Consider the following 56,697-nt stretch of genomic DNA (forward strand, 5'->3'; position numbering starts at 1 on the left):
GAAACATAAGAAAAAGCACAGCAAAACCCGACATTTCTATTTAGCTGGAGGCACGACATTTGAACTTAGCGGAGACAAGATTTGTCAGGGCTTTTTAGTAATGTCTGATTCTGGCTCATTAGAGATGTCCGATTCCTGCCCCTGAGGCGCGCGCCAGCCACGGCTTCGCCCAACCGCCCCAACGAAGCAAGCGGATTTCACTTTGCTTTTAATCCGGCATAGACTGAATTCAGACTTTTTCCGTTAGACGCTTTCTCCACATTTGCCGTGACCGTTGCCGTGCGCGGCGTCGGACGTTTTTGTCGTGCTCCACGAGCCGATGGCAGCCGAACCGGTTCGTGCCTAATCAACACTGAAAAAGGGACGACTGATCATGGCCTCTACCGGTTACATGGCACGCAAAAGCGTCGCTGATATCGTCGCCAGCGCCGACGCCGAAGAAGGCCGGCACCTGTCGAAAACGCTGGGCGCGACGAGTATCACCGCGATGGGCATCGGCGCGATCATCGGCGCCGGCATCTTCGTGTTGACGGGGACCGCCGCCGCGCAGTTCGCGGGACCGGCCATCACACTGTCGTTCGTGCTGGGCGGCATCGCGTGCGCGTTCGTCGGCCTGTGTTATTCGGAGCTCGCGGCGATGCTGCCCGTGTGCGGCAGCAGCTATACGTACACGTATGCGACGCTCGGCGAGATCTTCGCGTGGATCATCGGCTGGGACCTGATCCTCGAGTACGCGATGGGCGCGGCGACCGTCGCGGTCGGCTGGTCCGGCTATATCGTGAGCCTGTTGCGCAACGTCGGCATCGATATTCCACCTAGCCTCGCCGCCGCGCCCGGCACCGTCGTCAAACTGGCCGATGGCTCGACGGTCACCGGCGTCATCAACCTCCCAGCGGTGCTGATCATCGCGATCCTGACCATCCTGCTCGTGTTGGGCACGAAGGAATCCGCGCGCCTGAACAACGTGATGGTCGCGATCAAGCTGACCGTGGTGGTCGCGTTCATCGCCATCGGGATGTTTTTCGTCAAGCCGGAACACTGGCATCCGTTCATTCCCGCCAATACCGGCCAGTTCGGCAGTTTCGGCATGAGCGGCATCCTGCGCGGTTCGGCCGTGGTGTTCTTCGCCTTCATCGGTTTCGATGCGGTGTCGACCGCCGCCCAGGAAGCGCGACAGCCACAACGCGACATGCCGATCGGCATTCTCGGCTCGCTGATCATCTGCACGGTGCTGTACATCCTCGTCGCCGCCGTGCTGACCGGCCTCGTTCCCTTTTCCGATCTGAACGTTCCTGATCCGATCGCGAAGGGCGTCGACGCGATCGGGCTCACCTGGTTCGCGATCCTGATCAAGATCGGCGCGTTGACGGGGCTGACCACCGTGATACTCGTGCTGCTCTATGGACAAAGCCGCATCTTCTTCACGATGTCGCAAGACGGCCTGATGCCGCAGTTCTTCGCGAATGTTCACCCGCGTCTGCAGACACCTTATCTGAGCCAGATCCTGATCGGCACCGTCGTCGCAATCGTCGCCGCGCTGACACCAATCGGCGTGCTCGGCGAGATGGTCAGCATCGGCACGCTGTTCGCGTTCGTCCTCGTGTGCGGCGCGGTGATCTATCTGCGGCGCAGCGACTCCGAGGCGACCCGCCCGTTCCGGGCGCCCGGCGTGCCGGTCGTACCGGTGCTGGGCATTCTGTTCTGCCTGCTGCTGATGGTCGGCTTGCCGCTCGTCACGTGGCTGCGGCTCGTCGTGTGGCTCGTGATCGGCATGACGATTTATCTGTCGTACGGCCGCAATCATTCGGTATTGCGACATCCGGAGCGGCGCAAGGGGTGAATGACCAGGGCCAGGCGTTCGAACGATCTCGGCGCCCAGCTCTGTCTTGTCACTCTTGCGGCATTGATCGTCCGTCGAGCTATTCCGTTCAAACCGCATCCGCCAGACTCGGCACCAGACTCCGGTCGGGCAACTCTCCAATCCCCTTCAAACGCTGCGCCATGAATTCGCGCAGCACACGCACCTTCGTCGAGAAACGCCGGTTCGGCAGATAGGCCATATAGATCTGCCGCCCGGTCAGCGCGTTCTCCAGCCGATAGTCGGGAAGCACGACTTCGAGCTCGCCGCTCACCAGCAGATCGCGAATCAGCCAGATCTCGAACTCGGCGATCCCTAGCCCCGCGCGCGTCGTTTCGAGCAGCAGTTCCGAGTGATCGGACTGCAGATTGCCCGAAGGCAGAATCGACTGCACGCCCTGCCCGTTCGTCAGATGCCAGCGCGGATCGCCCTCCGGATGCAGATAGCGCAGGCAGTTGTGCTGCGCCAGATCGGCCGGCGTGCGCGGCCGGCCGCGTCGCGCCAGATAGGAAGGCGCCGCGCACAGGATGCTGTCGTTGCGCGACAGCGGCTGGACGATCAGGTTGTCCAGATAGTTTTCGCCCTCGTGGATGTCGAGATCGAAGCCGCCCATCACCATGTCGTTGTGGTTGTCGGTCAAGCGCAGATCGAGCTGTACGGCCGGATAAAGCTCGAGAAACGGCGCCACGAGCGGCGCCAGATAGCGTCGCCCGAACCCGACCGGCGCGGTCAGCTTCAGCGGGCCGCTCGGCGCCGAATCGAGCTCCGTGACCACGCGCAGCGTGTCGTCGAGGTCGGCGATCATCGACACCGCGCGTGCGTGATACAGGCTGCCGGCTTCGGTCAGCGCGACGTGATGCGTGGAGCGATGCAGCAGCGTCACGCCCAGCATCGCTTCCAGCGCGGTGATCTTGCGCGCGATCGTCGAGGTGGCCACCTTCAGCTCGCGCGCGGCGGCCGAAAAACTCCCGAGTTCGACGATCCGCACGAGCGCGCGCATCGCGCTCAGATGGTCGAGACCGGCTTCCTTGACATTTTTTGAGGGCATCTTTGCGTTGCGTCCAATGCAAAACCATTTTCGAAAATACGTCTAAATGCTTTTTTTGCAATAATTAAACTCGGCCTTGTCTGATCCAATTCAAAACGAATGCAATGACCCTCCCCTCGCACGTCCCGCTCGTCGTCGCCACCCGTAACGCTCATGTCGAGCGGATTCACTGGGGTTCGGTGGCGGTGGTCGATGCCTCCGGCGCGTTGCTGGCCCATGCGGGCGACCCGCACGCATGGGTGTTTTCCCGCTCGACGCTGAAGCCCTTCCAGGCGCTGCCCTTCGTGCGCGACGGCGGCCCGGAGCATTTCGGCTTTACCGACGCCGAACTCGCGCTGACCTGCGCGAGCCACGGCGGCGAGGACATTCACGTCGACGCGGTCACCGCGATGCTTGGCAAGATCGGCTTGACCGAGTCCGATCTGCGTTGTGGCGTCCACATGCCCGACTGCTACGGCGAGGACAATCTGCCGCCGCGCGGCAGCGTGTTCGACCAGCGTCACCACAACTGCTCGGGCAAGCACGCGGGCTTTCTCGGCTACTGCTGCATGCACGGTTACGCACGCGCCAGCTACCTCGAACACGAGCACGAGTTGCAGCAGGAGATCGGCCGCGAAGTCGCCCGGCTGGCCGACGTGCCCGCGTCCGAACTGTGGTTCGGCATCGACGGCTGCAGCGCGCCGAACCTCGGCATGCCGCTGTCGCGGCTCGCGATGATGTGGGCCAAGCTCGCCACCGGCGCATCGGGCGCAGGCGCCAGCAGCGATGCGGCGCTCTCGCGCATCTTCGCGGCCATGGCCGCGCATCCGAAGATGGTGTCGGGCACCGGCCGCTGCGATCTCGCGCTCGCCAACGCATCGAACGGCGACTGGGTCGCGAAAGTCGGCGCCGACGGCGTGCACACGGTCGGCGTGCGCAGCAAGGGTATCGGCGTCGCGGTGAAGATGGCCGATGGCGACTTCAATGCGGTCTACGCCACCACGATCGCGGTGCTTCGACAGCTCGACCTGCCGCTCGAAACCGAAGGCACGCCGCTCGCGAAATGGGCCGACCCGACGCTGCGCAACGTGCGCGGCACGGCGGTCGGGCAACTGAAGGCCACCGTGCAACTGTCATGGGCGTGAAGCGATGGGCATGAACGATAGCGCGCAGCTCAGCCAGCCCGCGGCGCTCGTCTCGCTGCGCGGCGTGAACAAGTCGTTCGGGGCGCAGCAGGTGCTGTTCGACGTCGATCTCGACGTCGCTCCCGGCGAAGTGGTGGTCGTGATCGGGCCGTCGGGTTCGGGCAAGTCGACGCTGTGCCGCTGTATCAACCGCCTGGAGACGATCGACTCCGGCGAGATCCTGCTCGCCGGCGAACGTCTGCCCGAAGAAGGCCGCGCGCTGGCCGCGATGCGCGCGCAGATCGGCATGGTGTTCCAGTCTTTCAATCTGTTCTCGCATCGCACGGTGCTGCAGAACGTCGCGATGGGGCCGCGCAAGGTGCTGCGCCAGTCGCGCGATGAAGCCGAGGCGCTGGCGCGCCGTCTGCTCGCGCGCGTCGGTCTCGCGCACAAGGCCGATGCGGTGCCCGCGGAGTTGTCCGGCGGTCAGCAACAGCGCGTCGCCCTCGCCCGTGCGCTCGCGATGCAGCCGAAGGTCATGCTGTTCGATGAACCGACGTCCGCGCTCGATCCCGAGATGGTCAGCGAGGTGCTCGCGGTCATGCTCGAACTCGCGCAAAGCGGCATGACGATGGTCGTCGTCACGCATGAGATGGGCTTCGCTCGCCAGGCGGCGGACCGCATCGTCTTCATGGATGGCGGGCGCATCGTCGAGATTGCCGAGCCCGAAGCATTTTTTAGCGCGCCTCGCTCGGAGCGGGCGCGCGATTTTCTCTCCAGGATCCTGGAGCACTGATTCTTATCGATAGACCCGGCAGGGCCACCCTGCCACGTATAACAGAGGAGATACCACCATGCGTTTGAAATCGATTGCAGTGCTCGCTTCGTGCGTCGCCGGCACCTTCTTCGCGGCGCTCGCGCCGGCCCATGCGGAAACCTTCCCGGCCGATTCGACGATGGCGAAGATCCAGAAGAAAGGCAAGCTCGTGGTGGGCACGTCGCTCAATACGCTGATGTTCTCGGTGCGCAATCCGATGACGGGCCAGACCGAGGGCTTCGAAGGCGACCTCGCGCGTCTGCTCGCGAAGAAGCTGACCGGCTCCGAGGACAACGTCGAATGGGTGAAGACCACCACCGAGAACCGTCTGCCGTTCGTGCAGAACGGCCGCGTCGACGTGGTGATCGCGACGCTTACGATCAACGACGCGCGCAAGAAAGTGATCGGTTTCGCGGGTCCGTACTATGTGGCCGGACAGGACATTCTGACGAAGCGCGCCGACACGTCGATCCATAGCGTGAGCGATCTGAACGGCAAGACCGCCTGCGTGCTGAACGGCACGACCGTCGAAGACAACGTGAAGAAGCTCGCGCCGCAGACGAAGTTCGTCACCTTCAACGACACGGCCGCGTGCGTCGAGGGTGTCGCCGACGGCCGCTTCGATGCGTACGTCGACGACGGCGCGACGCTCGCGGGCGAATCGCTGCGTCAGCCGAACAAGTTCCGCATCGTCGGCAAGCCGTTCACGCAGGAGCCGTACGGCATGGGCGTCGCGAAGGACGACGCGGCGTTCCGGCAATGGATCGACACGCAACTCGAGCAGTCGATCAAGGACGGCACGTGGACCAAGCTGTACGCGAAGAACCTCGAAGGCACGCTCGGCAAGCCGCAGGTGCCGACGATCGAGCGTTGATCTGTTTCTGATTGCCGAGCCGCTGCCCGCATGGACTTTCTGCTTCCCCTGCTGCCGTTCACGTGGCGCTTCATCGAGGCGATGGGCGTCACGATCGAGCTGACCGCGCTGTCGTTCACGATGGCGTTCGTGCTCGGTATCGCGCTGACCGTGATGGCCGTGTGCCCGCTCACGCCGCTACGCTGGTTCGCCGCGACGTACGTCGAAATCATGCGCATGACGCCGCTGCTCGCGCTGCTTCTGCTGTTCGTGTTCGGCTTGCCGAAGCTCGGCTTCATGTACTCGCTGACCACGTCGTCGGTGCTGGTGCTGGGCTTCTACACCGCGGCGTGGGTCGCCGAGGTGCTGAGGGCCGGGGTCAATGCGGTACCGGCCGGTCAGGTCGAGGCAGCGCGCAGCATCGGCATGCGTTTCGGCCAGGTGCTCGGGAACGTGGTGATTCCGCAGGCGATGCGCACCGTGATTCCGCCGCTCGGCAATCTGTTCGTCAATCAGATCAAGGCATCGTCGATCGCGGCGGCGATCGGCGTGTTCGACATTACTTACACTGCGCAGCGCATCAACTTCGAAACCGCGCAGGCGGTGCCGACTTTCGCGGCTGCGATGGTCGCGTACATGGCGCTGACGATTCCTCTCGGTCTGATGATGCGCCGGCTCGAACGGAAACTGGCGGTGGCGCGATGAATCGTACGCCTACCCTTTACGAACCGGCGGGACCGCTCGGCCGCAAGCGGCAACGGATCTTTTCGCTGGTGAGCGCGCTGGCGGTGTTCGGCCTGCTGGTCGCGATCGGCATGCGCCTGAAAACGAGCGGGCAGTTCGACGCCGACAAGTGGGCGATCTTCCTGCATTGGGGCACCGCGAAGTTTCTGTTCGACGGGCTCGTATCGACGATCATGGCGGCCGCCTGCTCGGCGCTCGCCGCGTTCGCGCTGGCGCTGCCGCTTGCGCTGGGGCGGCTGTCGAACCGTGCATGGATCGCCCGGCTCGCGGGTGCGTACATCGAGTTTTTCCGCGCGATTCCGCTTCTGCTGCTGATCCTGTTCATGGTGATCGAGCTGCCCGCGCTCGGTTTCGACTGGCCGGCGCTCGGCTTCCTCGTGTTCGCGATGGCGCTGCATCACTCCGCGCTGACAGCCGAGGTGGTGCGCGCGGGCATCCTGTCGTTGCCGCGCGGCCAGCGCGAGGCGGCGCTCGCGCTCGGCATGCGGCCTGCGCAGGCGATGCTGCATGTGGTTCTACCGCAGGCTCTGCGCAGCATGTTGCCGGCGCTGATCAGTTCGTTGCTTGCGATCGTGCAGGACACGTCGCTCGGCTATGTGATTCCCTATGACGAGTTGTTGCATCGCTCGCAGGACGTGTCGAGCTATGCGCCGCAGTCGCTGCTGCAGGCGGCGTTTATCGTGACGATGATGTATGGCGTCGTCAGCGCGGTGCTGCTTTATCTGAAGCGATGGGTGGTGCGGCGTCAGCGGCGGGCTCAGGCACGCAGTACGGCGAAGCGCGGTAGCGCCGGTTCAGCCGATGTCGCCGAGGATGTGGCGGGCTCGATTGCGGCGGTGAGTTCGCGGGAATGAGCGCGGGAGTGTTGCTCATTGCAATTTGATGCCCGCTGAATTGATCGTGGCACCTGTGCTCGGCAATATCTGCGGCTCTCTTTATGTTCCTCGTGTGCGTCTTTCACAAATAATTGTGAACTCGAACAGACTGAATCGATGTCGAGGAATGCGCATCACCGGAAGCGCATTTCAATTGAAATATAAAAAGAACCTCTATCGTTCCCTGTCTGCGACCTGACAGCCTGCGGCTTCTCCCGCTGGATACGCTGCTCATTGCGAGTCCATTCCATTCGCGGCAACCAAGAATAAATTGACAAGTCATCCAGACCCGGTAGGATCAACGGAAATCTTTTCCGCGCATTAACGCGCGCCGCACACGTTCCGAATAGTTAATTCGACCGCAAACCGTTAAAACCGTCACCGATCTCACGCGCAAAAAAGACTGCCTTGATCAAAGGAGTTTCTCTTGCTTTGCTCCGCATTCCGCCTGCGTAGTCGTGCCGTATCGCTTCTGATCACCGGTTTGCCGCTTCTGCTCGCCGCCTGCAACGACCGGCAGCAGACTCCCACCGCCGCGTCGATGCCGCCGGTTCCCGTGCTTGTCGAAACGGTTTCCACCATCCCTGTCGCCGATGTCGTCGAGTTGCCGGGCCGCATCGAGGCGGTGCGCACCGCCGAGATTCGCGCGCGCGTCGATGGCATCGTCGAGCGCACGCTCTATCAGGAAGGCACGGACCTGCCGGCCAACGCCCCGCTCTTTCAGATCGACGCGAGCGATTATCGCGCGCAGTTGCAGCAGGCGCAGGCCGCGCTCACGCGTGCGACCGCCGTGCGCGACAACGCGGCGTCGGTGGTGGAGCGGTTCAAGCCGCTCGTCGGTCGTCATGCGGTCAGCGCGCAGGAATACGACGCCGCGCTCGCGACGATGCAGCAGGCGCAGGCCAATGTCTCCGATGCGCAAGCCGCGGTTTCGCTCGCACAACTGCGGCTCGATCGCTGCATCGTGCGCACGCCGATCGCCGGGCGCGCGGGCCGCGCGCTCGTCACCGAAGGCGCGCTCGTCAGCGCGGGCGCGGCGACGCTGCTCACGCAGGTCAATCAGCTGACGCCGATCAACGCGGTGTTCACGCAGTCGAATACCGCGATGCTCGACGTCGAGCAGCAAATCCAGTCGGGCGCGCGCAAGCCGACCAGCATGAAGCACGTCGAGGTGCAGCTGATCCTCTCGAACGGCCAGGTCTATAACGAACGCGGCTTTCTGGACTTTGCCGATCTCGTCGTCGATCCGTCCACCGGCACGCAGACGGTGCGCGCGCAGTTCGCGAATCCGGACCGCACGCTTTTGCCGGGGCAGTTCGTCCGTGGGCGCATCAGCGCGGCGGGCACGCTGCAGGGCATCCGCATTCCCGAGCGCGCGGTGCAGCTCGATAACGGCATCGCGAGTGTCGCGCTGGTTGCCGACGACGGCACCGTGGTCCGGCGCAACGTCGATCTCGGCGAACAGGGCGAAGGACGCTGGACCGTGCGCGACGGTTTGAAGCCGGGCGAGCGGCTGATCGTCGATGGCTGGCAGAAAGTGCAGCCGGGTCAGCATGTCGACGCGCGGCCCGCGCCCGATGCGTCCCCGGCGGCGCAGTCGGCCGTGTCAGCGGCGCCCGCTTCGACCGCGCACTGACGGGCTCGCCGATGAATCGATTCTTCGTCGCCCGGCCGGTTTTCGCGTGGGTCATCGCCCTTTTCATCGTGCTGTTCGGCGCGATCGCGCTCGCGCTGTTGCCGGTCGAACAGTACCCCGACGTGGCCCCGCCGTCGCTCAGCATCACCGCCGCGTTCAGCGGCGCCGACGCGAGCACGCTCGAGCGTACCGTCACGTCGATCGTCGAAGACGAGATGAACGGCATCGAGAATTTCCTGTACATGTCGTCGGTGAGCCGCTCGAACGGCACGATGCAGATCACCGTGGTGCTGAAGCCCAGCACCAATCTCGACATCGCGCGCACCCAGGTGCAGGACCGACTGAGCCGCGTCGAGCCGCGCCTGCCGCTCGAAGTCCGGCAGGTCGGCGTGCGCGTCACGAAGGCTTCGTCGGGCTTTCTGATGCTGCTTGCGCTGCAGGCGACCGACGGCACCACCAGCGCCGTCGCGATGGGCAACTTCGCGTCGAACAACATCGCCAACGAGCTGCGCCGGATCGACGGCGTCGGTGACGTGCAGCTGTTCGGCTCGTCGTACGCGATGCGGATCTGGATCGATCCGCGCAAGCTCGTGGGCTTCGGGCTGTCGGCGAGCGAGGTGCTGCAGGCGATCCAGGAGCAGAACAGCCAGACCGCGGGTGGCGGCCTCGGCGATCAGCCGATCGCGCCGGGCTCCGAATTCACCGCGCAGATCGTCACGCAAAGCCGCTTCACGACGCCCGAGCAGTTCCGCGAAATCATCGTGCGCGCGAATCCGGATGGCTCGACCGTGCGCGTGGGCGACGTCGCGCGCGTCGAACTCGGCAACGACAGCTATGGCAACCGGTTGAGCGTCAACGGCAAGGCGTCGGCCGGCATTGCGATCCAGCTCGCGAGCGGCGCGAACGCGCTCGCGGTCGCCAACGCGGTGCGCCAGCGCATGACCGAATTGCAACCGATCTTCCCGCGCGGCGTCACGTGGACCGTGCCGTTCGACACCACGCCGTTCATCACGACCTCGGTGCATGGCGTGATCCGCACGATGATCGAGGCGCTGCTGCTCGTGACCGTCGTCGTGTTCCTGTTCCTGCAGGACTGGCGCGCAACCGTGATTCCGACGATCGTGGTGCCGATCGCGCTGATCGGCACCTGCGCGGGGCTCTATCTGTTCGGGCTGTCGATCAACATTCTGTCCTTGTTCGGCATGGTGGTCGCGATCGGTATCCTCAACGACGACGCGATCGTCGTCGTCGAGAACGTCGCGCGCATCATGCGCGAGGAAGGGCTCGGCGCGCCGCGCGCAACGGTGAAGGCGATCGGGCAGATTTCGGGCGCGGCGATCGCGAGTACGCTGGTGCTCGTCGCGGTGTTCATTCCGATGGCGTTTTTTCCGGGCTCGACGGGCGGCATCTACCGGCAGTTCTCGGTCACGCTCGCGGTGTCGATCCTGCTGTCGACGCTGCTGGCGCTGACACTCGGCGCGGCGTTGTGCTCGGCGCTGTTGCGTAGCGAGAAGGCCGCCAGCGAGCGGTCGAAGAACCCGGCGTCACGGATGCTGCATCGCGTGTTCGACGGCTTCAATCGCGGACTCGACTCGGGCACCACGCGCTATATCGGCGGCGTCGATGCGATGTTGCGCTCACCGTTGCGCTGGCTGCTGATGTTCGTCGCGGCCTGCGCGATCACCGCGTTTTTCTTCACGCGGCTGCCGACCGGCTTTCTGCCGACCGAAGACCAGGGGCATATCTTCATCACGTATACCGGCCCGCCGGGTTCGACCGACCAGCGCACGCAGCACGCGATCGACCAGGTCGAGGCGTTCTTGCGCACGCAACCGCAGGTGCGCAACGTCGCGTCGGTGACGGGCTTCAGCTTCTTCGGCCAGGGGCAGTCGGCGGCGCTGTCGTTCGTCGATCTGAAGCCGTGGGACGAGCGTTCGGGCGAGGCCAATTCGGCAAGCGCGCTGGTGCGTCGCGCGAATGCCGCGTTCCGGCAGATTCCCGAGGCGATCATTTTTGCGCTCGACCCGCCGCCGATTCCGTCGCTCGGCACTGCGACCGGCTTCACGATGAAGATCCAGGATCGCAGCGGCGTCGGCGGCGAAGCGTTGCAACAGGCCGCGCGGCGCATGATGATCGAGGCGGCGCAAAGCCCTCTTCTCGCCGGCGTGCGCGCCGAGGGGATGCCGGAGGCGCCGCAACTGTATGTGGAGATCGACCGCGTGAAGGCACGCGCGCTCGGTCTGCAGATCGGCCAGGTCAACCAGGCGCTGGCGCTGACGTTCGGTTCGAACTACGTGAACGACTTCGTGTTCGAGGGCAACGTGCTGCGCGTGCTGCTGCAGGCGGACGCCGAGCAACGCATGCGCGCCGAGGACGTGAGCGCGCTGCGCTTGCGCAACAACCGCGGCGAGATGGTGCCGTTCTCGGCGTTCTCGCACGTGCGCTGGATTTCCGGTCCGCAGCAGCTCGAACGCTATAACGGTTTTCCGTCCGCGACATTGTCGGGCCAGGCCGCGCCCGGCCGTTCGAGCGGCGCGGCGATCGCCGAGATGGAGCGCATCGCGTCGCACGTGTTGACCGGCAACCTGACCTACGAATGGACCGGCACCGCGTTCGAGGAAAAGCAGGCGAGCGGCCAGATCGGCATGCTGCTCGGGTTGTCGCTGGTGGTCGTGTTCCTGCTGCTCGCGGCGCTGTACGAGAGCTGGGCGATTCCGGTCGCGGTGCTGCTGATCATCCCGTTCGGCGTGATCGGCGCGGTGGTGCTGACGATGCTGCGTGGACTGTCCGCGGACGTGTACTTCAACATCGGCCTCGTGACGATCATCGGCCTTGCCGCGAAGAACGCGATTCTGATCGTCGAGTTCGCGATCAAGGAGGAATCCGAAGGGAAGGACGCGCTGGCCGCCGCGAAAAACGGCGCGCAACAACGTCTGCGCCCTATTCTGATGACGAGCGTCACGTTCGTGCTGGGCATGCTGCCGCTCGTGCTCGCGACCGGCGCGGGCGCGGCGAGCCGGCGGGCGGTCGGCACCGGCGTGATGGGCAGCATGCTGACCGCGACGATGTTCGGCATCTTCTTTACGCCGCTGTTTTATGTCGCCGCGCGCCGCTGGCTAAGCCGCAAGAAGCGCAGCATCGATCTCGACGATGACGATCTGCCGACGGCCGCGCCGCGCGAATTGGGTGGAGGGCAGCGCGATGCATGAGAGCTTTCATAAGCGCCTGCTGCTGCCCCTGCTCTGCTGCTCGCTCGCGGCCTGCAACTTTGCGCCCAAGTATCAGCAGCCTTCACTGCCGATCGCGGATCACTTCGACATGACGGAGTCCGCCAATCCGGCCACCGCGCATGTAGCAAGCGAAGTCGACTGGCAGACCTTCTTCGCCGATCCGCAACTGAAGCTGCTGATCGAGGCGGCACTCGAGCACAACCGCGATCTCGCCGCGTCGATCGCGCGCATCGAACAGGCGCGCGCGTTCTATCGCATCCAGAATGCCGCGCGACTGCCGCAGGTCAATGCGAACGGGAGCGCGACCCGCACCAAGGCGCCGCTCGGATCGTTCGATCCCGAGTTCGACAACACCGACATCTCGGTCCAGTTCAACCAGTACAACGTGCAGGCCGCGGTGACGTCGTTCGAGCTCGACTTCTGGGGGCGCGTGCGCAACACCAGCGAAGCGGCGCGGCGCCGGTATCTGGCCACCGTCGACGCACAGCACGCGTTCCGTTTGTCGCTGATCGGCAATGTCGCGTCGAACTACTACGCGATCCGCTCCGGCGAGGAAGGCATCGAGCTTGCGCAACGGACGCTCGACAGCCGCCGCTACGCGCTCGACGTCGCGAAGATGCGGCTCGATGCGGGTGTCACGTCGATGGTCGACTACGACCAGGCCGCCATTCTCGTCACGCAGGCGCAGACGCAGCTGGCGGAGTTGCAACGGACCACCGCGCAGCAGCGCAATCTGCTCGACGTGCTCATCGGCGGGCCGCTCAGCGAGCCGCTACCGCATGCGCCGCCGATCGCCGACGCCGCGCAGTTCGGCGAGCTCGATGCGGGCTTGCCCTCCGCGTTGCTGATCGACCGGCCGGACATCCAGCAGGCCGAGCAGCAGCTGCGCGCGGCCAATGCCGACATCGGCGCCGCGCGCGCGGACTTTTTCCCCCGGATCGCGCTGACCGGCAGCTTCGGTTATGTGTCGCCGGAACTCGGTGATCTGTTCGTGCCGGCCAAGCAGGCGTGGTCGTTCGGCGCGCTGGTCGGCATGCCGATCTTCGATGCGGGCCAGCGCCAGGCACAACTGGCGCAGGCGCGCGCGCGGCGCGACGAACTGGTCGCCGATTACCAGCGCACGGTGCAGAACGCGTTTCGTGAGGTGTCCGACGCGCTGGTCGCACGGCAACGCTACAAGGAGCAGATCGCGGCGCAGGAACAGGCGGTGCAGGCGCAGCGGCAACTCGCCGAAACGGCGCAGTTGCGCTACGAAAATGGGATCTCGATCTATCTCGAGGTGGTGGATGCGCGACGCAATCAGTTTGCCGCCGAGCAGCAGCTGATCCAGCTTCGGGCGACGGCGCTGCAAAATGGGGTATCGCTTTACGTCGCGCTGGGCGGCGGACCCGACGAGCCACAGAACGTATCGCAAAGCACGTCTCACGCGGATGGGGCCCAACCGTCCAACTGAGGCACGAGCGCTGCATCAGCGCCGTGCCCGCCGCCGGCATTGCACCGGCGGATTCAACTCAACTCATCAGCCAAGCGTCACTTCGACCGACGCTTCCGCACCGTCGCGCACCACGGTGACCGACACGCTGTCGTCCGCCTGAGCGATCATGCGGCGCAGCTGCTCGACGCCGTGAATCACCTTGCCGTCGACGGCAACGATGATGTCGCCGGCCTGAATGCCGGCTTCCGCGGCCGGACCGGTGGCCTGCTGCACCACCACGCCGCCCGGCAGTTGCGCTTGCTGCTGTTCGTCCTGGCTCAGCGGACGCACGGCGACGCCGAGACGCGGACGGTTTTGCTGCTGCGGCTGTTCCTGCTGCTCTTCGCGCGGCGCGGCCGACGCCAGCTCCGACGCTTGCTGCGCGCCCACCGTCACCGACAGCTTGCGTTCGCCGCCGTTGCGCCACACGCTGATCGTCGCCGCGCTGCCCGGCGACAGTTGCGCGACCTGACCGACCAGTTCGGTGGCGTTGCCGATATGCTTGCCGTTCACGCCGACGATCACGTCGCCCTGTTGCAGACCTGCCGCGTGTGCGGGGCCATTCGGATCGACCGAGCCGACCAGTGCGCCGCCCGTCGAGTCGAGGCCGAGCGCCTTCGCCTTGTCGGCGCTGAGCGGCTGTACGCCCACGCCGATGCGGCCGCGGGTCACGTGACCGGTGCTCACGAGCTGGTCTTTCACATGCATGGCCGCGTCGATCGGGATCGCGAACGACAGGCCCTGGAAGCCGCCGGTGCGCGAGTAGATCATCGAGTTGATGCCGATCACTTCGCCGTTCAGGTTGAACAGCGGACCGCCGGAGTTGCCCGGATTGACCGGCACGTCGGTCTGGATGAACGGGATCGGGCTATCGTCGGACATGGAACGCGATTTCGCGCTGATGATGCCCGAGGTCACCGTGCTGTCGAAGCCGTACGGCGAGCCGATCGCAACGACCCATTCGCCGACTTTGCTGCTGTCCGGGTTGCCGATCTTCACGGTCGGCAGATTGGTCGCGTCGATCTTGACGACGGCGACGTCGGTAGCCTTGTCCTTGCCGACCACGCGGGCATGGAACTCGCGGCCGTCGGTGAGCTTGACGCTCACGCTGGTCGCGCCGTCGACGACGTGATTGTTGGTCAGGATGTACCCGTCCTGGCTGATGATGAAGCCCGAGCCGAGCGCTTCGCCGCCGCTCTTGCGTTGACCGTTCTCGTCGACCGACGCGGCTTCTTTCACGCCGATATGCACGACCGCCGGGCCATAGCGCGACACGATGCCGGAGCAGTCCGGTGCCGACGAGCGCGAGCCGACGATATCCGCCACCGTGTGCAGCGAGGACGTCGCGCCCGGCGCGTTGCTCACGGACGCATCGGCATTGCGATGGCTCAGTGCATACCCGCCGCCAAAAGCGAGTACGACGCAAAGCGCAGCGCTACCGCTCCAGTATTTTTTCGTGGTCATAGTCAAGGGGATGTTGCCGAAAATTTCGAGATGGATGCGTAATGTAGTGGCCTCCACTTAAAGCACGCTTAAAGATGGTGTTCGATCAAAATGCGCGCGCAAGCCCTGTTTTAGGGGCTTTTTGCATGTCACGCGCTTTTTGTGAGACAGCGGCACGTGCATCTTTCGCGCGACGTGAGAACGAGTGGGGACGTCGCTTGATGGTGCCCGACCAGTAATTTCCCCAGGATTGACCCCGCCGAAACCGGTTCCGATAATAGCCATATCGTGGACTTCGAATCCACAATGTGGACATTGTTTCGTCCGGCACACTTCGCGAGGAATTTCCCCATGCCAGAGGCCACTCAATCCGACCTGACGCCGTACCAGCTACCGTTCCCGAAGGAAGCGCAAAAGGAAATCGTCGTGCCCTTCGCGATTCCGACCGACGAACGCGTGTGGGTCCCGCAGGCCGAAAACGTGTCGTTCCGCCCGCTGTGCCTGAATGCGTCGCAGGGCTACTGGATGAATCTGCTGCGCGTGCGCCGCTCCGGCGTGTTGAGCCGGCATCGTCATCCGCAGGGCGTGCACGGCATGGTGCTCAAGGGCCACTGGCGCTATCTGGAGCATGACTGGGTCGCGACCGAAGGCAGCTACGTGTACGAGCCGCCGGGTGAAACGCATACGCTGTACGTGCCCGAGGACGTCGAGGAAATGATCACGTACTTCCAGGTCAACGGCGTGATGTTCTATTGCGATCCTTACGGCAACTACACCGGCTACGAAGACGTGTTCACGAAGATCGACATGTGCCGCAAGCACTACGCGGCGGTCGGCCTCGGTGAAGACTACGTCGATCAGTTCATCCGGTAAACAACGCGTAAGCCCCCAATAGAACCAGCATCCACGACACCGCAATACCGAGAGGCATCGCAACACCATTCCCACACAGCAGAACACATTGCGCAGGAGACGAACATGCTTCAGAAGTCGCAGCGTCTGAAACGTATCCAGGTGGTCGCCGTCGCCTTCCTGACGGTGGCGGGCATCGTCAATTATCTCGACCGCAGCACGTTGTCGATCGCGAATCATCTGATCAGCGACGAACTGCATCTGTCCGCTTCGCAGATGGGGCTGCTGCTGTCCGCGTTCTCATTGTCGTACGCGTTTGCGCAGTTGCCGGTCGGCGCCCTGCTCGATCGTTTCGGTTCGCGCGTGATGCTCGGTCTCGGCATGCTCGTGTGGTCGATCGCTCAGGTCGCGGGCGGCTTCATCCAGACGCTCAATCACTTTCTGAGCGCGCGCGTCGTGCTCGGCATCGCCGAGGCGCCGCTGTTTCCGGCCGGCGCGAAAGTCGTCAGCGAATGGTTCGCAGTGCGCGAGCGCGGCACGCCGATCGGCACGTTCATCTCGTCATCCACCATCGCGCCGATGATCGCACCGCCGCTGCTCACGGTGCTGATGCTTTCCTTCGGATGGCGAACGATGTTCGTGATCATGGGCGTGGTCGGCATTCTCGTCGCGCTCGGATGGTACGTCGTCTATCGCAATCGCAGCGAAATCGCGCTGACCGAAGAAGAAACCGCGCATCTGAACGAAGGCGCGACCACTCAGGAGAGCCCGCAGGGACTGAGCTGGTCCGAATGGGGCGCGCTGTTCAAGCTGCGTAACACGTGGGGCATGATCTTCGGCTTCATGGGCGTGATCTACATGGTGTGGCTCTATCTGACCTGGCTGCCCGGCTATCTGGAGCGCGAGCGTCATCTGAGCATCGCGCACACCGGCTGGGTCGTCGCGATTCCGTATGTGTTCGGCACGATCGGCATGGCGAGCAGCGGCGTGATCGCCGACTATCTGTTGAAGCGCGGCATGGCGCCGATCCGCAGCCGCAAGTGGCCGCTGTGCGTCGGTCTCGTCGGAGCGGCCGCTTTCACGGTGCCGGCCGCGTATACGCCGAGTACGACGATGGCGGTCGTCTACGTATCGCTCGCGATGCTGTTCGTGAACCTCTCCAGCGGCAGCGCATGGGCGCTCGTCAGCGTCGCCGCGCCGCGCCATCTGGTGGCCTCGCTCGGCAGCATGCAGAACTTCGGCGGCTATCTGGGCGGCTCGTTCGCGCCCGTGATCACCGGCATCGTCGTCGATCAGACGCATTCATTCGTCAACGCGCTGCTGATCAGCGCAGCGGTCGCGTTCGCGGCGGCGCTCGTCTATCTGTTCGTCGTCAAGGAAGTGGCGCCCGCGCCGCTCCCGAGTTCGATCGAGACCCAACCCACCTGACGCGGCTTCTCACATGACATTCCAGAACCAGCTACTCGAAGGCAAGACCGCGCTCGTGACCGGCGGCTTGTCCGGCATCGGCGCGGCGATCGCCAATGCGCTCGCGCAACTTGGAGCCCACACGGTGGCGGCCGGTTTGCCGCTGCCCGAAGGCGCGCCCGACTCACTCGCTCGCGAGATCCCGCGCGTCACGCTCGATGTGCGCTCGGGCGACGCGATAACCGCCGCGGTGAACGCGTTCGAGCGTCTCGACATCGTGGTCAACTGCGCGGGCGTGATCAGCCGCGTCGAAGAACATCGGCTCGACGTGTTCGAACGCGTGATGGATATCAATCTGAACGGCACGATGCGCGTGTGCGCGGCCGCGCGTGAATTGCTGAAGGCGTCGGCGGGCTGCATCGTGAATACGGCGTCGATGCTGAGTTTTTTCGGCGGCGGCCTGGTGCCCGCGTATAGCGCAAGCAAGGGCGCGGTTGCGCAGTTGACGAAGTCGCTCGCGATCGCCTATGCGGCCGACGGCGTTCGCGTCAATGCGATCGCGCCGGGCTGGATCGCAACGCCGCTCACGCAGGCGTTGCAGGACGACGACGGCCGCTCGCAGGCGATCCTCGAACGTACCCCGCTGCGCCGCTGGGGCACGCCGGAAGAAGTCGCGCAGGTCGCGGTGTTTCTGTGCACGCCGGCGGCGTCGTTCATGACGGGTGCGATCGTGCCCGTCGACGGCGGGTATCTGGTCGCGTGATCGAGTCGTTGCGTTAAGCGCATCGCGCTCGTTTGACGCCATCGATAAAGGCATAATTGCGTACCCCTGCCCTGCCTCCATGTGATGTCGAGTTCCGCTTCCAAACCCTCTTCTCGCGTTCGCGCTGCCGACCACGCCACTGCCGGCCACGCCGAAAGCAAAGCCGACGCGAAGGCCGTCGCCGGTGCCGCCGCATTCTCGAAGTTCATCGCGGTGCTGCAACTGATCGCCGACGCGCAAACGCCGCCCAACGTCGCCAAACTGAGCGCGGCGAGCGGCTATCCGCGCCCGACCGTGCATCGCATCGTCGCCGCGTTGCAGGCGGAAGGGCTGATCATCGCGAGCGGCAGTGGCAACACCTTCGGCCTCGGACCGCGCCTGATCAATCTCGCGAGCCATAGCTGGGAGCGCTCGGACCTGCGGCTCGCCGCCGTCGATGCGTTGATGACGTTGCGCGATATCACATCGGAGACGATCCATCTCGCGGTGCCGAGCCAGGGCGAGATGGTCTACATCGAGAAACTCGAAAGCCCGCATGCGGTGCGCATGGCCTCGCGCATCGGCACGCGGGTGTCGCTGACGTCGAGTTCGGTCGGCAAGGCGTATCTGGCGACACTTACCGTGGCCGAGCGCGAGGCGCTACTGAAGAACGCGCCACTCGAACGCTTCACCGAGCACACGTTGACCGACCTCGACGCGGTGCGCCGGGAGATCGATGCGACCGCGCAACGCGGCTACGCGGAAGATCGCGAGGAGAACGAAGTATCGATCTGCTGCTACGGCGCCGCGATTCGCGGCCCGGACGGCCATGCGGCCGGCTGCGTGAGCATCAGCATGCCGACCTTCCGCCGTCGCGACGATGTGCAAGCCACTTACATCGAGCCGCTGCTGGCGGCATGCCGCACAATCGCGGCCCGGCTGGGGCCGGCGAGCGGCAGATAGCCGACGATAGTGCGGCCGCGGCGGTCGATAAACTGCTATTCTTGCTGTCGCGCGGCCGCTCTGGCCGCCCGCCGCGTGCAAGCGGCAGACCCCGACAAGCTCCCGGCGGCGCTCACGCGGCCGCCTTCGAAAAGACAGGAATACGCATGTTCGGTTTTCTGCGCGGCTACTTCTCCAACGACCTCGCGATCGACCTCGGCACGTCGAACACGCTGATCTACATGCGCGGCAAGGGCATCGTGCTCGACGAGCCGTCGGTCGTGTCGATCCGCCAGGAAGGCGGCCCCAACGGCAAGAAGATCATCCTCGCCGTCGGCCGCGAAGCGAAGCAGATGCTCGGCAAGGTGCCGGGCAACATCGAGGCGATCCGCCCGATGAAAGACGGCGTGATCGCCGACTTCAACATCACCCAGCAGATGATCAAGCGCTTCATCCAGATGGCGCATGAGTCGCGGCTGTTCGCACCATCGCCGCGCATCATCATCTGCGTGCCGTGCGGCTCGACCCAGGTCGAGCGCCGCGCGATCAAGGAGGCCGCGCATAGCGCGGGCGCCTCGCAGGTCTATCTGATCGAGGAGCCGATGGCCGCCGCGACGGGCGCTGGTCTGCCGGTGTCGGATGCAACCGGCTCGATGGTCGTCGATATCGGCGGCGGCACCACCGAAGTCGGCGTGATCTCCCTCGGCGGCATCGTGTACAAGGGCTCGGTGCGCGTCGGCGGCGACAAGTTCGACGACGCCATCGTCAACTACATCCGCCGCAACTACGGCATGCTGATCGGCGAGCAGACGGCCGAAGCGATCAAGAAGGAAATCGGCTCCGCGTTTCCGGGCTCCGAGGTCATGGAGATGGAAGTCAAAGGCCGCAACATGTCCGAGGGCATTCCGCGCAGCTTCACGGTGTCGAGCAACGAAATTCTCGAAGCGCTGACCGATCCGCTGAACCAGATCGTGTCGTCGGTGAAGATCGCGCTCGAACAGACACCCCCGGAACTCGGCGCGGACATCGCCGAGCGCGGCATCACGCTCGCGGGCGGCGGCGCGCTGTTGCGCGATCTCGACCGCCTGCTCGCCGAGGAAACCGGCCTGCCGGTGTTCGTCGCCGAGGCGCCGCTGACCTGCGTGGTGCGCGGCTCGGGCATGGCGCTGGAGCGGATCGAGAAATTCGGCAGCTCGTTTTCCTATGATTGACGCGCGTGCCGAAACCTGAGCGATGACGACCCTGCCCCCCTACGAGCCGCCCGTCGACGAAACCGAGTTGCTGTTGAAATGGATTCGCCGCGCGCGCGAATCGCAGATGAGCCATTACGACATGGCGGACCTGCTATCGGCGCGCGAGCGCGGCATCGGCTGGTTCGTCACCGTGCTGACCGCGTTCGTCGGCACCGCGGTGTTCGCGTCGCTGAGCGCGCCGCCGGTGTCGATCGAGATGCGGATTTTCATTGGGCTGGTCAGCGTGGCGGCGGCGCTTTCAGCCGCCTTGCAGACTTTTCTGCGTTATGCGGAGCGTGCCGAGAAGCATCGCGCGGCCGGTGCGCGCTATGGCGCGGTGCGTCGGCGGCTCGAGGCGGTGTTTGCCGGCGACGCCGATGCGCGCGAAGCGCACTACCTCACCGCGATCCGTACCGAACTCGACCGCCTCGCCGAAGACTCGCCGAACGTGCCGCCGCGGATCTTCTATCGCACTCAGCGCACGTTGCTGGCCGATAGGCCGCGCCGGCGCGATGCGTGAAACGCGCGGCCAGGCGCGTCCGCCTCTGTTTCAGATCACAAATCGTCCGCGCTAATACCCAGCTCCGTCGCCATGCGCCGCACGACGGCCTGAAGCCGGCTGACTTCATCGGCGAGACGTTTCTGCTCGGCCTTCAGCGCCTCGAATGCGGACAGCGGCACGCTGTCGTCCTCGGCGAGCGCGGACTGCGCGGCGTCGCTGATGCTGACCTCGCCGCACAGCAGATGCATCCAGCGATTCTCACGCTCGCCCACGACGCGCGGCAAGCGGATTACCCGGGGCGGATCGTTCGCGGCCAGTTCGTCGAGGAACGCCTCGACCGACGAAATATCGGCGAAGCCATGCAGGCGCGCGCTGTTCAGACGCAGTTCCGCGGCCGTTTGCGGGCCGCGGAGCAGCAGCGTGGTCAGCAGCGCGACCGACTGTCCGGGTAGCCCGAGCACGCGGTTCATGTTGTGCTCGAAGCGCGGCACGCGGCTGCTGCTGCCTTCGAACACGAGGCTCAGGCGTTTCAGGCCGTCGACGGCGGTCAGCACCTCGGCCTCGGTCGCGTTCATCACCGGCGCGCGGCCGGTCTTCTGATTGCAGCCGAGCGTCAGCGCGTTCAACGACAACGGATAGCTGTCGGGTACCGTGTTCTGTTTTTCGACGAGCACGCCGAGAACACGTCCTTCGAGCGCGGTCAGCGCGCGCAGCGAGGGTCGGGAAGGAGCGTCGGGAGTCGAATTCATGGGGATGCGAGGTCTCGTGGAAGATGCGCGCGCCGTTCGCGGCTGGACGGCGCGTTCTGTCAGGTGGGCACTATGATAAACGTGGCGGAGGCGGCGCGGTGAGCGAATCTGCGCGACCCGCGCGGCCGGCGCTCAGGCGGTCTTCGAATACTTGAAGGTGCCCTGCGCGCTCGCGATCAGCAGCTTGCCGTCCACCCACGCTTCCGCGCGCGAAAAGAAAATCGAACGGCCCGCGCGTTCGAGAAAGCCCTTCGCGGTGACCGACGCGCCGAGCCCCTTGTCCAGATAGTTGGTGGTCAGCGACAGCGTGAAGCCATGCCGCGCCGGCTGCCCCGGTGGCGCGTAGAGGCCCGCGTAGCCGGCGGCGGCATCGAGCAGCGTCGCGATCGCGCCGCCTTGCAGCACGCCCTGACGATTGAGCTTGTTCGCGTCGATCGGCATCAGCAGCTCGGCGTAGCCGTCGCGCCAATGCGTCAGACGCACGCCGAGCGATTCGAGAAACGGGTTGTCGATGGGAAAGTCGGACATGATTCGGGCCTTGCCTGAGTCGGAACGAATCGTGAGCATACCCGCGATCGGGCGGCGGCAGCGGCGAAGCCAGCCCGCGTCGGCAAAACCTGCTGCATCTGCTAGTGTTGGTGGATCAGCATTCTGTGCGGTGGAAAAGCCATGCGGTCCACAAGGTCGAAGTCTTGCGATTCTCCCCGCCTGACTGACGCGCAGATCGCCGCCGAAGCGACGCGCCGTCTCGCGTGGGACTCGGCCGTCCCGCCGCATGCCGTGCGCGTGAAAGTGGCGCGGGGGCGCATCACGCTGTCGGGCGAGCTTCAGCGCGAAGCACAGCGCGCCGCGATGCTCGAAGACGTGGCGCGCCTGTTCGGCGTCACCGCCATCGCGGACCGGACCGTGGTCAAATCGTCATAGCGTGGCTCGAACGGCACGAGCGGCTCAACCCTCCCCTGCCAACAGCAGTTCCCGGCAATGCCGCGCGATCTGCCTTTCCTCCTCGGTGTGCAGCACCCTCACCTTGCCCGCCGGATCGTTCTCGATGAGCCCCGCGAACGCGAGCCCTTCGCATACGCGTCGCCGGATCTCCGTGCTGTGCTCGCCGATCCCGCCGGTGAACACCAGCAGATCGATGCCGCCAAGCAGTGCCGCGTACCCGCCGATGGTCTTGCGCACCGCGATAGCAAAGGCATCGAGCGCGAGGGACGCCTGCGCGTCGCCGGCCGCCGCGCGTTGTTCGAGCGCTTGCATGTCGCTTTCGCCGTCCGCGTAACCGGCCAGACCGCTCTGGCGATTGAGCAGCGTTTCCAGCGCATCGGCGTCGAGCCGTTCCGCGCGCATCAGATACAGCAGCACGCCCGGATCGAGGTCGCCGCAGCGCGTGCCCATCGGGATGCCCCCCGTCGGCGTCAAGCCCATCGACGTATCGACCGATCTCCCATCGAGCAGCGCGCACAAGCTCGACCCGTTGCCGAGATGCGCGAACACCGCGCGCGACGGCAACGCCGCGCCGAGCTGCCTGACCAGCGATTCGTACGACAGCCCATGAAAGCCATAGCGGATCACGCCGGCGTCCGCATAGCGGCGCGGTATCGACAGCTGCGCGGCGCGCGGCGGCAGCGTTGCATGAAACGCAGTGTCGAAGCACGCGTAATGCGTGGCGTCGCCGAAAATCTGCGTGGCCTCGTCGATCAACGCGAGTGCCGGCGGGATATGCAGCGGCGCGAAGTGCAGCGCGTCGCGCAACTGCCGGCGCACGTCGTCGGTGATGCGCCGGTGCGTGCGCAGATGCGGGCCGCCATGCACGACGCGATGCCCGACCGCCGAAGGCCGCGCATGATGCTGCTGCACGAGCACCTGCGCAAGCTTCTGCAGCGCCTCGGTCTGCGATTCGAGCGTGTGCTCCTGCTGCAACAGCACGCAGCCATCGGCCGCCTTGATGCGCAGGCGGCCATCCTCGCGGCCGATGCCCTCGGCCGCGCCTTCGAGCAACAGCGTTTCGTCGTCGGCCGAGTGGGCGAAAAGCCCGAACTTCAACGACGACGAGCCGCTGTTCAGCACCAGAATCGTCCGTTCCTGATCGTGGTTGTGCATGCCGCGTCCTCGCTCAGGCTTTCCACGTCCAGTTGCGGATTTCCTCCTTGTCGATCCCTTCCTCGTGCGCATACGCGAGATGCTCGATGATCTGCCCGCGCAGCCACTCCTTCGTATGATCGCCGACGCCGCGCAGCGGCGGCACCCGATCGATCACGTCGATCGCCAGCGTGAAGCGGTCGACCCCGTTGATGATCGCGAGTTCGAGCGGCGTATTGATGTTGCCCTTCTCGTTATAGCCATGCACGTGAATGTTGTCGTGATTCTGCCGGTTGTACGTGAGCTTGTGCACGAGCGTCGGATACGAATGGAAGTTGAAGATCACCGGCTTTCCGGTCGTAAACAGCGAATCGAAATCGCGGTCGGATAGTCCATGCGGATGCGCATGCTCGGGCATCAGCCGGAACAGATCGACCACGTTGACGAAGCGGACCTTGAGCGTCGGGCAGCGCTCTCTCAGGATCTGTGCGGCGGCGAGCGCTTCCATCGTCGCGATGTCGCCCGCGCACGCGATCACGACGTCCGGCTCGACGCCCTGATCGGTCGATGCCCACTCCCAGATGCCGATGCCCTTCGTACAATGCGTGACGGCCGCGTCCATGTCGAGATAGGTCAGATGCGGCTGCTTGTCGGACACGATCACATTCACGTAGTCGCGCGAGCGCAGGCAGTGATCGGCGACGCTCAGCAGACAGTTCGCGTCGGGCGGCAGATAAATGCGCACCACATCGGGACTCTTGTTGGTGACCACATCGAGAAAACCGGGGTCCTGATGCGTGAAGCCGTTGTGATCCTGGCGCCACACGAGCGACGTGATCAGCAGGTTGATCGACGGCACCGGCTGCCGCCAGCCGAGATCGCGCTTGGCCTTTTCGAGCCACTTCGCGTGCTGGTTGAACATCGAGTCGATCACGTGCACGAACGCTTCATAGGTCGCGAAGAGTCCGTGGCGTCCGGTCAGCACATAGCCTTCGAACCAGCCCTCGAGCGTGTGCTCGCTGAGCAATTCCATCACGCGGCCATCGGGCGACAGGTCGCCGCCGTCGGCGTCGCTCGCTTCGAGCCCGGCCAGCCAGGTCTTGCCCGAGGCTTCATACACCGCCTGCAGCTTGTTGCTCGCGGTCTCATCGGGACCGAACAGCCGGAAATTCGACATGTTGTTGCGCATCACGTCGCGCAGGAACGTGCCGAGCACCGCGGTCGGCGACGTATAGGCCGCCGCCGGTTTCTTCACGGCCACCGCGTAATCGCGGAACGGCGGCATGTCGAGCGTCTTGCACAGCAGCCCGCCGTTCGCGTGCGGATTCGCGCTGATGCGGCGTGCGCCCTCGGGCGCGAGCGCGCGCAGTTCGTCGACAAGCCGGCCGTTCGCGTCGAACAGCGTGTCGGGGCCGTAGCTGCGCAGCCACTCCTCGACGATCTGCAGGCTCTTGCGATTGGTCGCCGGATCGGGCACCGGCACCTGATGCGCGCGCCACGAGCCTTCCACCTTGTGACCGTCGACTTCCTTCGGCCCGGTCCAGCCCTTCGGCGAACGCAGCACGACCATCGGCCAGCGCGGCCGCGTGGTGTCGTTGTTCCGCCGCGCATGCTGCTGGATCGCGCGGATTTCGCCGATGCATTGTTCGAGCGTCGCGGCCATCTGCTGATGCATCGTGTCGGGATCGTCGCCTTCGACGAAATAGGGCTTATGCCCGTAACCGACCATCAAGGCTTCGAGTTCTTCGCGCGGAATGCGCGCGAGCAGCGTCGGATTGGCGATCTTGTAGCCGTTCAGATGCAGCACCGGCAGCACCGCGCCGTCGCGGATCGGGTTCAGGAATTTGTTCGAATGCCACGACGTGGCGAGCGGGCCGGTTTCCGCTTCGCCGTCGCCGATCATCACGGTGACGATCAGTTCGGGGTTGTCGAACGCGGCGCCGTAGCCGTGCGACAAGCTGTAGCCGAGTTCGCCGCCCTCGTGAATCGAGCCCGGTGTTTCCGGCGTGCAATGCGAACCGATGCCGCCCGGAAACGAGAATTGCCGGAAAAAGCGCCGCATGCCGGCTTCGTCCTCGCTGCGGTCCGGATAAATCTCCGAGTAATGGCCTTCGAGGTAGCAATGCGCGAGGCTCGCGGGCGCGCCGTGGCCGGGGCCGGACAGATAGATCACGTCGAGATCGTGTTTGCGGATCAGCCGGTTCAGATGCACAAGCACGAAACTTTGGCCGGCGTCGGAGCCCCAGTGACCGAGCAGCCGGTTCTTGATGTGCTCGGGTTTCAACGCTTCGCGCAGCAGCGGATTGTCGCGCAGATAGATCATGCCGACCGACAGGTAATTGCACGCGCGCCAGTAGCGGTCGATGTTGCGCAGCGTGTCGGGATCCAGCACTTGCGGCGGGGTGGAATGCGAGCTTGATTCGGCCATTGCGTCACTCCTCGAAAACGGGCGGATGGGGGATGGTTACGGCGGCTGTTCGCGAGGCGCCTCGCGCGAATCGGCGCGTCGTGGTTCAGTGCGCTCGAAACGGAGCCGCGGTGCGCGAGTCGAATGTACTAAGCTGCTCAAACGGGGTGAATGCCTCTCCCCCTCGCAGTATGTCGCGCTGAATGTGGCATTCGTGCTGCATTTGCCTTACGCGAAGTGGTTTCTTTCGAGGTTCCTTTGTTTTAGGTCATGGCCGTTATGTCGACATCTTCCAGTCCACTCAAAGTGCTCGTGATTCTGTTCCTTACGCTCGTGTTGACCTGCGTGGCGATCGCCATACCGATCGGCATATTCGGGCTGCTGATCAAGCTGTTCGGCGGCCATGGCTAGCGCTGCGGCGCCGCTGCCAGCGCGCCGACCCGAGCGCCGCCGAATGTGTATGCTCGCTGAAAGAGACCAGGCGCGGCGGTTGCGTCGCACCGCTGATCCACCGCAAGGAGAGTGCCTTGACCGACCGCACCGACAATCCGCCCGCATCGCAACCCGATCCTGAATTGCAGGCGCTTGCGCGCGAAGTCTTCGACCTCGCGCGGCGCGGCGATGCGGCGATGCTCGCCGCCGTGATCGAGAAAGGCGTGCCGCCGAATCTGCGCAACGAGCGCGGCGACAGCCTGCTGATGCTCGCGAGCTACCACGGTCACGTCGACGCGGTGCGCACGCTGCTCGAACAGGGCGCCGATGCGAACCTGCGCAACGACGCCGGACAGACGCCGATCGCGGGCGCCGCGTTCAAGGGCTTCGACCAGGTGATCGACACCTTGCTCGCGCATGGCGCCGACGTCGAAGGTGCATCGCCCGAAGGCCGCACCGCGCTGATGATCGCGGCGATGTTCAACCGCACCGCGATCGTCGACCTGCTGCTCGCGCACGGCGCCAACCCGCATGCGCGCGACGCGAACGGCGTCAGCGCGGCCGATGCCGCCGCACGGATGGGCGCGGCCGAGACCCGGGCGCGCCTGAAAGCGCTCGGCGCATGACACCGCCACTTCACGCATGAGACGGCGCCCGCACACAGCGCTCACTGCGCACGCCAGGCGCTGCGCCGCCTAGTTGCCCTTCGCGCTTTGCAACAGCGTTTCCACGTCGATCTCCGCCAGCTCGCCGATCCGCCCGACCGTCACGTCCGCGGGCGGATTGCTCGCGATCTCCTTCGCATCGAATGCATAGTGCCCCTGGCGCGGAAACACGGTGGTCAGTCCCGCGCCCCATGACTTTTTCATTGCGCTCAGAATTCGCAGCTTGTCGTCGACCATCACGTAATGGTGCGCCGGATAGCATTCCATCACCTGATCGAGCATCAACTCCTTGTGGATGTAGATCAGCACGCGCCCGTCGACTTCGTCCCACAGGCCCGAGCGCGAAATCTTGCGTGGCTGGAACACGACGTCCCCGTCCGACAGGATCACCGTCGGCCCGTGTTTGCCGACATGGCGCAGCGCATCGAGCGCACCCGGATAGAGCCGGTTCGCAAACGGATACTCGATCAGGAACGACGACATCAGCAGCAGACGCGTATCGCGTGGATGCTCGGTCCGGTAGCGTTGCAGCGCGCCGAGGTAGTCGGCGTAGCCGAGTTCGGTGCGCAGGTTCTCGAAGATTTCCCAGTAGCGTGCACTGTTCTCTTCGCCGAACTGGCCCATCATGTGCGCGCGCAGATCCTGCAGCACGTGATCGTTGTCGAGCAGCGTGTTGTCGCAATCGAACAGAAACACGACGTCGTGCGGCGTGGTGGAGGTGACTGGCATCGCGGCTCCTTGGGGCAAGTTCGCGGGGACGGGTCGGCGCGATGGCGCGCTCGTGGTTGGCCTCGGCTAGTTCGGCGCGCCGTCCGGCGCGGCGGGTTTTTCCGCGTGGCCGCCGAAATCGTGCCGCATCGCCGACAGCACGCGATTGGCGAAATCGGCGTCACCGCGCGAGCTGAAGCGCGCGAACAGCGCCGCGCTCAGCACCGGCGTCGGCACGCCTTCGTCGATGGCCGCCGCGACGGTCCAGCGCCCCTCACCCGAATCCGATACGCGGCCCGCGTAGCCTTTCAGTTCGGTGTCGCCGGCAAGCGAGCCGGCGATCAGATCGAGCAGCCACGAGCCGATCACGCTGCCGCGCCGCCAGACCTCGGCAATATCGGCAAGATTCAGATCGTACTGATACAGCTCGGGGTTGCGCAGCGGCGACGTCTCCGCATCGACTTCGCGCGCCTGCCGGCCGGCGTCGGCGTGGCGCAGCACGTTCAGGCCCTCGGCATAGGCGGCCATCAGCCCGTACTCGATGCCGTTATGAACCATCTTGACGAAATGCCCCGCGCCTTGCGGGCCGCAATGCAGAAAGCCCTGCTCGGCGGTGCTGGCGCCGGCCGCGCGGCCCGGCGTCGCGCTCGCCGTGCCCGCGCCTGGCGCCAACGTCGAGAAGATCGGTTCGAGCCGTTTGACCACCTCGGTTTCGCCACCGATCATCAGACAGTAGCCGCGCTCGCGCCCGGCCACGCCGCCGCTCGTGCCGACGTCCACGTAGTGAATCTTGCGCGCGCCGAGTTGCTGGCCGCGGCGGATGTCGTCGTGATAGTAGGAGTTGCCGCCGTCGATCACGACATCGCCCGGCTCGAGCAGCGGCACGAGCTTGTCGAGCGTCGCGTCGACCACGGCGGCGGGCACCATCAGCCACACGGCGCGCGGCTTGTCGAGCTTCGCGACGAAGTCTTCGAGCGAACTCGCGCCGGCTATGCCCTCCTGCTTCAGCCGGTCGACCGCCGCCGGCTGCACGTCGTACACGATGCATTGCTGAGCGCCCTTGGTCAGGCGCCGCACCATGTCGGCGCCCATTCGTCCCAATCCAATCATGCCTAGCTGCATAGCTCGCTCCGATAGATGCTGGGTTGCGCCGCCCGATCATCTGTTCGTCGTGTTGCGGCGGCGTGGCTGCCCTTAAGCATAGGCGCTGTGTCGAGCGCTACGCCGAATGTATCGAAGCAGGCCGCATTTTTTTGCAGAGGCGCGGCGCGGCTCGAAGTCCCACGCGGCAGCAGGTGCGTCGCATCCGCGCGAAAGCGGTAGCGAACGCGCCGTCGGCACGCGTCATTCGCTGCGCTCGGGCACGCGCGTGCCGCGGCGCGCGGCGAGCTTCGCGTATTGCGCAGCCGCGAAGCGCTTCAGCGCGCGCCACATCAGCGGATAGCGATAGCCGGGCACCGCGAACAGCACGAGCGCGCACAGCGCCAGCAGCCCGCAGAACAGGAACGTGCCGCGATAGCTGAACGCCTGCACCAGCAGCCCCGACAACACGCCCGACAGGATCGAGCCGACCCGTGCCGCGTTGAAGAACAGCGCGGTCGCGCGTCCGGGCGAATGCGGCATCAGATCCTGCACGTAGGTCATGCCCAGGCACGAGGTCACGGCGACCACGAACGCGTTCAGCATCTGCATCGGAATCAGCACGCTGACGCTGCCGGCCATCGACATCGCGACGAAGTACACCGCATGCACGGCCGCGCACGCGGCGAGCCAGTTCGGTTTGTGCAGCGACGACGACTTCGCGCCGAGCGCGAGCATCATCGGGATTTCGGTGAGCGCACCCAGGCCGAGCATCACCGACACGTCGAGATGCGTGCCGTTCAGCCCGTGCACGATGTAGAGCGGCAGCACGATCATCGTCGCGTTCGCGGCGAGGCCGAGCAGGGTCAGTGCGGTCACCGAGCGCAGGATGTCGTTGGCCGACGCGACCGGCAGCGTTTCGTGCGCATCTTCGCCGGGCTGCCTCAGCGGCGGCACCGTGATCGACGCGGACGGCTCCGACGCGGTGTCCTCGACCGTGTGATCGCCGAGATGGCTCTGCGGCTCCTGCATGCGCCAGACGATGAAGCCGCAGGTCGCGAAGCTCGCGGCCGCGAACAGGAACAGGCCGGTAAAGTTCGTCGCGGCGAGCACCAGCGCGCCGACCGACGGCCCGAACACCCATGCCGCCGACAGGATCGTGCGCAGCGTCGCGCTCGCGAACACGCGCTCGGCGGGATCGGGCACCGGCAGCGCCGCGCGGCTGAACGAGAACACCATCGAAATCGCCGAACCGCCCGCGCCGATGAACACGATGCCGACCACCAGCAGCAGCCGGTAGTCGCGCACCACGCACAGACACAGATAACCGAGCGCGGCGGCGATCAGCGCCGCCAGCAGCAATGGACGATGCCGCCCGCTCCTGTCGCTCCAGCGCCCGGCGGCCGTGCTCGCGAGCACACCGCTCGCGGCGATCAGCGTCATGAACACGCCGAGCCGGAACGGCGTCATACCGGCGCGTTCGATGCCGAACAGCGACAGATACGGTGCGGTGAAGGACATCGCCACACCGAGCATCAGCGTGGCGGCGGCGAGCGGCTTGAAGCCAGGAATGCGAAGCAGGTCGAAAAAACGCGCAGTTTTCAACACGGGGACGGTGGCTCAGGTGGAGCGGGCCTCGATGCGCGGCAAAACGATCGGAGGCACGATAGGCGTCGCAGGCTCGGGGCCGGAACGACCGGGGCATTATCGACCCGGAGCGCGGCTCGCGTAAACCCGCGAACGGCCGTCCCAAATCCATGGAATGTGCGCGGGTGTATCGGGATGCTCGTGCCATGCCGTGGCGATGCGCGCCGTTAGCGGCAAGCTGCCGGCACGCTCGCCGCTACTTGCCCGCAGTTGCGCGCATTTGCTGCGCCTGGGGGTTGTAGCCGCAGGTCGGATAGAGAACTCGGTGTGATAGCCGCCCCACGCGGTCGATCACACCACGACGTAGCCGCGCTGTTCGAGCGTCCAGCGATGCCACCGGTTGCCATAGGCGCCGCATGCGAACGCGAACGCGATCGACAGCACGAAGCCGATCAGATCGGCCGTCTCGCCCCACAGACCGATGCCCAGCAGAATCACGTTGATGCCGAGCATCACGAACGCGGCGAACCACATTCTCTTCGACAGCGCCCAGATGAAACCGAGCAGGCACGCTCCCCAGCTGAAGCCGGTCGCGACGGGGATAGCGTCCTTGTGTTGCGGATGTTGCAGATAGATTCGTGCGTTCATGTTTTGCGAGGTTCCGTGCGATGACGCGGCGCGTCGATCGGTCGAGCACGCGCGCACCGCTTTTTAACATGCCACGGCGACACTGCGCGCATCGGCGGCGCACGGCCGCTCCGCTGACGATCCGCGGCATAGCTGCTACCCTTGGCAGATCATGATCGCAAGCGGAGCACGCATGACCTCCCCGACAGCTTATTCCCCGAAGGCTCCGACCCGCAGCGAGCTCGACTCCCTGCCCGGCGTCACCGTCGTCGAATTCGGCACCGACTGGTGCGGCTATTGCCAGGGCGCGCAGGCATCGATCCGCCAGGCGCTCGCGCCGCACGCGGGCCTGCGGCATCTGAAGATCGAGGACGGCCCCGGCCGCCCGCTCGGCCGCTCGTTCAAGGTCAAGCTGTGGCCGACGCTCGTGCTGATGCGCGACGGCGCCGAACTCGCACGGGTGGTGCGGCCCCGCAGCGCCGAAGATATCGAGGACGCGTTCGCGTCGCTCTGACATTCGAGATTCGAGCCCCGTCATGCGCCAGGTCATCAATCATCTGAGCGTCCAGGCCCGCGGCCGCGGCCTGGTCGAGTTTACCGACGACGTGCGCCGCTTCGTCGACGACACCGACATCCGAACCGGTCTGCTGACGCTGTTTTGCCGGCACACGTCGGCGTCGCTGCTGATTCAGGAGAATGCCGATTCGTCGGTGCGGCGCGATCTCGAGCGCTACTTCGAGAGCCTCGCGCCCGAGGACGACGCGCGCTACGAGCACGACACCGAAGGCCCCGACGACATGCCCGCGCATCTGCGCACGGCGCTCACGCAGGTGCAGCTATCGGTGCCCGTCGAGCATGGCAGGATGCTGCTCGGCACATGGCAGGGGCTGTATCTGTTCGAACATCGCCGTCACCCGCAGCCGCGCGATATCGTGCTGCATCTGCTCGGCGAATGAAGTCCGCTATCGAACCCAACCGTCACGCCAGGGAACCTGTCACCGGCTTTTCTCCGCACACCGCATCGAACGGAGCCTACCCAAGGGAGCACACCTCATGGACACCCGTAGCGAGCTGCAAGCCACCGTCAAAGCGATGGTTCAACCAGGCAAAGGTCTTCTCGCCGCCGACGAAAGCGGCCCGACCATCGCCAAACGCTTCAAGACGATCGGCCTCGAATCGACCGAGGAAAACCGACGCGCGTATCGAAACCTGCTTCTGACGACGCCCGGCCTTGGCGAGTTCGTCAGCGGCGTGATCCTCTACGAGGAAACGCTCGGCCAGAAAGCCGACGACGGCACGCCGTTCCCGCAACTGGCCGCGGCGAACGGCATCGTGCCCGGCATCAAGGTCGACCTCGGCAAGGTGCCGCTCGCGCTCGCTCCCGGCGACGAGATCACCGAAGGCCTCGACGGTCTCGCCAAGCGCTTCGTCGATTACAAGCGGCAAGGCGCGCGCTTCGCCAAGTGGCGCGCGGTGTACAACATCACGGCGAGCCTGCCGAGCCGGCTCGCGATCGAGGCGAACGCCAATTCGCTCGCGCGCTACGCGGCGATCAGCCAGGAAGCCGGCATCGTGCCGATCGTCGAACCCGAGGTGCTGATGGACGGCGATCACACGATCGAGCGTTGCGCGGAAGTGACCGAGGCCGTGTTGCATGAGGTGTTTCATGCGCTGCATCGGCATCGCGTGGTGCTCGAACATATCGTGCTGAAGCCGAGCATGGTGCTGGCCGGCGCCGAGCACCAGCAGCAGTCGAGCACCGCGCATATCGCGGCGGCGACCGTACGCGTGCTGATGCGCACGGTGCCCTCTTCGGTGCCCGGTCTCGTGTTCCTGTCGGGCGGCCAGTCGCCCGAGGAGGCCAGCGCCAATCTTGGTGCGATGAACCGGCTCGGTGCGCTGCCGTGGAATCTGAGCTTTTCATACGGGCGCGCGTTGCAGGAGCCGCCGTTGAACGCGTGGCGCGGCCAGCCGGGCAACGTGAAGGAAGCGCAGCAGGCGCTGCTCAAGCGCGCGCGTCTGAATGGCGCGGCCGCGCTCGGCAAGTATGACGCGGCGATGGAAAAGGATTGATCGCCGGCGAGCGATCGCGAAGCCTCGGCTTCAGGTGCCGCAAGCCACCAGCGCATGCAATTCGTCGATATTGAACGGCTTCGCGAGTATCGCGATGCCGAGCCGGCGCGCGCGGTCGAGTTCGTCGGCGTAACCGGTCATCAGCGCGATCTTCTGCGACGGCCACGCGCTGCGGACCTTTTCCGCCAGGTCGATACCGTTCAGCTTGCCCGGCATCTGGATGTCCGACAGCACCAGCTCGAAGCGCTCGCCGGCGCTCAGCACGTCGAGCGCCTGATCGGCGGTCGGCTCGTGATGCACCTCGCAGCCGAAGGTTTCGAGCACCGCCGTGACGCCGGCCGCGACCTCCTCGTTGTCCTCGACGAGCAGCACGGCCCCGGCCACCGTCGGCAGCGGCTGGCGTGCGTCGGCGCCGGCCTGCGCGGCGCGCTCGCGATAGCGCGGCAGAAAGATCCGCACCGTGGTGCCGCTGCCCGGCACGCTGTCGATCTTCGCGGTGCCGCCAGCCAGCTCGGACATCGACAGCACCTGGGCGAGCCCGAGGCCGGTGCCCGAGCCGCGCAGCTTGGTCGTGAAGAGCGGCTCGAACGCGCGCCGCGCGACCGATTCGGACATCCCTTCGCCGTCGTCGGAACAGGCGATCAGCACGTACTCGCCGTCCGGCAGCAGCGTATCGCTGCTGACCAGCCGATTGTTCTGGCAGCGGATCACGAAGCGCCCGCCATGCGGCATCGCATCGCGCGCGTTCATCGCGATGTTTACGATCGCGAACTCGAGGTCGGTCGGGTCGACGAGCACCTGCCACAGGCTCTCCGGCATGCGCAACGCCAGCTCGATCGTGTCGCCGAGTGCCGCGTCGAGCAGCGGCACGGCGCCCGGCAGCCAGCGCGCGAGCTCGACCGGCTCCTGCTTGAGCGGCTGCTTGCGCGCGACGCTCAACAGACGCCGCGTCAGCGCTTCGGCCGAGGCGGTGGCTCGCTCGACCGCCTGCACTTCCTTCTCGAGATCGTTGTAATGCTTGAGCCGGGCGAGCTCGATGTTCGCCGCGACCACCATCAGCAGGTTGTTGAAGTCGTGCGCGACATTGGCGACCAGATTGCCGAGCGCGCCCATGCGTTGCAGTTGCCGGCTCGACGCCTCGGCCGAAAGTCGCATCGCGACCTCGCCCTGCCAGCGCTCCCAGGCACGTCGCTCGGCTTCGAGCTGACGCAACGAATACAGCACCAGCACCCAGATCGCGATGCACGGCAGCGCCGTCAGCGCCGCGATCAACAGAAAGTGCGTGCGCCACGCGGCCACGATCGACGACGTCGCGTACGCGCTCATCACATACAACGGATAGTCGCCGACGCGGCGAAACGCGAGCAGCCGCTCGATGCCGTCGACGGTCGAATTCAGACGCACGTGGCCGAACAGCTCCTTGTCGCGCAACGCGGTCATGAACGCGCTGTGCATGGACGGCCGCGCGCCGGGCGGCCACGCCGGATAGCGCACCAGCAGATTGCCGTCCTGCCGGTACAGCGCGAGCGCGAGTGACGGATCGCCGTTGGTCAGCTCGCGATAGAAGCGCGAGAAATATTCGTTGCGCAGCGCCACGATGACCACGCCGAGAAACTGACCGTTCGCGCCCGAGCGTCCGGTCGCGGTCGTGAACACGTCGATCTTCGACAGCGTGCCGAACATCGGCATCGAGAAATACGGCTGCGGGCGCATCGCCTTGGCGGCAAGAAAGTCGTCGCGCTCGCCGATCGTCATCGCCGGCGCCGGATACACGAGGCTCGACGCCAGCAGTTCGCCGTTCACGCCGAGCACCCCGATCGACGCCACCTGCGGAAAGTCGCCGCCGATGCCTTGCAGACGTTCGTGCAATTCGCGCTCGCTCGCGCGGATCTGCGCATCGTCGGAATTGCCGAGCAGCTCGATCACGCGCGAGGCCATCTGCCGGTTCAAATCCAGCACCTTGACGGCCTGCTCCTGCGCGACGCGCGCGAGGCGGTCGATCATGTCGTTCGCGTCGGAGATGCGGCGCTGGTAGTCGAAGTAGCCGTAGCCCGCGAGGCAGGCCAGCGGAAACACGATCGACACGGCCAGCACGATCAGCAGCATGCGCCGCGTCGCCGCGAAGTTGCGCGACGGCATCGGTACATCGACTGCGACACGTTCTGCACGCTGCACGGTCACCCGCTCCATCAAATTGCCCTACGCTTTAGGGAAGGCATTGCCTACGAATTCGCACACCGCTGTTCGCTCGCTAATTCCCTGTCTGGAAATTTACCGCATCTCGGCTCATCTTCCAAAGTGGGTTCGCAGCATCGCTTCGCCCGCGCGCGCGGGCACAGCGATTGCTGCCACATCGCTGCTCGATGGCAAGCCCACTTCCGTCAACGCTCGCGACGCATTTGCGTACGCTGCGCGAGCCCTTCCATTCGCGAGGCCTCACCATGTCCACGCCTGCCCGCCGCGTCGCGCGGCTATCGGAATTGCCGGCGGACCGCGCGATACGCGTGACCGTGGACGACACGCCGATCCTGCTGGTGCGCGACGGCGACGCCGTGCGCGCGTACTCGCCTGATTGCCCCCATGCGGGAGGCCCGCTCGAAGAGGGCGCGCTGTGCCACGGCCGCATCATCTGTCCGTGGCACAAGGGCACGTTCGACGTCGCGACCGGCAACGTGCTGGAGCCGCCCGCGCTGCTGCCGCTCGAGCGCTACCCGGTCACGCTCGATGGCGACGACGTGCTGGTGTCGGCGGAAAAAATCGCCGCGCCGGAGCCGGCGTCCCGCACGCGACCGGCCGACACCGCCGCGCAAAGTAAGCACTACGTGGTGATCGGCGCGGGCGCGGCCGGCGCCGCCGCCTGTGCCGGGTTGCGCGAGTTCGGCTTCGAGGGCCGCATCACGTTGATCGGCGACGAAGCGCACGCGCCCTACGACCGCACCTCGCTCAGCAAATTCGTGCCGTCGTTTGAAATGGCGCCCGCCGACGTGCCGCCGCTGCTGCCGCCCGACTGGCTGCACGCGCACGGCATCGAGCGGATCGTCGCGAAGGTCGCGCGGCTCGACGTGCCTGCGCGCACGATCCATTTCGAAGCCGGCGCGGGCACCGGCGAGCCAGCCATCGAGCCCTTGAAATACGACACCGCGCTGCTCGCGACCGGCAGCGTGCCGAAAGTGCCCGACATTCCCGGCTGCGAACTCCGCGGCGTGCACGTGCTGCGGCACCTCGACGATGCCGCCGCGTTGATCGATGCGCTCGGCGACGACGCCTCGCAAACCCGCGTCGCGATTCTCGGCAGCGGCTTTATCGGCCTCGAAGTCGCGTCCGCGCTGCGCAAGCACGGCGTGCCCGTCACCGTGATTTCGCGCGACAAGCTGCCGTTTGCGAAGCAGTTCGGCGAGCGCGCGGGCCAGATGTTTCGCGCGCTGCACGAAAGCAACGGCGTGACGTTTCATCTCGACGCGAAGGTCGCATCGCTCGAGGGCGACGCAGGCAACGTGCATAGCGTGATGCTCGAAGGCGGCGAGGCCATCGCCGCCGATGTCGTGCTGCTCGGCACGGGCGTTGCGCCGGCTACGGGATTCGTCGAAGGATTGCCGTTGCAGAAGGACGGCGGCGTGGTCGTCAATGCGGGCATGAACGCGGCGTGCGGTCTGTATGCGGCTGGCGATCTCGCGGTGTTCTCGCTGCACGAGAACCAGGAGCCGGTGCGTATCGAACATTGGCGCGTCGCGCAGCAGCATGCGCGCATCGCCGCGCAGAACATGTGCGGCGCGCGCAACCGCTATGTCGACGTGCCGTACTTCTGGACCTATCACTACGGCAAGAACTTCGAATACCTCGGCCACGCGAGCGAGTGGGACGAGATCGTCGTCGATGGCGACTTCGATCATCACCAGTTCATCGCGCTGTACGTGCGCGACGGCAACGTCGACGCGGTGCTCGCCTGCGAGCGCGAAGCGCTGACCGCACGGCTTTCCGACGCCATGCGCGGCGGGCTGTCGCGTGCGGAGGCGCTCGCGATCATCGGTGCGACGGCGCAAAGCGCGCCGGAGCGGGCCGCGTCGTGACGACGCGCGCGTGGATCCGCGCGAGGCGAAGTCTTGCCGTTCAACCTGGGAGGAAAGCACCATGACGACGCACAAGGAAAAGCATCCGCACTCGGAAAAGAGCGAGAAACAGATCGACAAGCAGGTCGAAGACAGCTTCCCGGCTAGCGACCCGCCTTCGACGGGCGGCACCACGAAGCTCGAGCCGGAGCGGGACAAGGCCAGGGCCAAGGCCGGGCACGACAAACCCGCTGGTCACTAGGCGCCTAACCGGCCAGGCCGGCGCGCGCGCGACGGAATGCAAGCGATCCCGCGCGCCGGTCGCACCTGATCCCTGCTGAAACGAGGCCTCAGTCATCCTCGAACTGCGGCTCCTCGATCACCGTTCGCGTCGCATCGATGCGACGGCACGCGGCCAGCATCTGCTGCAACGACGTCGCCGAGCACTCCGCTTCCAGCGAATCCTGCTGTTGCGCGCTCCACTGCTGCGTCCCCTCGGGTGTCCAAAGACCAACCACGATCGACACCTTCGGCAAGCGCGCGCGAATGCGCCGCACCAGATTGCGCAGATGCGACGGCATGCCGTCGATCTGCAGATACAGAATGCAAACGATGCCGATGTCGCCCGCCTCGAGGCTGTCGATCGACGCACGCGACACTGCCTCGTGCGGCAGCGAGCGCGCCGCGAAACCGTGCTTGCCGAGCAACTGCAGCAGGATGACCGTCGCAAGCGCATCGAGCGGGCCACGGCCCGGCACGCACAACACGCGGCTCGTCGGCGCATGCCAGGCGAACACGGGCGCGGCGGCGGACGGTTCGCTGACTGGCGTCTGTTCAGGGCAGTGGGTCTGCTCTGGCGTGACCGTTGGGGCGCTGATGTCGCTATTCGCGGCGTCGATAGATTGCGGCGCCACCCGCGCGTCCCGCGTGTCGTCTGAGGGCGCGAGCGGCCCCACCTCACCCCAGTTCGCCTGCGTCGCATGCGGCGTGGGCTCGCGATCCTCGTAGCCGTCGAGGCCGTCCACCAGGTCGTTGGTCGTCGACTCGATGCGCGCGAACTGCGCGCTCGTCACGCTGCCGCGCATTACGTCGGTGGCCGCGAGCCGCAAGCCCTTGATCGCGACCTCGTCGTAATAGGCGGACAGCGAGCGGTCGCGCAGCAGAACCTCGGCCTGCTCGATCGCTTCATCCGGATCGCCCGCGAGCGCGCGTTGATAGAAGTTTTCGACCGGCGTCAGCGCGGGCTGATCGCCGAGCAGCACGTCGAGAAACTCGAGACGCCGCACATGCCGGCCGAGCACCAGCAGACACAGCGTCAACGGTGTGGACAGGATCAGGCCGATCGGCCCCCAGATCCAGCTCCAGAAGATCGCCGCGACCACCACCGAAAACGGCGACAAGCCCGTGCTGCGTCCATACAGCAGCGGCTCGACCACCTGCCCCACCGCCAGCTCCGCGACCACGAACAGCACCAGCGACCAGATCGCCATCGCCCAGCCGGGACTGACCGCGGCGGCGAGCGCGGTGGGCAGCGTCGCCGCGATCCAGATGCCGACGTACGGCACGAGCCGCAGCAGCGCCGCCAGAATGCCCCACAGGATCGGGCTCGGCACGCCGATCAGAAAGAGCCCCGTGCCGATCACGACGCCGACGCCGGTGTTCACGCCGAGTTGCGACACGAAGTAGCGGCTCAGGCGCCGCGCGGTCTCGTCCATCACCGTGGTCGTGCGATGCAGGTCGCGCGAGCCGAACAGCCGGATCGCGCGATCGCGCAGATCATCGCGTTGCAGCAGGATCACGATCGTGACGACGAAAACGATGAACGCAGTTTCCAGCGGACTGATGGCCGGCGACAGCACCCGTCGCGCGAGCTCGAACGGCGTCGGCACCGGCTCGCGTACCTCCACCGGCACCGCCGCCGATGCCTGCGGGCTCGCCGCGGCCGCCGCGCCGTTCGGCGCTTGCGGTTGCGGCGGCTCGATCGTCGCGCGCTGCAACGCCTGCCCCGCCTCGCTGGCGAACCGGTTCAGCTTGCCGATCGTCAGACTGTGCACGGTGTCGAGCTTGTGCTGGATGGTCGCCTGATAGCGCGGCATGCCGGCCGCGAGATCGGTCAGCTGGGTGGCGATCATCGCGCACAGCAGCGCGATGACCGACACCGAAATCACGACTGCCGCGCACACCGACGCGACATGGCCGAGTTTGAGCCGGCACAGCGCATCGGCGAGCGGCGCAACGAGAAAGCTCAACAGGATCGCGAGCGTGATCGGAATCATCACGGCGCTCGCAAAATACAGGCACGCAACCGCGATCACGGCGACGCCGAACGTGACGAGGCCCTCGATACCGAATGCGGCGGACGCCGCCTGAATGCGCGCGGCGGGACTCGCGCCGCGCGGCTCGGGTGTGTCGTTCATGTCGTGGAGCGAAAGCCGGACGTGGGGAAACGGTCCCGAGCCGCACGCGCTGCGGCGACCCGGAGTCACCTTACTCAGTACTGTTGAGTAATGCCTATTTCATCGTATCGCCCGACACGGGTCCGCTCTCGACCGGTGGTGCCTCCTTCTCGATCTCACTGCGCGCCTGCTCCCAGTATTGCTCGGGCGTGCCCTTTGGATCGGCGGCCTGCTCCCACAGATAGTAGGCGCGCGTGCGGATCTGCTCGTCGATGCTCGGTTCCTGTTCCATTTGTTCCCCCCAGCCTGGCTGTTCGTGTGCGCGCTCCTGACGTCGCGAAGATCGCAGACGCGCGCGTGTCGTCACCAAACGGAAAGAGCAAACGTTGTACCTGGGTTAAGCCCAGCTTCTGCAATGGGGCTGGCGTCGTCGATCAACCTGGCGCGGACTCGGCTTCGTCGGAAGTCAGTTGCTCTTCAAGCCGGTCGAACACGCGCTGTGTCGCGCGGCTCGGCGCTTCGAGCGCGAACAGCAGCAGCGAGCGGCCGGTGACCTGGTACTCGTCACCCGCGCTGAATTGCGGCAGCTCGGCGCGCACCGGCATGTTGGTGTCGACGAGGCAGGTCCAGAGCTCGCCCTCGGGAATGTCGGGCAGCGTGAAGTTGACGACGTCGTGATGCGCGTTCAGCACCAGCAATAAGGTCGCGTCGGACGCGAGCCGGCGAATGCCGCTCGCCTGCGCGCGGCCGTCGATCACGAGGCCGAAGCAGCGCATCAACGGATCGGCCCACTGCTCGTCCGTGATGTCGGTGCCGTCCGGCGATAGCCAGCGGGTGTCGGTCACGTCGAGCGTCTCGTTGTATTCGCCAGTCAGAAAACGGCCGCGCCGCAGCACCGGCAAGCGGTGGCGCAGCGTGGTCAGATTGCGCACGAACTCGGTGAGCGCGCGGCCGTCGTCGTCGATCGCCTCCCAATCGACCCAGCTGATCTCGTCGTCCTGGCAATACGCGTTGTTGTTGCCCTGCTGCGTGCGGCCGAATTCGTCGCCGGCGAGGATCATCGGCGTACCCTGCGACAGCAGCAGCGTCGCAAGCAGATTGCGCTTCTGGCGCTCGCGTTGCTGGCGGATCTCGGCGTCGTCGGTCGGTCCTTCGACGCCCATGTTCCACGACTTGTTGTCCGAATGGCCGTCGCGGTTGTCCTCGCCATTTGCCTCGTTGTGCTTGTCGTTGTACGAGACCAGATCGTTCAGCGTGAAGCCGTCGTGCGCGGCAATGAAGTTCACGCTCGCCCACGGCCGCCGGCCGCGATGATTGAACTTGTCTCCCGACGCGGTGACGCGCGTCGCGAGATCGGCGGCGGTGCCTTCGTCGCCCTTCCAGTACGCGCGCACGGTGTCGCGGAAGCGATCGTTCCATTCGGCCCAGCCCGGCGGAAAGCCGCCCACCTGATAGCCGCCCGGGCCGCAATCCCACGGCTCGGCGATCAAGCGGATGCTGGAGAGCACCGGGTCCTGCCGGCAGCTGTCGAGAAAGCCGCCGCCCTCGTCGAAGCCGTGATCTTCGCGGCCGAGGATCGTCGCGAGATCGAAACGGAAGCCGTCCACTTTCATCTCGGTGACCCAGTAGCGCAGGCTGTCGGTCACCATCTGCAGCACGCGCGGATGCGACAGGTTCAACGTATTGCCGGTGCCGGTGTCGTTGATGTAGTAGCGCGGCTCGTCGGGCATCAGCCGGTAGTACGACGCGTTGTCGATGCCCTTGAACGAGATCGTCGGGCCGCGTTCGTTGCCCTCGGCCGTATGGTTGTACACGACGTCGAGTATCACTTCGAGATCGGCCTGGTGAAAACGGTCGACCATCTCCTTGAACTCGCCGACCGAATCCGTCGACGACGCGAAGAAACGCGGATCGGCCGCGAAAAAGCCGATCGTGTTGTAGCCCCAGTAATTCGTCAGACCCTTGTCGAGCAGATGGCTGTCGTTGACGAAAGTCTGGATCGGCATCAGCTCGACCGAGGTCACGCCAATGCTACGGATGTAGTCGAGCACCGGCTGCTGCGCCAGACCCGCGAAGGTGCCGCGCAAATGCTCGGGCACTTGCGGATGACGTTTCGTGTAGCCGCGCACATGCGTCTCATAGAGAATCACGCGCTCCCACGGCAGCGCGTTGCGCTCCGGATGGCTCCACGAAAAATTCGCGTCGACCACCTTGCACTTCGGCACGAAGGGCGCGCTGTCGCGTTCGTCGAATGACAGGTCGAGCTCTTCCGCGTCCAGCGTATAGCCAAAAATTTCAGGTGCCCATTTCAGCTCGCCGATGTGCGCCTTCGCATACGGATCGAGCAGCAGCTTGTTCGGATTGAAGCGATGCCCGTTCTCGGGCTCGTAAGGACCATGCACCCGGTATCCATAGACGGCACCCGGTTTCAGATTCGGTATGAACACATGCCATACCTCGTCGGTGTATTCGGGAAGCTCGATCCGTTCGAGTTCGTGCTGGCCGGTTTCATCGAACAGACACAGTTCGACTTTGGTTGCGTGCGCGGAGAACAGCGCGAAGTTGACGCCGCTGCCGTTCCATGTCGCACCGAGCGGAAAAGGCGTGCCTTCGGAGATGCGCGTCGAGTAACTGGCTGGGGATGACATAGGTGTTCTCAGTGGACGCAAGGAGTTTGGTATTTCAGGGTCGCGCGTGTGTTTTTTTCAACTGCCTTTCCACGTATTCGTTGCTGCTCGTGGTTCCAGTGTACGCACTCGGGACGCGCGTGCCGGACATTGCACAGCGCCCGAGGCAGCAGGCGGCCTCCGTGAGCAACTTTCGGGCCCGACCCGAAGCCCATTTCCCTCAGATCAAAACCGCGGCACGCGATTTGCACCATCGAGGCAGGCGCACGCGTTCCGCGCGATATTGAAACGCCACGACAGCAAACAGGGAGAACACAAGATGATGCGCAACACACCGATCAAACCGCTCGCCGCTTCCGCATCGCTGCTCGCCGCCATTACGCTATTTTCCGCGTTAGGCACGTGCGGCAGCGCGTTCGCGCAAGGCGCCCCCCAGGCGATCACCGAAAAACGCACGGACGTCGTGCAGCTCGCGAGCGGCTATCGCGCGTCGAAACTGTCGGGTGCCGATGTATACAACCGCAACAAGGACAACATCGGCACGCTCGACGATCTGATCGTGTCGCCCGGCACCGAGCGCACCACGTACGCGATCCTGTCAGTCGGCGGCTTTCTCGGCATGGGCAAGCATCTGGTCGCCGTGCCGTTCACCGATCTGCAGATCGACAACCGGCGCGTCGTGCTGCCCGAGGCGACGAAGAAATCCCTCGAGGCGTTGCCGGAGTTCAAGTACGCGGATTGAGGGCGGCGTTGCCGCGTCGGATCGGACGACGCGGCAACGACACCTTCATGCGCCTGTGTCCAGAGGCGTACTCAGAAGCGTAATCAGCCCAGCAGCTTGTCGGGCGTAATCGGCAAATCGCAAATGCGTTTTCCGGTCGCATGCCAGATTGCGTTGCAGACCGCTGCCGCCACGCCCACTACGCCGATTTCTCCGACGCCTTTGACGCCGAGCGGATTGACGATGTCATCGCGCTCGTCGACGAACAGCACGTCGATATCGTGAATGTCGGCGTTCACGGCCATGTGATATTCGGCGAGGTTGTGATTCATCTGCCGCCCGAGCACGTGATCGAACTGGCCATGCTCGTGCAGCGCCATGCTGATACCCCACACGACGCCGCCCGCGATCTGATTGCCCGCCGTCTTCGGATTGATGATGCGTCCCGCCGCGACCGCGCTGACCACGCGCGTCACACGCACGGTGCCGAGCGCTTCGTCGACGCGCACTTCGGCGAACACCGCCGAATGCGTGCCCATCGAATACGCCTGCTGCTTTTCGTGCGGCTTCACGCTCGCCTGCTCTTCGAGCTCGCCGAGACCGGCGCGTTCCAGCAGCGTCGCAATCGCAATCGAGTCGTCCGCGTGCGGGCCGCACACGAGCAACTCGCGCTCGCGCCGCACGTGCTCGCGCGCCACCGAAGCGAAGCGCGCGCCGCCATGCTCGCGCGCCAGTTCGACCAGACGGTTGCGCAGCCGCGTGCACGCGGCATCCACCGCGCTGCCGACCGACGACACCGTCCACGACCCGCCTTCGATCGGCGCCTTCGGCAAGCGCGTATCGCCGAGTTCGAAGCTGACGTCGCCGAGCGGCACGCCGAGCGCGTCCGCCGCAATCTGCGTCATCGCGGTGTAGGTGCCGGTGCCGATATCGGCGGTCGAGCTCGATACTTTCACGCGGCCGTCGCGTGTCAGTACCGCGCGCGCGGTCGCTTCGTTTTGCATCGCGTCCCATGTGCCGGTCGCCATGCCCCAGCCGATCAACTCGTGACCTTCGCGCCGTGCGCGCGGTTCGAGCGGCCGTTCCTTCCAGCCGAAGCGGGCCGCGCCTTGCCGATAGCATTCGCGCAGCGCCTTGCTCGAAAACGGTAGATTTTTGTTCGCGTCGCGCTCCGCGTAGTTGACGAGCCGCAATTCGAGCGGGTCCATCCGCAATGCCTCCGCGAGGTCGTCCATCGCGACTTCGAGCGGAAAGAGCCCTTGGGTCGCGCCCGGGGCACGCATATCGGCCGGTGTCGGCACGTCGAGCTTCGCGACCTTGTAGCCCATCGACACGTTGTCGCATCGATACAGTTGCCCCGCCCAGTTGACCACCACGTCGCAGTAGTCCTCGTAGCGCGAGGTTTCCGACACCGCCTCGTGGATCACCGCCTGCAGCCGGCCATCTGGCGACGCGCCGAGCGCGACGCGCTGCACCGATTGCGGCCGATGCGCGAACGTGAACATCTGCTGCCGGGTCAGCGTGACGCGAACGGGTTTCTTCAGTTCGCGCGCGGCCATCACCGCGAGCGCCAGATGATATTGCGGCCGCAAGCCGGAGCCGAACGCGCCGCCGACGAACGGCGACACCACCTGCACTTCGTCGTCTTTCAAACCGAACACACGCGTCAGATAGCCCTTCGTATTGATCACACCCTGAGTCTTTTCATAGACGGTCAAGTGTCCTTGCGCGTCGGGCACCACGGTGCAGCCGTGCATTTCCATCGGATTGTGGTATTCCGCGGGCGTCGTATAGAACGCTTCCACGCGCACCCTTGCATCGGCCAACGCCTTACGCGCGTTACCGCGTTCGGGCGGCGGCGGTTCGAAGCCCCCTTTCTCGGTCGACGGCGGCACCGCGTTATTCAACGCTGCTTCGATATCGGTCTGAGGTGAGCCGGCTTCGTAGCGCACCTGCACCAGCGACGCCGCGTAGCGCGCCAGTTCGAGCGACTGCGCCACCACCAGCGCGACCGGCTGCCCGCTGTACCAGACCCGCGCGTCCCACAGCGGCCGCAATGGCGTGCCGCCGGGCGCGACCATGTCCTTGAACGCGTCGACGTCCGAGGGCAGCGCCGGGCGCTTGCGATGTGTGAGCACGAGCAGCACGCCGGGCAGCGCCTCGGCGGCCGACGTATCGATCGACACGATCCTGCCCGTCGCGATCGTGCCGGACACGACGAGACCATACACGAGCCCTGCGGCGCAGAAATCGGCCGCATATTGCGCGGTGCCGGTTACTTTAGCGGGCCCGTCGACGCGCGAATGCGATACGCCGGTCGTAGGCTTTGGGCTGCCTGTCGACGACAAGGTTTCGGTACGGTTCATCGCGCGGCCTCCTCGAACGAGCGTTGTGTGGCTTCGCCGAAAGCGCGCACGATCACGCGCGCCGCGAGTTCGATCTTGAACGCGTTGTCGCGCCGAGCGCGGGCATCGCGCAGCAGCGCGGCCGCGAAATCGCGCAACGTCCGTGCGTTCAGCGTCTCGCCGCGCAGCGCGGCTTCGGCCGCGGGATCGCGCCACGGCTTGTGCGCGACGCCGCCGAGCGCGCAACGGGCGTCCACGATCCGCGCGTCGTCGTCGAGCTCGACGCCGACCGCGGCGGACACCAGCGCGAACGCATACGATGCGCGGTCACGCACCTTCACGTACGCGTGATGCGCGGCAAAGCCTTGCGGCGGCAGTTCGATCGCGGTCACGAGTTCGTCCTCGCGCAGATTGGTATCGACATGCGGCGTGTCGCCGGGCAGCCGGTGAAAATCCGCGAACGGCAGCGTGCGTGCGCCGTCGTTGCCGACCAGATGCACGATGGCGTCGAGCGCCGCCAACGCGACGCACATATCGGACGGATGCACGGCGATGCACTGCTCGCTCGCACCGAGGATCGCGTGAATGCGGTTCACGCCGTGCAGGGCCGGGCAGCCGCTGCCGGGTTCGCGCTTGTTGCACGGCGTGCCCACGTCGTAGAAGTAGTAGCAGCGCGTGCGTTGCAGCAGATTGCCGCCGACCGTCGCGACGTTGCGAATCTGCGGCGACGCGCCCGCCAGGATCGCCTTCGCGAGCAGCGGGTAGCGGCTCGCGACGGTATCGTCATACGCTACCGTGCTGTTGGTGACAAGCGCGCCGATCTTCAGGCCGCCTTGCGCCGATGCTTCGATCTGCCTGAGCGGCAAACGGTTGATGTCGATGAGCAACGCCGGGCGCGCTACGTCTTCGCGCAGCAGGTCGACCAGATTCGTGCCGCCCGCGATGAACGCGGCGCCCCTGTCCGAGCGATGCCGTTCGAGCGCGTCCTGCACAGCATCGGCGCGCGTGTACGAGAAGCGGTTCATGGCCGCGCTCCAGGCTGACTCGCGACCGGACCGTCCGGCCTTGCGTCCTCGTCGCCGAGATGCGCCGCATCGAGAATCGCCGCGACGATGTTCGTATACGCGCCGCAACGGCACAGATTGCCACTCATCTGTTCGCGCACGTCGTCCGCGCAGCGCGCATGCCCCTCGTCGAGCATCCCATGCGCCGAGCAGATTTGTCCGGGCGTACAGTAGCCGCACTGGAACGCGTCGTGATCGATGAACGCCTGCTGCAGCGGATGCAACGTGTCGCCGTTCGCGAGACCTTCGATCGTCGTGATCGATGCACCGTCGTAGATGACCGCGAGCGCGAGGCAGGTATTGATCCGCCGACCATCGACGAGCGCCGTGCAAGCGCCGCATTGGCCGTGATCGCAGCCCTTTTTGGTGCCGCTCAGGTGCGCATGCTCGCGCAGCAGATCGAGCAGCGAAGTCCAAGCTTCGACCTCGAAGCGCCGCGTCTGGCCGTTGATTTCGAACGTCAATGCATGCGACACCGGCGCGTCGGCCCGGGCGGTGTCAGCATCGGGGGTAGCCATTGGATGTCCTCCTCACAAGGCATCGCATCCGCAACGGGACGCGACGCAACTCAACGCGATTCGAACCAGTGCAAAGCGGCGACAGCGCGCGAGCACGGTGCCGCCGCGACGTCCGACGCGTCGCCGGACACGACGACGCGCTCGACGGTTCGCCTATTGCCCCGCCCCGCTTGCGGGAGGCATGGACTTCGTGCCCTTAGTGTGCTTGTGCGTAACGCGGCCATTGCCGCTGCCCGCGACGCCATTGGTGGCGCCGCCCGCCTCGCCGACATTGCCGTTGGCGTTGTTCGCGCTCGTGGTATCCGGCGTGCGCGATTGTTCCAGGCTTGTGCCGGGTTGCGCGGCGGACTTGCCGCTTTGCGTGGACGGATTGGCACCGGTTTGCGCAAAGCTTGCCTGCGCGAAGCCCAACGCGAGGCAGCTCGAAACGAACGCGGTACCCAGTTTGACGGAAACATCGATCTTCATCGCTCCCTCCCTTATGACGTTATGAAAACTCGCTGCGCCAACCTCGTGCGCGATCGGTCGCGGCCAGACCGCCTTCGGTTCGACGACCTAAATAATCGACGCGCCCATCGTCACCGCAATCGCCGCGCCCGAGATGTAGCTCGCTTCACGCACGAACGCGCCGAGTCCACGGTCGTTCAGCAACGAGTGGGCCTGCATGCCATAGCGTAGGGAAGCCCCCGCTTGCGTGACAACGCGGGGGCTCAGATGGCTAAAGAAACTGCAACGGATAGAAAGGTGGCAGCCAGATGGCAGATAAATGACAAACAGAATCGCAGAGAGCCAACTACGATTTTCCGGCGACGACCGTGCAGAAATGACAGAACGTCAGTAAGTTTTCGCTAACAGCGTGATTCAGATGATGGCTCCGCCGCATGCAACGCGGCCGCCGATTCGAGCACGCGCAGCAGACGCTCGGGCGTCAACGGCTTCGCGCAATGCGCGTCGAAGCCGGTGGCCTTCGCGAGCGCGCGATCCTCGCGCGACGCGAACGCGGTACACGCAACCAGCAGCATGTGCGAAGTCTGCGGATGCGCGCGCAGACGCCGCGCGAGTTCGAGCCCGTCGAGTCCCGGCATCTTGATGTCGAGCACCACCGCGAACGGCTGCCATTCGCGCGCGGTCTCGCACACGGCAAACGGATCGTCGAGCGCGCGGCATTCGAAACCGTCGGCCATCAGCAGCATTTGCAGCGCGTCGGCCGCTTCCCGGTAATCGTCGACGACCAGCACGCGACGATGCGCGGCCATCGCATAGCGGATCGGCCGCCATACGAGCACGTCGTCGCTGCTGTCCACGTTGTCGTTGAACACAGTCATTTTTTCTCGCCCTTTTCCATTCGCCCTGAATGGCATCTCGCGCGACGCGCGCAAGATTCGATCCCATGGCGTCTGCCAGACTACGACCAGGTTCTTGTTATTCCCGCTCCGCGCGGACGATGCCGCGGCCGGCGCGCCTGGTCGCGCATTCCAGCGTGCGATCACCTGGAATGCGGGATTTAGCGTGCCCATTCACCACGGCGTTTGAATGACGGCGCTTGAGATGTGTGCACTGCGCAACATCGGTTGGCGCTCTGTCGTTGTGCAGTCCGCCTCGTTCAGGGGCGTCGCATGATATCGGTACTTCAACGGATTGAGGGGTCCACGCAATGCATGCCGCTAGCGCTCTTTTGGCGCGAATCGCTGACGCGGTCATAACCAAAGGATAAGCGACGATGCCGATAAAAAAATGCTCGACACGTTAGGGGTTTGCGCTCAGCGGGTTATCCCGCACGATCATCGATGAAGCCCTTCAGCATCGCGAGCGTATCCGCATCGTCGATATGTTTGTCCGTGCGCCAGCGCAGCATGCGTGGAAAACGAACGGCCACGCCGGACTTGTGGCGCGAACTCGCCTGTATTCCTTCAAAGCCGATCTCGAACACGAGTGTCGGCGTCACGCTGCGCACCGGGCCGAATTTATCGACGGTGGTCTTGCGCACGATTGCATCGACGCGACGCATCTCTTCGTCGGTGAGCCCCGAATAGGCCTTCGCGAACGGTACCAGCGTGCGCACGCCGTCGGCTTCGTCCCACACCGCGAACGTGTAGTCCGTGTAAAGACTCGCACGACGGCCATGACCGCGTTGCGCGTAAACAAGTACAGCGTCTACCGCATAAGGGTCGATCTTCCATTTCCACCACGTGCCCGACGCTTTGGTACGACCGACGCCATACATCGACTCGCGCTCCTTGAGCATCAAGCCTTCGACACCGCGCGCGCGGCTCTCGTCGCGCAAAGCGGCGAGCGCGCTCCAGTCCGCACCGCTGACGAGCGGCGAGACGCGCAGCAGACCACGCGCGAGCGTGCCATCGACAGAAGCGGCCAGCGCATCGAGCCGCGCGCGCCGTTCGGCGAGCGGGCTCATGCGCTGGTCTTGTCCGTGTGCTTCGAGCAGGTCGTACGCGAGCAGCGCGGCCGGCGAATCCGCGAGTATCTTGCGCGTCAGCGTCTTGCGGGCGATGCGCGGTTGCAGCCGCGCGAACGGCAACGGCGCAACCGCGCCCGGCTCCCACGCGAGGATCTCGCCATCGATCACGAAGCCATCCGGTAACGACTCGCCCAATACCGCGACCTCGGGAAAACGATCGGTAATCAGATCCTCGCCGCGCGACCACAACCACACGCGGCCGCCGCGTTTGACGAGTTGCGCGCGTATGCCGTCCCACTTCCATTCGATCAGCCAGTGCGCGGGATCGCCGAGCGTGGCCGGATCGGTCTGCAACGGATGCGCGAGAAAGAACGGATACGGCAGGCCGAGATCGCTGTCGTGTGCGGGCGCGTGCGCCTGGGTATCGTCGTCGGTCTGCGGTGCGATCAGACGCAGATAGCGTGCTGCGTCGGGCTTCTGTTGCGAATCGGTCCAGCCGACCATCCGTTGCGCGATCCGTTTGTGGTCGACGCCGGCCACTTCTGCCAGCGCGCGCACCACCAGTTGCCGCGCGACGCCGACCCGAAAGCCGCCGCCGATCAGCTTGGTCAGCAGGAAGCGGCCGTCCCAGTCGAGTTCGTCCCAGTAACTGAGCAGACGCGTGCGCAATTCGTCGGGCGGCAGGCCGCGCAACGGCAGCATGCGTTGCTCGATCCATTGCGTGAGACCCAGCTCGGCGTTGCGCTGCGCGGGCGGCAGGATATGCGCGACGGTCTCGGCCAGATCGCCCACCGCGTGATACGACTCCTCGAATAGCCACTCGGGCAGACCCGCGCGCTCGCGCGCCAGTTCGGTCAGCAAGCGCGTCGGCACCAGTTGACGCGGCTTGCCGCCTGCGAGGAAATACGAGGCCCATGCGGCGTCTTCAGGCGCGGCTGCCGAGAAATAGCCGGTCAGCGCCGCGAGCTTGTCGTGCGTCGACGTGGTGGCATCGAGCGCCGTGTAGAGAGCCGCGAAACGTTTCATACGGTGCCCGTCATGATTCGCTCGTCGTCGGTGTTTCGTCGGCGCCGGCCGCGTCGGCTTCGACGCTATCGTCGCCGTACTGCGTTTCGAACGCGCTCGCCTGCAGGCCCTGCTCGTTGAGCCAGCGCACCATCGGTTCGATCGAGCCATGCGTGACGATCACCCGCGACGCGCCGCTCTCGCGTATCGCCGTTTGCAAACCCGGCCAGTCCGCGTGATCCGACAGCACGAAGCCGCGATCGACGCCGCGCCGGCGACGTGCGCCGCGCAGACGCATCCAGCCCGACGCGAACGCATCGCTATAGTCGCCGAAGCGCTTGAGCCACGCGCTGTTCTGCGCGGACGGCGGCGCGACGATCAACGCCTGTTTGAATACCGCCTTCTGTTTCGCGGCAATCTCGCCGACCAGACCGACCGGCGGCAGATGCACGCCCGCGTCGCGATACGCACGATTGAGCGGCTCGACCGCGCCGTGGCAGAAGATCGGCCCGATCGCCGCATCGACGCTCGCCAGCACGCGCTGCGCCTTGCCGAACGAATAGCAGAACAGCACCGACGCGCGCCCTTCCGACGCGTTGTGACGCCACCATGAATCGATCGAATCGAACACGGTTTGCGGCTGATCCCAGCGATAGATCGGCAGGCCGAACGTCGATTCGGTGATGAACGTGTCGCAATGCACCGGTTCGAACGGTGCGCAGGTCGGATCGGCTTCGAGCTTGTAGTCGCCCGATGCGACCCACACGTGCCCCGCGTGCTCGATACGCACCTGCGCCGAGCCGAGCACGTGCCCGGCCGGATGCAGCGACACGCGCGCCGCGCCGATCGTCAACGGCTCGCCGTAGTCGAGCGCATGCAACGAGATGCCCGGCAGCCGCGACAGCAGCACGCCCGCGCCCGCGCGCGTGGCCAGATAGCGCTGATGACCGAAGCGCGCGTGATCGGAATGCGCATGCGTGATCACCGCGCGTTCGACCGGCCGCCACGGATCGATGTAAAAATCGCCCGCCGGGCAATACAGTCCCTCCGGCCGCGCGACCACCAGATCGTGCGCTTGCGGCGTGCTGTTCGTCTGACGCGGCGGCTGATCCATCGGCTGTCCTCAGCAAGGGAACGCGATTCTCCGAACGCGGCCAAGCAAACTGTATGCCGCGCCATTAATGGCCCCGTTTCTGCTTACGGTATATAAAGCACACAGGCGTGTCGAGAGCGGCTGTCATCCGGCAGTGCCCGACGCGCATCGCGAGGCCTCATGCGGATCCTGCTTGACCAGCATGCGCTGTTAATCCTCAAACACCCGGGCCGCTTCCTGCTGCAAACGCTGAAGGCGTTCCGTGCGAACCAGGGGCTGCTGCTCGCGGGCGCGGTCGCGTATTACGCATTGCTGTCCATCGTCCCGTTGCTGATCCTGATCGTGGTCGTGCTGTCGCGCGTGGTGCCGCAGCAGTTGGTGCTCGATGCGCTCGCGCATCTGCTGCGCTGGCTCGTGCCGGGGCAATCAGCGGCGCTCGTGCGTGAGCTGTCGAACTTTCTCCAGCATCGCGCGGTCATCGGCTGGGTGCTGCTGCTGACGATGATCTTCTTCAGCTCGCTCGCGTTCACCGTGCTCGAAAACGCGATGTCGTTGATCTTCGTGCATCGCGTCGTCGTGAAACGGCGCCACTTCCTGATCTCGGCGCTGCTGCCGTACTGCTACATCCTGTTTCTCGGGGTTGGGCTGCTGATCGTCACGTTCGTATCGAGCGCGCTCGACGCGATCGGCGCCGAAGGCATTCAACTGTTCGGCCTGCATGTGTCTTTGCAGGGCTTCACGCGAGTGGTGCTGTATCTGTTCGGGCTCGCCGGCGAAATCTTCGTGCTGACCTCGGTGTATCTGGTGATGCCGGTCGGCCGTCCGTCGCTCAAACACGCGCTGATCGGCGGCGTGGTGGCCGGCGTGCTGTGGGAGATCACGCGGCACGTGCTGGTCTGGTATTTCGCCACGCTGTCGCAGGTCAGCGTCGTCTACGGCTCACTGACGATGGCGATCGTGATCCTGCTCAGCTTCGAATGGCTCGCCACCTTGCTGCTGTTCGGCGCGCAGGTGATATCGCAATATGAGCGCTTCGGCCACGAACCGCTCGACGCGCCGCAGCCGACGATCAGGACCGGCTAGGCAGGCCGGTCGCGAGGAACATCCGTTGGTGGCGAAGCAGGTGCTCGGTGCCGTCCTGCCGGGGCATCACGACAAATGACGCGGTAGCCGTTCCACGACCCGTGCGCGCGCCGGCGGTCGACGAAGGACGTGGCTGGTAAAATGGCGCGCGCTCCGTGCACGCGCTCATTGGGTCTGCTTCGTCGCGGGCCATCACGCCGGCCGTTATCTCATGCTCACACACGTCCTCGCCGTTTTCTCGGCGGTCCGCACTGCGTCATTCGCGCACGTCGCATCGTTCACGCCATCAGGCATGGACGCTCTCGCCCATGCTTGACGAAGCCCGCATCGCGCGCGCGTTGACCGCGCGCGGCATCATCCCCGATGCGCGCCAGCGCGAGGCCATCGGCGCGCTCGTCGCGTTGCTCGGCGCGCAGCAGCGCGCGCGGCATGCATGGTCCACCGCCGCGTTCGGGCCGCAAGGCGTCTACTGCTATGGCATGCCGGGGCGCGGCAAGAGCCTCGTCGTCGATACGCTGTTCGAGCTTGCGCCATGCCGCAAACGGCGCCTGCATTTCCACGAGTTCCTGCGCGAAATGAACCGCCGGCTCGTGCACGCGCCGCGTGGCGACGACCGTCTCGGCGACGTGTCGCGGCAATGGCTCGACGGCATCGAACTGCTGTGCTTCGACGAATTCCATGTGCACGATATCGCCGACGCGTTCCTGATGGGCCGCTTTCTCGACACCGCGATCAACCTCGGCACGCGCATCGTGCTGACGTCGAACTATGCACCGGACGATCTGCTGCCCGACCCCGAGTTTCACGAACGCTTCGTGCCGACCATCGCGCAGATCAAACGCGGCTTCACGGTGATCCATTTCGACGGCGCGCGCGATTATCGCTTCGGCGGCGAAGCAGCGGAGGTGCCGCGCTTTTTCGCTCCGCTCGATGCATCGAGCGACGCCGCGTTGCGCGACATCTTCACGCGCCACGAGCGCGACGCCGTGATCGAAGCAGTCAAGCTGAGCGCGGCGGGCCGCCCCCTCGAAGCGCGTGCGGCCGGCCGCTCGCTGTTGTGGGCGGACTTCGGGCAACTGTGTGTCGCGAGCCGCTCGCACCTCGACTACCTCGATCTCGCCGAGCAATGGCAAGGCTTGATCGTCGATCGTCTGCATACGGAAGCACTGCGGCAGTCGCATACGCTGCAGCGCCTCGTCTGGCTGATCGACATCTTCTACGACCGCAAGCGTGCCCTCTTCATCGCGTCCGATCGGCCGATCGAGAACGCGTTGATCGGCCTCGAAGGCGCGCACGATCTGTCGCGTACGCTGAGCCGGCTGGCGGAGATGCAATCGCGCACGTATCGCAGCACGCTTGAACACGGCGCGGGGGACAACTCACAAGAAGGCATCGACGCCGACGGTTCATAGTCCCGCAACAGAAGGAAGCGCGCCGATTTCTGCAATTCTTGCAAAGCCACGGTAAGGCGTGCCAACGCCGTTTCGCGTCGACGCATGCGCTACGGTACTGTGCGATGCGCCGGGCCGGCGACGAAGCGGCAGCGGCCGCGGCCCGCCGCTTGCGCGGGAATAGGTTCTGCTACCGCGAGCGGACACTCCAATGTTCAGCGGATTGCTTCCGCTCGCGCTCACCCATGCTCAGAACCGCTTACCTGGCCGCCGCGTTGTGCGCCGCCTGCCTCACGTCCGCCTGTGTGCATATTGGCCCGTCGCGCCTGAAGGCCGACCAGGTCGACTACGCGCGCGCGCTCGGCGACGCGAAGAAGCGCGCGATCCTCGCCGCCGTGATCGGTCTGCGTTACGGCGACGCGCCCGCGTTCCTGACCGTCAGCAGCATCATCGCCGCCTACACGTTCGACACCACCGGCGGCGCGACCGTCAACACCGGCTCGGGCAGCATGCCGAACTACGCGCAGGCGACCGGCAGCGTGTCGTACTCGAACCGGCCAACCTTCACGTTCACGCCGACCACCGGCGAAGCGTTCGCGTCCGCGTATATCCGGCCGCTCGCGCCGGCGCTCGTGTTGCCGCTCGCCGAGGGCGGCGTGCCGATCGATCTGCTGTTGCGCATCACCGCGCAATCGATCGGCGGTCTGCGCAACGGCGACGCGCTCGGCGGTGACAATAGCGCGGGCGCGCCGGGCTTCTTCGAATTGCTGCAGGCGTTACGTCGTCTGCAAATGGCTGGCGAGTTGAACGTCGAGACGCGGCAACTCGATGCGAAAGCCGATCTGAAAGGCGGCCAGAGCCCCGCATTGGCCGTGTTCCTGTCGATCGGCGCGACCACGAGCGGCGAGTCGCCGAGCACGGCGGTCGATGTCGCGCGCGTTCGCAAGCTGCTGCATCTGTCGGCGAAGACACGCAGTTATGAGGTCGTGTACGGGCCTACGTCGACTTCTCAGAAGGGTGAGCGCATTCCGATGGTCACGCGCTCGGTGCTCGGCATCCTCAGCGATCTCGGCGCGCAGGTGCAGGTGCCGCAGGAGCGCATCAGCGATGGTTCGACGAAGCCGACCGTCGGGTTGATCGGCGGCGAAACGAGGCCGACGATCATCGTCCATTCGGGCAAGGCCGCGCCGGAGGACGCATATGTGTCGATAGCGTATGGGCCTTCGGTGTATTGGGTCGAGCGCAATGACTTCGATTCGAAATACGCGTTCACGGTGGTGCAGAATCTGATGGCGCTCGCGGAATCGGATACGAGCAGCAAGGCGCCGGTGGTGACGATTCCGGCGAATTGAGTCGTGAACAAACGACCCGGCAGCTCGATCGGGATTTCCGCAATGGGAAGCCGCTGGCTAAACTACGGTTCTATGATTATCGACTCTATCTGGCGCCTGGCGCTTCGCCTCGGATACCGGCTCGCTCGCGTCTGGTGGCACGTTCGACGACCCCACCACGAGGGTGCGCTCGTGGCAATCTACGTCGGGCAGTCGCTGTTGCTCGTCAAAGCATCGTACCGGGCCGAGTGGAATCTTCCCGGAGGAAGTGTCCACGCGGGTGAGACGCCTGAGTTAGCGGCGCTGCGCGAGATGGAGGAGGAAATTGGTCTGTCGTCGCACCCATTGATCCCCGCGGGCAGCGTCTACGGCACGTGGGATGGGCGCAGAGACCGGGTGTATTTCTTTGAACTGCACCTCGACAGCCTACCCGATCTGCGGATCGATAATCGCGAGATCGTCGCCGCGCATTTCGCATCGCCGCAGGAACTGCGCGGCACTGCGCTAACCGCGCCGGTAGCTGCGTATCTCGCGGGAGAATCATCGACAATCCATTGATCCGTTAAACGATGCAGGACGATTGAGATGGACAGCATCGACCTGTCGGATATCTACCGAGGCTACATCGCCTGCCTGAACAAAGAGGACTGGTCAAAGCTGGGAGACTTTCATTGCACGGCACCCGAGGCGGACAAATGCCCACCGCCGTTGCACGGCTGAACTTTGCGAGCGGGATATAAGTCCAGCCGCCGTGCCAATTTTCGCGTCAAGCGTTCGCAAACGCATCAAGTACATCGAGCGCATCACCTCAAGCAGCGCCCTTCCCTTTCTTCACCCGCTCGATCTGCTGCTTGGCCGCCTGATACACGGCTTCCGGCGTGAAGCCGAACTCCTTCTTCAGATCCGCAATCGGCGCCGACGCGCCGAACGAATGCATGACGACCTGCGCACCGAGCCGCCCCGTATAACGATCCCAACCGAGCGACGCAGCCTGCTCGACCGCGACGCGCGCTTCGACGTCCGCGGGAAGCACGGACTCCTGATAAGCGCTGTCCTCACGCTCGAAGATGTCCCACGAAGGCATCGACACGACACGCGCCGCGATGCCCTCGCTCTTCAGCTTCTCGTATACGTCGACGCACATCGACAACTCGCTGCCGGTCGCCATCAGGATCACCTGCGGCTTCTGGCCATCGGGCGCATCGGCGAGCACATACGCGCCGTGCCTGACGCCGCTCGCGGACGCATAGCGGCTGCGGTCGAGCGTCGGCATCGCCTGGCGCGACACGACGATGCACGCCGGCCGATGCGGCTGCGTCAGCGCGACACGCCACGCCTCGGACACTTCGTTCGCATCGCCGGGGCGCAGCACCGTGAGCCCCGGCACCCCGCGCAACGACGCCATCTGCTCGATCGGCTGATGCGTCGGACCGTCTTCGCCGAGGCCGATCGAATCGTGCGTGAACACATAGATGGCCGGTACTTCCATTAACGCG

The 56,697-nt window shown here is 65.3% G+C and carries 51 protein-coding genes (1 of these 51 only partly in view); 29 read left to right on the forward strand and 22 right to left on the reverse strand.

Features of this window, described 5'->3' with window-relative positions:
• Positions 1-373: 373 nt before the first annotated feature.
• Complete coding sequence (locus tag EVC45_RS32985) at positions 374-1,840, forward strand: amino acid permease (RefSeq protein ID WP_129962358.1); 1,467 nt, start codon at positions 374-376, stop codon at positions 1,838-1,840.
• Between the two features lie 88 nt (positions 1,841-1,928).
• Here the strand turns inward: EVC45_RS32985 and EVC45_RS32990 are convergent, their stop codons facing one another.
• Positions 1,929-2,906 carry a LysR family transcriptional regulator gene (locus EVC45_RS32990; protein WP_129962359.1) on the reverse strand — a complete coding sequence of 326 codons (978 nt, stop codon included), beginning with the start codon at positions 2,904-2,906 and terminating at the stop codon, positions 1,929-1,931.
• Positions 2,907-3,010: 104 nt separating this feature from the next.
• On the opposite strand from EVC45_RS32990, the gene EVC45_RS32995 reads away from it, so the two are divergent.
• From EVC45_RS32995 to EVC45_RS33030, 8 genes are all read left to right on the forward strand, one after another.
• Positions 3,011-4,030 carry an asparaginase gene (locus tag EVC45_RS32995; RefSeq protein WP_129962360.1) on the forward strand — a complete coding sequence of 340 codons (1,020 nt, stop codon included), beginning with the start codon at positions 3,011-3,013 and terminating at the stop codon, positions 4,028-4,030.
• 10 nt (positions 4,031-4,040) lie between these two features.
• Positions 4,041-4,805: an amino acid ABC transporter ATP-binding protein gene (locus tag EVC45_RS33000; protein WP_129962361.1), complete on the forward strand. Its 765-nt coding sequence runs from the start codon at positions 4,041-4,043 to the stop codon at positions 4,803-4,805.
• Positions 4,806-4,863: 58 nt separating this feature from the next.
• Positions 4,864-5,700: a glutamate ABC transporter substrate-binding protein gene (locus tag EVC45_RS33005; RefSeq protein ID WP_129962362.1), complete on the forward strand. Its 837-nt coding sequence runs from the start codon at positions 4,864-4,866 to the stop codon at positions 5,698-5,700.
• Positions 5,701-5,730: 30 nt separating this feature from the next.
• Complete coding sequence (locus EVC45_RS33010) at positions 5,731-6,384, forward strand: amino acid ABC transporter permease (RefSeq protein ID WP_129962363.1); 654 nt, start codon at positions 5,731-5,733, stop codon at positions 6,382-6,384.
• Positions 6,381-7,277 (forward strand): amino acid ABC transporter permease, encoded by an 897-nt coding sequence (locus EVC45_RS33015; RefSeq protein ID WP_129962364.1) that lies wholly within the window; start codon positions 6,381-6,383, stop codon positions 7,275-7,277. The genes EVC45_RS33010 and EVC45_RS33015 overlap by 4 nt, the downstream gene beginning before the upstream one ends.
• Positions 7,278-7,725: 448 nt before the next feature.
• On the forward strand, positions 7,726-8,934 hold the full coding sequence (locus EVC45_RS33020; RefSeq protein WP_129962365.1) for an efflux RND transporter periplasmic adaptor subunit: 1,209 nt from the start codon (positions 7,726-7,728) through the stop codon (positions 8,932-8,934).
• A gap of 11 nt (positions 8,935-8,945) precedes the next feature.
• Positions 8,946-12,143 carry a multidrug efflux RND transporter permease subunit gene (locus EVC45_RS33025; RefSeq protein WP_129962366.1) on the forward strand — a complete coding sequence of 1,066 codons (3,198 nt, stop codon included), beginning with the start codon at positions 8,946-8,948 and terminating at the stop codon, positions 12,141-12,143.
• Positions 12,136-13,617, forward strand: a complete 1,482-nt coding sequence (locus EVC45_RS33030) for an efflux transporter outer membrane subunit (protein WP_248295352.1) — start codon at positions 12,136-12,138, stop codon at positions 13,615-13,617. The genes EVC45_RS33025 and EVC45_RS33030 overlap by 8 nt, the downstream gene beginning before the upstream one ends.
• A 66-nt stretch (positions 13,618-13,683) precedes the next feature.
• Here EVC45_RS33030 and EVC45_RS33035 read toward each other — a convergent pair whose 3' ends face one another.
• A complete protein-coding gene (locus tag EVC45_RS33035; RefSeq protein WP_129962368.1) occupies positions 13,684-15,102 on the reverse strand; it encodes a trypsin-like peptidase domain-containing protein in 1,419 nt (472 codons plus the stop codon).
• Positions 15,103-15,432: 330 nt separating this feature from the next.
• Between EVC45_RS33035 and EVC45_RS33040 the strand changes: the two genes are divergently transcribed.
• The 6 genes from EVC45_RS33040 (at position 15,433) to EVC45_RS33065 (ending at position 20,776) form a co-directional block, all read left to right on the forward strand.
• Positions 15,433-15,954, forward strand: a complete 522-nt coding sequence (locus tag EVC45_RS33040; RefSeq protein WP_129962369.1) for a 2,4'-dihydroxyacetophenone dioxygenase family protein — start codon at positions 15,433-15,435, stop codon at positions 15,952-15,954.
• Between the two features lie 105 nt (positions 15,955-16,059).
• Positions 16,060-17,361 carry an MFS transporter gene (locus EVC45_RS33045; protein WP_129962370.1) on the forward strand — a complete coding sequence of 434 codons (1,302 nt, stop codon included), beginning with the start codon at positions 16,060-16,062 and terminating at the stop codon, positions 17,359-17,361.
• A gap of 13 nt (positions 17,362-17,374) precedes the next feature.
• Entirely contained in the window at positions 17,375-18,103 is a 729-nt protein-coding gene (locus EVC45_RS33050) for an SDR family NAD(P)-dependent oxidoreductase (protein WP_129962371.1), read from the forward strand.
• Positions 18,104-18,187: 84 nt separating this feature from the next.
• Positions 18,188-19,045 carry an IclR family transcriptional regulator gene (locus EVC45_RS33055; protein ID WP_129962372.1) on the forward strand — a complete coding sequence of 286 codons (858 nt, stop codon included), beginning with the start codon at positions 18,188-18,190 and terminating at the stop codon, positions 19,043-19,045.
• 146 nt (positions 19,046-19,191) lie between these two features.
• A complete protein-coding gene (locus EVC45_RS33060) occupies positions 19,192-20,235 on the forward strand; it encodes a rod shape-determining protein (RefSeq protein WP_013091688.1) in 1,044 nt (347 codons plus the stop codon).
• Between the two features lie 22 nt (positions 20,236-20,257).
• The gene (locus EVC45_RS33065; protein ID WP_129962373.1) at positions 20,258-20,776 is read left to right on the forward strand and encodes an SLATT domain-containing protein; all 519 of its coding nucleotides are present in this window, start codon (positions 20,258-20,260) and stop codon (positions 20,774-20,776) included.
• 35 nt (positions 20,777-20,811) lie between these two features.
• On the opposite strand, the gene EVC45_RS33070 is transcribed toward EVC45_RS33065, so the two are convergent.
• Positions 20,812-21,507 carry a YceH family protein gene (locus EVC45_RS33070; protein ID WP_129962374.1) on the reverse strand — a complete coding sequence of 232 codons (696 nt, stop codon included), beginning with the start codon at positions 21,505-21,507 and terminating at the stop codon, positions 20,812-20,814.
• Positions 21,508-21,639: 132 nt separating this feature from the next.
• A complete protein-coding gene (locus EVC45_RS33075) occupies positions 21,640-22,035 on the reverse strand; it encodes a PaaI family thioesterase (protein WP_129962375.1) in 396 nt (131 codons plus the stop codon).
• A gap of 141 nt (positions 22,036-22,176) precedes the next feature.
• On the opposite strand from EVC45_RS33075, the gene EVC45_RS33080 reads away from it, so the two are divergent.
• Complete coding sequence (locus tag EVC45_RS33080; protein WP_129962376.1) at positions 22,177-22,431, forward strand: BON domain-containing protein; 255 nt, start codon at positions 22,177-22,179, stop codon at positions 22,429-22,431.
• A gap of 24 nt (positions 22,432-22,455) precedes the next feature.
• On the opposite strand, the gene EVC45_RS33085 is transcribed toward EVC45_RS33080, so the two are convergent.
• Complete coding sequence (locus tag EVC45_RS33085; RefSeq protein ID WP_129962377.1) at positions 22,456-23,607, reverse strand: acetate/propionate family kinase; 1,152 nt, start codon at positions 23,605-23,607, stop codon at positions 22,456-22,458.
• Between the two features lie 13 nt (positions 23,608-23,620).
• A complete protein-coding gene (locus tag EVC45_RS33090) occupies positions 23,621-26,014 on the reverse strand; it encodes a phosphoketolase (protein WP_129962378.1) in 2,394 nt (797 codons plus the stop codon).
• Between the two features lie 258 nt (positions 26,015-26,272).
• Here EVC45_RS33090 and EVC45_RS47745 point away from each other — a divergent pair, with 258 nt between their 5' ends.
• A complete protein-coding gene (locus EVC45_RS47745; protein ID WP_306770814.1) occupies positions 26,273-26,404 on the forward strand; it encodes a hypothetical protein in 132 nt (43 codons plus the stop codon).
• A gap of 116 nt (positions 26,405-26,520) precedes the next feature.
• The gene (locus EVC45_RS33095; protein ID WP_129962379.1) at positions 26,521-27,051 is read left to right on the forward strand and encodes an ankyrin repeat domain-containing protein; all 531 of its coding nucleotides are present in this window, start codon (positions 26,521-26,523) and stop codon (positions 27,049-27,051) included.
• A 69-nt stretch (positions 27,052-27,120) separates the two neighbouring features.
• Here EVC45_RS33095 and EVC45_RS33100 read toward each other — a convergent pair whose 3' ends face one another.
• The 4 genes from EVC45_RS33100 to EVC45_RS33115 form a co-directional block, all read right to left on the reverse strand.
• Complete coding sequence (locus tag EVC45_RS33100; RefSeq protein ID WP_129962380.1) at positions 27,121-27,819, reverse strand: HAD family hydrolase; 699 nt, start codon at positions 27,817-27,819, stop codon at positions 27,121-27,123.
• A gap of 66 nt (positions 27,820-27,885) precedes the next feature.
• A complete protein-coding gene (gene gnd / locus EVC45_RS33105) occupies positions 27,886-28,920 on the reverse strand; it encodes a phosphogluconate dehydrogenase (NAD(+)-dependent, decarboxylating) (RefSeq protein ID WP_129962381.1) in 1,035 nt (344 codons plus the stop codon).
• A 222-nt stretch (positions 28,921-29,142) separates the two neighbouring features.
• Positions 29,143-30,486: a sugar efflux transporter gene (locus EVC45_RS33110; protein ID WP_129962382.1), complete on the reverse strand. Its 1,344-nt coding sequence runs from the start codon at positions 30,484-30,486 to the stop codon at positions 29,143-29,145.
• Between the two features lie 330 nt (positions 30,487-30,816).
• A complete protein-coding gene (locus EVC45_RS33115; RefSeq protein ID WP_129962383.1) occupies positions 30,817-31,113 on the reverse strand; it encodes a DUF2628 domain-containing protein in 297 nt (98 codons plus the stop codon).
• Between the two features lie 172 nt (positions 31,114-31,285).
• Here EVC45_RS33115 and EVC45_RS33120 point away from each other — a divergent pair, with 172 nt between their 5' ends.
• The 3 genes from EVC45_RS33120 (at position 31,286) to EVC45_RS33130 (ending at position 33,165) form a co-directional block, all read left to right on the forward strand.
• Positions 31,286-31,606, forward strand: coding sequence for a thioredoxin family protein (locus EVC45_RS33120; protein ID WP_129962384.1), 321 nt, complete (start codon positions 31,286-31,288; stop codon positions 31,604-31,606).
• A 22-nt stretch (positions 31,607-31,628) separates the two neighbouring features.
• The gene (locus EVC45_RS33125) at positions 31,629-32,048 is read left to right on the forward strand and encodes a secondary thiamine-phosphate synthase enzyme YjbQ (RefSeq protein WP_129962385.1); all 420 of its coding nucleotides are present in this window, start codon (positions 31,629-31,631) and stop codon (positions 32,046-32,048) included.
• A gap of 97 nt (positions 32,049-32,145) precedes the next feature.
• Positions 32,146-33,165: a class I fructose-bisphosphate aldolase gene (locus EVC45_RS33130; RefSeq protein WP_129962386.1), complete on the forward strand. Its 1,020-nt coding sequence runs from the start codon at positions 32,146-32,148 to the stop codon at positions 33,163-33,165.
• A 30-nt stretch (positions 33,166-33,195) separates the two neighbouring features.
• On the opposite strand, the gene EVC45_RS33135 is transcribed toward EVC45_RS33130, so the two are convergent.
• Complete coding sequence (locus EVC45_RS33135) at positions 33,196-35,340, reverse strand: hybrid sensor histidine kinase/response regulator (protein ID WP_248295353.1); 2,145 nt, start codon at positions 35,338-35,340, stop codon at positions 33,196-33,198.
• Between the two features lie 266 nt (positions 35,341-35,606).
• Here EVC45_RS33135 and EVC45_RS33140 point away from each other — a divergent pair, with 266 nt between their 5' ends.
• A complete protein-coding gene (locus tag EVC45_RS33140) occupies positions 35,607-37,232 on the forward strand; it encodes an FAD-dependent oxidoreductase (RefSeq protein ID WP_129962388.1) in 1,626 nt (541 codons plus the stop codon).
• Positions 37,233-37,293: 61 nt separating this feature from the next.
• A complete protein-coding gene (locus tag EVC45_RS33145; RefSeq protein WP_129962389.1) occupies positions 37,294-37,473 on the forward strand; it encodes a hypothetical protein in 180 nt (59 codons plus the stop codon).
• A gap of 88 nt (positions 37,474-37,561) precedes the next feature.
• Here EVC45_RS33145 and EVC45_RS33150 read toward each other — a convergent pair whose 3' ends face one another.
• The 3 genes from EVC45_RS33150 to glgX form a co-directional block, all read right to left on the reverse strand.
• Entirely contained in the window at positions 37,562-39,628 is a 2,067-nt protein-coding gene (locus EVC45_RS33150) for an AI-2E family transporter (protein WP_129962390.1), read from the reverse strand.
• 94 nt (positions 39,629-39,722) lie between these two features.
• The gene (locus tag EVC45_RS33155; RefSeq protein ID WP_129962391.1) at positions 39,723-39,899 is read right to left on the reverse strand and encodes a DUF2934 domain-containing protein; all 177 of its coding nucleotides are present in this window, start codon (positions 39,897-39,899) and stop codon (positions 39,723-39,725) included.
• A gap of 142 nt (positions 39,900-40,041) precedes the next feature.
• The gene (gene glgX / locus EVC45_RS33160) at positions 40,042-42,255 is read right to left on the reverse strand and encodes a glycogen debranching protein GlgX (protein WP_129962392.1); all 2,214 of its coding nucleotides are present in this window, start codon (positions 42,253-42,255) and stop codon (positions 40,042-40,044) included.
• A 298-nt stretch (positions 42,256-42,553) separates the two neighbouring features.
• Between glgX and EVC45_RS33165 the strand changes: the two genes are divergently transcribed.
• Complete coding sequence (locus EVC45_RS33165; RefSeq protein WP_129962393.1) at positions 42,554-42,976, forward strand: PRC-barrel domain-containing protein; 423 nt, start codon at positions 42,554-42,556, stop codon at positions 42,974-42,976.
• 83 nt (positions 42,977-43,059) lie between these two features.
• Here the strand turns inward: EVC45_RS33165 and EVC45_RS33170 are convergent, their stop codons facing one another.
• From EVC45_RS33170 to EVC45_RS33200, 7 genes are all read right to left on the reverse strand, one after another.
• On the reverse strand, positions 43,060-45,321 hold the full coding sequence (locus EVC45_RS33170; protein ID WP_129962394.1) for a xanthine dehydrogenase family protein molybdopterin-binding subunit: 2,262 nt from the start codon (positions 45,319-45,321) through the stop codon (positions 43,060-43,062).
• Positions 45,318-46,325, reverse strand: coding sequence for a xanthine dehydrogenase family protein subunit M (locus tag EVC45_RS33175; protein WP_129962395.1), 1,008 nt, complete (start codon positions 46,323-46,325; stop codon positions 45,318-45,320). Before EVC45_RS33175 ends, EVC45_RS33170 begins: the two co-directional genes overlap by 4 nt.
• The gene (locus tag EVC45_RS33180; RefSeq protein WP_129962396.1) at positions 46,322-46,882 is read right to left on the reverse strand and encodes a (2Fe-2S)-binding protein; all 561 of its coding nucleotides are present in this window, start codon (positions 46,880-46,882) and stop codon (positions 46,322-46,324) included. Before EVC45_RS33180 ends, EVC45_RS33175 begins: the two co-directional genes overlap by 4 nt.
• Before the next feature lie 153 nt (positions 46,883-47,035).
• Positions 47,036-47,350: a hypothetical protein gene (locus tag EVC45_RS33185; RefSeq protein WP_129962397.1), complete on the reverse strand. Its 315-nt coding sequence runs from the start codon at positions 47,348-47,350 to the stop codon at positions 47,036-47,038.
• Positions 47,351-47,730: 380 nt separating this feature from the next.
• Positions 47,731-48,207 carry a response regulator gene (locus tag EVC45_RS33190; RefSeq protein WP_129962398.1) on the reverse strand — a complete coding sequence of 159 codons (477 nt, stop codon included), beginning with the start codon at positions 48,205-48,207 and terminating at the stop codon, positions 47,731-47,733.
• Between the two features lie 443 nt (positions 48,208-48,650).
• Complete coding sequence (locus EVC45_RS33195) at positions 48,651-50,324, reverse strand: ATP-dependent DNA ligase (RefSeq protein WP_129962399.1); 1,674 nt, start codon at positions 50,322-50,324, stop codon at positions 48,651-48,653.
• A gap of 10 nt (positions 50,325-50,334) precedes the next feature.
• A complete protein-coding gene (locus tag EVC45_RS33200; protein ID WP_129962400.1) occupies positions 50,335-51,417 on the reverse strand; it encodes a ligase-associated DNA damage response exonuclease in 1,083 nt (360 codons plus the stop codon).
• A gap of 159 nt (positions 51,418-51,576) precedes the next feature.
• Here EVC45_RS33200 and EVC45_RS33205 point away from each other — a divergent pair, with 159 nt between their 5' ends.
• The 5 genes from EVC45_RS33205 to EVC45_RS47750 all read left to right on the forward strand — a co-directional run bounded on the left by EVC45_RS33205 (position 51,577) and on the right by EVC45_RS47750 (position 55,921).
• Positions 51,577-52,479: a YihY/virulence factor BrkB family protein gene (locus EVC45_RS33205; RefSeq protein ID WP_129962401.1), complete on the forward strand. Its 903-nt coding sequence runs from the start codon at positions 51,577-51,579 to the stop codon at positions 52,477-52,479.
• A gap of 308 nt (positions 52,480-52,787) precedes the next feature.
• The gene (gene zapE, locus EVC45_RS33210; RefSeq protein ID WP_129962402.1) at positions 52,788-53,891 is read left to right on the forward strand and encodes a cell division protein ZapE; all 1,104 of its coding nucleotides are present in this window, start codon (positions 52,788-52,790) and stop codon (positions 53,889-53,891) included.
• Between the two features lie 224 nt (positions 53,892-54,115).
• Positions 54,116-55,222: a hypothetical protein gene (locus EVC45_RS33215; protein WP_129962403.1), complete on the forward strand. Its 1,107-nt coding sequence runs from the start codon at positions 54,116-54,118 to the stop codon at positions 55,220-55,222.
• Positions 55,223-55,264: 42 nt separating this feature from the next.
• Positions 55,265-55,759 (forward strand): NUDIX domain-containing protein, encoded by a 495-nt coding sequence (locus EVC45_RS33220; protein WP_129962413.1) that lies wholly within the window; start codon positions 55,265-55,267, stop codon positions 55,757-55,759.
• A 27-nt stretch (positions 55,760-55,786) separates the two neighbouring features.
• Complete coding sequence (locus tag EVC45_RS47750) at positions 55,787-55,921, forward strand: hypothetical protein (protein WP_306770815.1); 135 nt, start codon at positions 55,787-55,789, stop codon at positions 55,919-55,921.
• 88 nt (positions 55,922-56,009) lie between these two features.
• On the opposite strand, the gene tkt is transcribed toward EVC45_RS47750, so the two are convergent.
• Positions 56,010-56,697: the 3' portion of a transketolase gene (gene tkt / locus EVC45_RS33230; RefSeq protein WP_129962404.1), read on the reverse strand. The gene runs 1,397 nt beyond the window's last position; only the last 688 of its 2,085 coding nucleotides appear in the window; its start codon lies off the right edge, out of view; its stop codon occupies positions 56,010-56,012.

This window comes from Paraburkholderia sp. UYCP14C (assembly GCF_004197395.1).
GTDB lineage: Bacteria > Pseudomonadota > Gammaproteobacteria > Burkholderiales > Burkholderiaceae > Paraburkholderia.

What these genes read in the sequence shown, in the direction of transcription:
- EVC45_RS33075 (WP_129962375.1), bottom strand. Translation starts at nt 22,035, where the DNA reads ATGTCCGACTTTCCCATCGACAACCCGTTTCTCGAATCGCTCGGCGTG.
- EVC45_RS33155 (WP_129962391.1), bottom strand. Translation starts at nt 39,899, where the DNA reads ATGGAACAGGAACCGAGCATCGACGAGCAGATCCGCACGCGCGCCTAC.
- EVC45_RS33060 (WP_013091688.1), top strand. Translation starts at nt 19,192, where the DNA reads ATGTTCGGTTTTCTGCGCGGCTACTTCTCCAACGACCTCGCGATCGAC.
- EVC45_RS33185 (WP_129962397.1), bottom strand. Translation starts at nt 47,350, where the DNA reads ATGAAGATCGATGTTTCCGTCAAACTGGGTACCGCGTTCGTTTCGAGC.
- EVC45_RS33100 (WP_129962380.1), bottom strand. Translation starts at nt 27,819, where the DNA reads ATGCCAGTCACCTCCACCACGCCGCACGACGTCGTGTTTCTGTTCGAT.
- EVC45_RS33120 (WP_129962384.1), top strand. Translation starts at nt 31,286, where the DNA reads ATGACCTCCCCGACAGCTTATTCCCCGAAGGCTCCGACCCGCAGCGAG.
- EVC45_RS33170 (WP_129962394.1), bottom strand. Translation starts at nt 45,321, where the DNA reads ATGAACCGTACCGAAACCTTGTCGTCGACAGGCAGCCCAAAGCCTACG.
- EVC45_RS33220 (WP_129962413.1), top strand. Translation starts at nt 55,265, where the DNA reads ATGGGAAGCCGCTGGCTAAACTACGGTTCTATGATTATCGACTCTATC.
- EVC45_RS33070 (WP_129962374.1), bottom strand. Translation starts at nt 21,507, where the DNA reads ATGAATTCGACTCCCGACGCTCCTTCCCGACCCTCGCTGCGCGCGCTG.
- EVC45_RS33025 (WP_129962366.1), top strand. Translation starts at nt 8,946, where the DNA reads ATGAATCGATTCTTCGTCGCCCGGCCGGTTTTCGCGTGGGTCATCGCC.
- EVC45_RS33065 (WP_129962373.1), top strand. Translation starts at nt 20,258, where the DNA reads ATGACGACCCTGCCCCCCTACGAGCCGCCCGTCGACGAAACCGAGTTG.
- EVC45_RS33190 (WP_129962398.1), bottom strand. Translation starts at nt 48,207, where the DNA reads ATGACTGTGTTCAACGACAACGTGGACAGCAGCGACGACGTGCTCGTA.
- EVC45_RS33005 (WP_129962362.1), top strand. Translation starts at nt 4,864, where the DNA reads ATGCGTTTGAAATCGATTGCAGTGCTCGCTTCGTGCGTCGCCGGCACC.
- EVC45_RS33045 (WP_129962370.1), top strand. Translation starts at nt 16,060, where the DNA reads ATGCTTCAGAAGTCGCAGCGTCTGAAACGTATCCAGGTGGTCGCCGTC.
- EVC45_RS32985 (WP_129962358.1), top strand. Translation starts at nt 374, where the DNA reads ATGGCCTCTACCGGTTACATGGCACGCAAAAGCGTCGCTGATATCGTC.
- EVC45_RS33200 (WP_129962400.1), bottom strand. Translation starts at nt 51,417, where the DNA reads ATGGATCAGCCGCCGCGTCAGACGAACAGCACGCCGCAAGCGCACGAT.
- EVC45_RS33050 (WP_129962371.1), top strand. Translation starts at nt 17,375, where the DNA reads ATGACATTCCAGAACCAGCTACTCGAAGGCAAGACCGCGCTCGTGACC.
- EVC45_RS33080 (WP_129962376.1), top strand. Translation starts at nt 22,177, where the DNA reads ATGCGGTCCACAAGGTCGAAGTCTTGCGATTCTCCCCGCCTGACTGAC.
- EVC45_RS33055 (WP_129962372.1), top strand. Translation starts at nt 18,188, where the DNA reads ATGTCGAGTTCCGCTTCCAAACCCTCTTCTCGCGTTCGCGCTGCCGAC.
- EVC45_RS33085 (WP_129962377.1), bottom strand. Translation starts at nt 23,607, where the DNA reads ATGCACAACCACGATCAGGAACGGACGATTCTGGTGCTGAACAGCGGC.
- EVC45_RS33215 (WP_129962403.1), top strand. Translation starts at nt 54,116, where the DNA reads ATGCTCAGAACCGCTTACCTGGCCGCCGCGTTGTGCGCCGCCTGCCTC.
- EVC45_RS33040 (WP_129962369.1), top strand. Translation starts at nt 15,433, where the DNA reads ATGCCAGAGGCCACTCAATCCGACCTGACGCCGTACCAGCTACCGTTC.
- EVC45_RS33030 (WP_248295352.1), top strand. Translation starts at nt 12,136, where the DNA reads ATGCATGAGAGCTTTCATAAGCGCCTGCTGCTGCCCCTGCTCTGCTGC.
- EVC45_RS33010 (WP_129962363.1), top strand. Translation starts at nt 5,731, where the DNA reads ATGGACTTTCTGCTTCCCCTGCTGCCGTTCACGTGGCGCTTCATCGAG.
- EVC45_RS33150 (WP_129962390.1), bottom strand. Translation starts at nt 39,628, where the DNA reads ATGAACGACACACCCGAGCCGCGCGGCGCGAGTCCCGCCGCGCGCATT.
- EVC45_RS33015 (WP_129962364.1), top strand. Translation starts at nt 6,381, where the DNA reads ATGAATCGTACGCCTACCCTTTACGAACCGGCGGGACCGCTCGGCCGC.
- EVC45_RS32995 (WP_129962360.1), top strand. Translation starts at nt 3,011, where the DNA reads ATGACCCTCCCCTCGCACGTCCCGCTCGTCGTCGCCACCCGTAACGCT.
- EVC45_RS33165 (WP_129962393.1), top strand. Translation starts at nt 42,554, where the DNA reads ATGATGCGCAACACACCGATCAAACCGCTCGCCGCTTCCGCATCGCTG.
- EVC45_RS47750 (WP_306770815.1), top strand. Translation starts at nt 55,787, where the DNA reads ATGGACAGCATCGACCTGTCGGATATCTACCGAGGCTACATCGCCTGC.
- EVC45_RS33000 (WP_129962361.1), top strand. Translation starts at nt 4,041, where the DNA reads ATGAACGATAGCGCGCAGCTCAGCCAGCCCGCGGCGCTCGTCTCGCTG.
- EVC45_RS33140 (WP_129962388.1), top strand. Translation starts at nt 35,607, where the DNA reads ATGTCCACGCCTGCCCGCCGCGTCGCGCGGCTATCGGAATTGCCGGCG.
- EVC45_RS33195 (WP_129962399.1), bottom strand. Translation starts at nt 50,324, where the DNA reads ATGAAACGTTTCGCGGCTCTCTACACGGCGCTCGATGCCACCACGTCG.
- EVC45_RS33145 (WP_129962389.1), top strand. Translation starts at nt 37,294, where the DNA reads ATGACGACGCACAAGGAAAAGCATCCGCACTCGGAAAAGAGCGAGAAA.
- EVC45_RS33035 (WP_129962368.1), bottom strand. Translation starts at nt 15,102, where the DNA reads ATGACCACGAAAAAATACTGGAGCGGTAGCGCTGCGCTTTGCGTCGTA.
- EVC45_RS32990 (WP_129962359.1), bottom strand. Translation starts at nt 2,906, where the DNA reads ATGCCCTCAAAAAATGTCAAGGAAGCCGGTCTCGACCATCTGAGCGCG.
- EVC45_RS33180 (WP_129962396.1), bottom strand. Translation starts at nt 46,882, where the DNA reads ATGGCTACCCCCGATGCTGACACCGCCCGGGCCGACGCGCCGGTGTCG.
- EVC45_RS47745 (WP_306770814.1), top strand. Translation starts at nt 26,273, where the DNA reads ATGTCGACATCTTCCAGTCCACTCAAAGTGCTCGTGATTCTGTTCCTT.
- EVC45_RS33130 (WP_129962386.1), top strand. Translation starts at nt 32,146, where the DNA reads ATGGACACCCGTAGCGAGCTGCAAGCCACCGTCAAAGCGATGGTTCAA.
- EVC45_RS33125 (WP_129962385.1), top strand. Translation starts at nt 31,629, where the DNA reads ATGCGCCAGGTCATCAATCATCTGAGCGTCCAGGCCCGCGGCCGCGGC.
- EVC45_RS33205 (WP_129962401.1), top strand. Translation starts at nt 51,577, where the DNA reads ATGCGGATCCTGCTTGACCAGCATGCGCTGTTAATCCTCAAACACCCG.
- gnd (WP_129962381.1), bottom strand. Translation starts at nt 28,920, where the DNA reads ATGCAGCTAGGCATGATTGGATTGGGACGAATGGGCGCCGACATGGTG.
- glgX (WP_129962392.1), bottom strand. Translation starts at nt 42,255, where the DNA reads ATGTCATCCCCAGCCAGTTACTCGACGCGCATCTCCGAAGGCACGCCT.
- EVC45_RS33115 (WP_129962383.1), bottom strand. Translation starts at nt 31,113, where the DNA reads ATGAACGCACGAATCTATCTGCAACATCCGCAACACAAGGACGCTATC.
- EVC45_RS33175 (WP_129962395.1), bottom strand. Translation starts at nt 46,325, where the DNA reads ATGAACCGCTTCTCGTACACGCGCGCCGATGCTGTGCAGGACGCGCTC.
- EVC45_RS33090 (WP_129962378.1), bottom strand. Translation starts at nt 26,014, where the DNA reads ATGGCCGAATCAAGCTCGCATTCCACCCCGCCGCAAGTGCTGGATCCC.
- zapE (WP_129962402.1), top strand. Translation starts at nt 52,788, where the DNA reads ATGCTTGACGAAGCCCGCATCGCGCGCGCGTTGACCGCGCGCGGCATC.